This window comes from Lewinella sp. 4G2 (assembly GCF_001625015.1).
In the GTDB taxonomy this organism is placed as follows: Bacteria; Bacteroidota; Bacteroidia; order Chitinophagales; family Saprospiraceae; genus Neolewinella.
On sequence record NZ_LVWJ02000019.1, the window covers coordinates 346029 to 403699 of the forward strand.

At 56.3% G+C, this 57671-nt stretch carries 45 protein-coding genes (2 of these 45 cut by a window edge); 20 read left to right on the plus strand and 25 right to left on the minus strand.

Going from position 1 to position 57671, the window contains the following annotated elements; all coding sequences use genetic code 11:
• From A3850_RS18455 to A3850_RS18480, 5 genes are all read right to left on the minus strand, one after another.
• Positions 1-138, minus strand: the beginning of a protein-coding gene (locus A3850_RS18455; protein ID WP_068220711.1) for a DUF1080 domain-containing protein. 657 nt of this gene lie to the left of the window's left edge; 138 of the gene's 795 nt are visible here — the first part of the coding sequence; the start codon lies at positions 136-138; the stop codon falls past the left edge of the window.
• A gap of 46 nt (positions 139-184) precedes the next feature.
• Positions 185-2212 (minus strand): right-handed parallel beta-helix repeat-containing protein, encoded by a 2028-nt coding sequence (locus A3850_RS18460; protein WP_068220713.1) that lies wholly within the window; start codon positions 2210-2212, stop codon positions 185-187.
• A 137-nt stretch (positions 2213-2349) separates the two neighbouring features.
• The gene (locus tag A3850_RS18465; protein WP_068220716.1) at positions 2350-3687 is read right to left on the minus strand and encodes a gluconate:H+ symporter; all 1338 of its coding nucleotides are present in this window, start codon (positions 3685-3687) and stop codon (positions 2350-2352) included.
• Between the two features lie 740 nt (positions 3688-4427).
• On the minus strand, positions 4428-6077 hold the full coding sequence (gene ade, locus A3850_RS18475) for an adenine deaminase (RefSeq protein WP_068221162.1): 1650 nt from the start codon (positions 6075-6077) through the stop codon (positions 4428-4430).
• A gap of 116 nt (positions 6078-6193) precedes the next feature.
• Entirely contained in the window at positions 6194-8947 is a 2754-nt protein-coding gene (locus A3850_RS18480) for an ATP-binding protein (RefSeq protein ID WP_197494111.1), read from the minus strand.
• Between A3850_RS18480 and A3850_RS20355 the strand changes: the two genes are divergently transcribed.
• Positions 8931-9248, plus strand: a complete 318-nt coding sequence (locus A3850_RS20355; RefSeq protein WP_197494112.1) for a hypothetical protein — start codon at positions 8931-8933, stop codon at positions 9246-9248. The two genes, A3850_RS18480 and A3850_RS20355, sit on opposite strands and share 17 nt — an antisense overlap.
• Positions 9249-9700: 452 nt before the next feature.
• Positions 9701-11146 (plus strand): hypothetical protein, encoded by a 1446-nt coding sequence (locus A3850_RS18490; RefSeq protein WP_068220729.1) that lies wholly within the window; start codon positions 9701-9703, stop codon positions 11144-11146.
• A 43-nt stretch (positions 11147-11189) separates the two neighbouring features.
• Here the strand turns inward: A3850_RS18490 and feoB are convergent, their stop codons facing one another.
• The gene (feoB, locus tag A3850_RS18495; RefSeq protein ID WP_068220733.1) at positions 11190-13355 is read right to left on the minus strand and encodes a ferrous iron transport protein B; all 2166 of its coding nucleotides are present in this window, start codon (positions 13353-13355) and stop codon (positions 11190-11192) included.
• Entirely contained in the window at positions 13352-13585 is a 234-nt protein-coding gene (locus A3850_RS18500; RefSeq protein WP_068220736.1) for a FeoA family protein, read from the minus strand. The genes feoB and A3850_RS18500 overlap by 4 nt, the downstream gene beginning before the upstream one ends.
• Positions 13586-13761: 176 nt before the next feature.
• On the opposite strand from A3850_RS18500, the gene A3850_RS18505 reads away from it, so the two are divergent.
• Positions 13762-15420 (plus strand): glucose/sorbosone family PQQ-dependent dehydrogenase, encoded by a 1659-nt coding sequence (locus A3850_RS18505; protein ID WP_068220738.1) that lies wholly within the window; start codon positions 13762-13764, stop codon positions 15418-15420.
• A gap of 62 nt (positions 15421-15482) precedes the next feature.
• On the opposite strand, the gene A3850_RS18510 is transcribed toward A3850_RS18505, so the two are convergent.
• The 3 genes from A3850_RS18510 to A3850_RS18520 form a co-directional block, all read right to left on the minus strand.
• Complete coding sequence (locus A3850_RS18510) at positions 15483-16034, minus strand: metallophosphoesterase (RefSeq protein ID WP_068220741.1); 552 nt, start codon at positions 16032-16034, stop codon at positions 15483-15485.
• Between the two features lie 253 nt (positions 16035-16287).
• Positions 16288-17055 carry a hypothetical protein gene (locus tag A3850_RS18515; protein WP_068220744.1) on the minus strand — a complete coding sequence of 256 codons (768 nt, stop codon included), beginning with the start codon at positions 17053-17055 and terminating at the stop codon, positions 16288-16290.
• Positions 17056-17210: 155 nt separating this feature from the next.
• On the minus strand, positions 17211-17798 hold the full coding sequence (locus A3850_RS18520) for a thymidine kinase (RefSeq protein WP_068220746.1): 588 nt from the start codon (positions 17796-17798) through the stop codon (positions 17211-17213).
• 111 nt (positions 17799-17909) lie between these two features.
• Here A3850_RS18520 and A3850_RS18525 point away from each other — a divergent pair, with 111 nt between their 5' ends.
• The 3 genes from A3850_RS18525 to A3850_RS18535 are packed head-to-tail and all read left to right on the plus strand — an operon-like array spanning position 17910 to position 19667.
• Positions 17910-18809 (plus strand): hypothetical protein, encoded by a 900-nt coding sequence (locus tag A3850_RS18525; RefSeq protein WP_157501436.1) that lies wholly within the window; start codon positions 17910-17912, stop codon positions 18807-18809.
• Positions 18802-19290 carry a DUF1499 domain-containing protein gene (locus A3850_RS18530; protein WP_197494113.1) on the plus strand — a complete coding sequence of 163 codons (489 nt, stop codon included), beginning with the start codon at positions 18802-18804 and terminating at the stop codon, positions 19288-19290. The genes A3850_RS18525 and A3850_RS18530 overlap by 8 nt, the downstream gene beginning before the upstream one ends.
• Complete coding sequence (locus A3850_RS18535; protein ID WP_068220750.1) at positions 19287-19667, plus strand: ribonuclease P protein component; 381 nt, start codon at positions 19287-19289, stop codon at positions 19665-19667. Before A3850_RS18530 ends, A3850_RS18535 begins: the two co-directional genes overlap by 4 nt.
• Positions 19668-19732: 65 nt before the next feature.
• Here A3850_RS18535 and A3850_RS18540 read toward each other — a convergent pair whose 3' ends face one another.
• From A3850_RS18540 to A3850_RS18550, 3 genes are read right to left on the minus strand one after another with little or no spacing between them, the layout of a single operon-like run.
• Positions 19733-20266, minus strand: a complete 534-nt coding sequence (locus A3850_RS18540) for a hypothetical protein (protein ID WP_068220753.1) — start codon at positions 20264-20266, stop codon at positions 19733-19735.
• Between the two features lie 21 nt (positions 20267-20287).
• Positions 20288-22846 carry a ligase-associated DNA damage response DEXH box helicase gene (locus A3850_RS18545; RefSeq protein ID WP_068220756.1) on the minus strand — a complete coding sequence of 853 codons (2559 nt, stop codon included), beginning with the start codon at positions 22844-22846 and terminating at the stop codon, positions 20288-20290.
• A gap of 50 nt (positions 22847-22896) precedes the next feature.
• Positions 22897-24249 (minus strand): cytochrome-c peroxidase, encoded by a 1353-nt coding sequence (locus tag A3850_RS18550; RefSeq protein ID WP_068220758.1) that lies wholly within the window; start codon positions 24247-24249, stop codon positions 22897-22899.
• A gap of 271 nt (positions 24250-24520) precedes the next feature.
• Between A3850_RS18550 and dprA the strand changes: the two genes are divergently transcribed.
• The 5 genes from dprA (at position 24521) to A3850_RS18575 (ending at position 30236) form a co-directional block, all read left to right on the plus strand.
• Positions 24521-25621 (plus strand): DNA-processing protein DprA, encoded by a 1101-nt coding sequence (dprA, locus tag A3850_RS18555; protein ID WP_068220760.1) that lies wholly within the window; start codon positions 24521-24523, stop codon positions 25619-25621.
• An 80-nt stretch (positions 25622-25701) separates the two neighbouring features.
• A complete protein-coding gene (locus A3850_RS18560) occupies positions 25702-26856 on the plus strand; it encodes an alkaline phosphatase (RefSeq protein ID WP_231915366.1) in 1155 nt (384 codons plus the stop codon).
• Positions 26857-27015: 159 nt separating this feature from the next.
• A complete protein-coding gene (locus A3850_RS18565; protein ID WP_157501439.1) occupies positions 27016-27339 on the plus strand; it encodes a hypothetical protein in 324 nt (107 codons plus the stop codon).
• Positions 27340-27549: 210 nt separating this feature from the next.
• Complete coding sequence (locus A3850_RS18570) at positions 27550-28605, plus strand: fatty acid desaturase (RefSeq protein WP_068220767.1); 1056 nt, start codon at positions 27550-27552, stop codon at positions 28603-28605.
• Positions 28606-28763: 158 nt separating this feature from the next.
• Positions 28764-30236 (plus strand): DASH family cryptochrome, encoded by a 1473-nt coding sequence (locus A3850_RS18575; protein ID WP_157501442.1) that lies wholly within the window; start codon positions 28764-28766, stop codon positions 30234-30236.
• A 6-nt stretch (positions 30237-30242) separates the two neighbouring features.
• On the opposite strand, the gene A3850_RS18580 is transcribed toward A3850_RS18575, so the two are convergent.
• Positions 30243-31484, minus strand: coding sequence for an ABC transporter permease (locus A3850_RS18580; RefSeq protein ID WP_068220774.1), 1242 nt, complete (start codon positions 31482-31484; stop codon positions 30243-30245).
• 132 nt (positions 31485-31616) lie between these two features.
• Positions 31617-32225: a MarR family winged helix-turn-helix transcriptional regulator gene (locus A3850_RS18585; RefSeq protein ID WP_068220777.1), complete on the minus strand. Its 609-nt coding sequence runs from the start codon at positions 32223-32225 to the stop codon at positions 31617-31619.
• Positions 32226-32424: 199 nt separating this feature from the next.
• On the opposite strand from A3850_RS18585, the gene A3850_RS18590 reads away from it, so the two are divergent.
• Both A3850_RS18590 and A3850_RS18595 read left to right on the plus strand, forming a co-directional pair.
• A complete protein-coding gene (locus A3850_RS18590; protein WP_068220780.1) occupies positions 32425-33111 on the plus strand; it encodes an outer membrane lipoprotein carrier protein LolA in 687 nt (228 codons plus the stop codon).
• A 79-nt stretch (positions 33112-33190) separates the two neighbouring features.
• Complete coding sequence (locus A3850_RS18595) at positions 33191-34564, plus strand: NAD(P)H-binding protein (RefSeq protein ID WP_068220783.1); 1374 nt, start codon at positions 33191-33193, stop codon at positions 34562-34564.
• A 47-nt stretch (positions 34565-34611) separates the two neighbouring features.
• Here the strand turns inward: A3850_RS18595 and A3850_RS18600 are convergent, their stop codons facing one another.
• From A3850_RS18600 to A3850_RS18615, 4 genes are all read right to left on the minus strand, one after another.
• On the minus strand, positions 34612-35094 hold the full coding sequence (locus A3850_RS18600; RefSeq protein WP_068220786.1) for a GNAT family N-acetyltransferase: 483 nt from the start codon (positions 35092-35094) through the stop codon (positions 34612-34614).
• Between the two features lie 75 nt (positions 35095-35169).
• A complete protein-coding gene (locus A3850_RS18605; protein WP_157501445.1) occupies positions 35170-35982 on the minus strand; it encodes an aldo/keto reductase in 813 nt (270 codons plus the stop codon).
• An 85-nt stretch (positions 35983-36067) separates the two neighbouring features.
• Positions 36068-37339, minus strand: a complete 1272-nt coding sequence (locus tag A3850_RS18610; protein WP_068220790.1) for a glutamate-5-semialdehyde dehydrogenase — start codon at positions 37337-37339, stop codon at positions 36068-36070.
• Positions 37340-37502: 163 nt separating this feature from the next.
• Positions 37503-38279 carry a T9SS type A sorting domain-containing protein gene (locus A3850_RS18615; protein WP_068220793.1) on the minus strand — a complete coding sequence of 259 codons (777 nt, stop codon included), beginning with the start codon at positions 38277-38279 and terminating at the stop codon, positions 37503-37505.
• Positions 38280-38622: 343 nt separating this feature from the next.
• On the opposite strand from A3850_RS18615, the gene pheT reads away from it, so the two are divergent.
• Positions 38623-41076, plus strand: coding sequence for a phenylalanine--tRNA ligase subunit beta (gene pheT / locus A3850_RS18620; RefSeq protein ID WP_068220795.1), 2454 nt, complete (start codon positions 38623-38625; stop codon positions 41074-41076).
• Between the two features lie 93 nt (positions 41077-41169).
• Here pheT and A3850_RS18625 read toward each other — a convergent pair whose 3' ends face one another.
• Positions 41170-42060 (minus strand): M57 family metalloprotease, encoded by an 891-nt coding sequence (locus tag A3850_RS18625; RefSeq protein WP_068220800.1) that lies wholly within the window; start codon positions 42058-42060, stop codon positions 41170-41172.
• Positions 42061-42393: 333 nt separating this feature from the next.
• Here A3850_RS18625 and A3850_RS18630 point away from each other — a divergent pair, with 333 nt between their 5' ends.
• The 5 genes from A3850_RS18630 to A3850_RS18650 all read left to right on the plus strand — a co-directional run bounded on the left by A3850_RS18630 (position 42394) and on the right by A3850_RS18650 (position 48080).
• Positions 42394-43896 (plus strand): hypothetical protein, encoded by a 1503-nt coding sequence (locus A3850_RS18630; protein ID WP_068220803.1) that lies wholly within the window; start codon positions 42394-42396, stop codon positions 43894-43896.
• A 298-nt stretch (positions 43897-44194) separates the two neighbouring features.
• Entirely contained in the window at positions 44195-44512 is a 318-nt protein-coding gene (locus A3850_RS20265) for a hypothetical protein (protein ID WP_068220806.1), read from the plus strand.
• Positions 44513-44516: 4 nt separating this feature from the next.
• Positions 44517-44819, plus strand: a complete 303-nt coding sequence (locus A3850_RS18640) for a cell division protein ZapA (RefSeq protein WP_068220809.1) — start codon at positions 44517-44519, stop codon at positions 44817-44819.
• Positions 44820-44894: 75 nt separating this feature from the next.
• On the plus strand, positions 44895-46583 hold the full coding sequence (rny, locus tag A3850_RS18645; RefSeq protein ID WP_068220812.1) for a ribonuclease Y: 1689 nt from the start codon (positions 44895-44897) through the stop codon (positions 46581-46583).
• Positions 46584-47099: 516 nt separating this feature from the next.
• Complete coding sequence (locus A3850_RS18650; RefSeq protein WP_068220816.1) at positions 47100-48080, plus strand: hypothetical protein; 981 nt, start codon at positions 47100-47102, stop codon at positions 48078-48080.
• 101 nt (positions 48081-48181) lie between these two features.
• Here A3850_RS18650 and A3850_RS18655 read toward each other — a convergent pair whose 3' ends face one another.
• From A3850_RS18655 to A3850_RS18665, 3 genes are all read right to left on the minus strand, one after another.
• Entirely contained in the window at positions 48182-50941 is a 2760-nt protein-coding gene (locus A3850_RS18655) for an ATP-binding protein (RefSeq protein WP_197494114.1), read from the minus strand.
• A 266-nt stretch (positions 50942-51207) separates the two neighbouring features.
• Positions 51208-52377 carry a hypothetical protein gene (locus tag A3850_RS18660; protein WP_157501448.1) on the minus strand — a complete coding sequence of 390 codons (1170 nt, stop codon included), beginning with the start codon at positions 52375-52377 and terminating at the stop codon, positions 51208-51210.
• 189 nt (positions 52378-52566) lie between these two features.
• Positions 52567-53280: a DUF2461 domain-containing protein gene (locus A3850_RS18665; RefSeq protein ID WP_068220825.1), complete on the minus strand. Its 714-nt coding sequence runs from the start codon at positions 53278-53280 to the stop codon at positions 52567-52569.
• Positions 53281-53394: 114 nt separating this feature from the next.
• Here A3850_RS18665 and A3850_RS18670 point away from each other — a divergent pair, with 114 nt between their 5' ends.
• Positions 53395-55215 (plus strand): ABC transporter ATP-binding protein, encoded by a 1821-nt coding sequence (locus tag A3850_RS18670; protein WP_068220828.1) that lies wholly within the window; start codon positions 53395-53397, stop codon positions 55213-55215.
• Between the two features lie 75 nt (positions 55216-55290).
• Here A3850_RS18670 and A3850_RS18675 read toward each other — a convergent pair whose 3' ends face one another.
• Complete coding sequence (locus A3850_RS18675) at positions 55291-57153, minus strand: peptide MFS transporter (protein ID WP_068220831.1); 1863 nt, start codon at positions 57151-57153, stop codon at positions 55291-55293.
• Between the two features lie 203 nt (positions 57154-57356).
• Positions 57357-57671 carry the 3' portion of a hypothetical protein gene (locus A3850_RS18680; protein WP_068220834.1) on the minus strand. It continues 51 nt past the right edge of the window, so the window shows 315 of its 366 coding nt (coding positions 52-366); its start codon lies off the right edge, out of view; it ends in the stop codon at positions 57357-57359.

The window sequence follows — 57671 nt, forward strand, 5'->3', positions numbered from 1 at the left end:
GAATAAGACCGTCCAATCGTCTTCTGTTGCAGCGGATTCGGGCGCTGCCGCAGGTGCCGTGGAAGAGGAATCCCCACCCCCAGGCGAAGAACACGCGACTAACATCATCAGGAACAGTAAACCGGGGGACCACCTCATCGTCGATTGTTTTAACGGACCGATAAGATAGGAATTCCCCCTCAACCTACCGGACGAAGGCCACCGTCCGGATATCCCCCCGCCGGCCAATAACGACCAGGCGGTAGGTTCCCGAAGCCAGGTGGCTGACCGGTACGGACGTCAACGGCGCCACCGCCATCCCCCGGCCAAACAGTTGCCCGTCGGCGGCGTACAATCGGTAGGCACCCCGCTCCGCCATCCGGAAGTTGAGGAGTTCGGTCGTCGGGTTGGGGAAGACGACCACATCTTCAGTATCCGCCACTCGCCGGAGGGTCAGCGCATCGCTCATCGCTTCGCTTCCATCGAGGTCTACCATCTTGAGTTGGAAGGTACGTTCCGTGGGCCCGGTGGTCCAGTCCACCAATAATTCGTACCGGTCCCGGTCCCCATTGTATGGCACCTGCGCCAGCGCCAACGTGCCTTCGGTCGTGAGTTCCAGCACCTCGAAGTGGGAGAAATTGCTGGCGTTGGCCACCGACCACTGCAAACGCGCGGCCTCCTTTTCGGTCTGACCGGAAAAGGCTAGCAACTCAATGGGTAACGCGGCCGCCACGTATTCGTAGGCGCCGATGTCGGGCGCAGCGCCCTCAAAGGGAAAGCCAACGTCGACGCCCCGATCCACCACGAAACTGGTCGCGGAAGCGGGGGCAAAAAACGTATCCGGCATGGCTCCGGATTCGTTGAGGCCGGGGTCTTCGTCGAGGTAATTGCCCGCGGGCAAGCTAGCGTCGAGTGCGTTAACGGCCAGGTTTGCCTCAAATTCGGTGGACGGTCCATTCATCACCGCCCCCACGAGGCGCGGCTGATCAGCGGGGCTCACAAGGAGGTTATTCTTGATGTTCCAGCCAGTAACCGTGGACCGAACGGCGATCATCGCCCCCGCTCTGTTGTCGGCGTTCTCGTAATAGAGGGTATTGTTGTAAAAATCCACGGTGTCCAATCCGCCGTTGACCCAGAAGAACGACCGATCGACGCCTACCGCCACGTTGTGGTGGATGGAGTTGCGGCCGATAATATTCGTACTGCCGAACTGGGCGTAACAGCGGCCATTGTCGTTCTGCACGTCGAAGAAATTGTGGCAAACCTCCATGTATTCCCGTGGCCCCTCGATGTCGTAACCGTTGGTAAAATAGTTGTCGCGGATACGCATGGAGTAGGTAAAACCACGGCTGGCCGGGTCGCCGTTCGCCCCACCTTTGGGCACGCTGACGGTGCGGTTGAAGGTATTGTTATAGATATCCACCCCAAATTCTTGCTCAAAGGGAATCTCAATGTCGAACCCGGATCCAGTACTGAAATCGCTGTCGTAGATCTGCACGTTCGTGTGGCCGCCGCCCTTGTACCCAACGCCCCACTGGCGGTCGCCGGGCACGGTATTGCGGTAAATGATATCGTGAAATTTGGCGTCGCGCAGCCAGGCGGTGTGGATATTACCACTGAAAAAATCGTCTTCCGTCCGGTTGGCGTTCTCGATGTAGCACCCGCGCACCTCGATCTGCTCACCGAACTGTATCGCGATGCCCGCCCAGCCAAAATCGACGATCTCGAGGTTCTCGATCAGGATGGAATCAACGTCGCGGAAATAAATCCCACCGTGGGTAAGGTTATCCAGCGTGGACTCCAAACGCAAGTTGCGCACGGTCATATTCGTTGTCTGAATCCCGTTGTAGCCGAGCGGAAATTTCTCGAAGGAGATGATGTAATCCTGCCAGGCTTCGTCTTTCGGCCGGTTCGTCATCACCCAATCGGGGCCACTGCGCAGAATGGTCTGATCCGCTCCTTCTCCCTGTATGGCCACCCCCGGTTCGGGCGTGGCGGCCTCGGTCACGATGAAGGTACCGGCCCCAATTTGAATGGTATCGGGAGCATTGATATCGCCCGGCACGCGCTCGCAGGCGTAGGCCAGGGAAGCCCAGGCAGTGGCGGTAGAAAGCCCGTCGCGGGTGTCGTCATCTACTCCGTCGGTAGCAACAAAATAGGTCGTTTGGGCGCTGACGCAGGTGCCGGGTAAAGCAGCAAGCAACAGTACCAGGAGGTACGGCAATCGGAACATCGGAACGTTGGTTTAAAGCAGGTCTGAAAGGAAATGGGTAAAAGGGCAGCCACCGATGGGGCCGTGCAAGGCCGGTGATCGGTAGGTAATAGTTCAACCCAAAGTTACGACGAGGGAAAGGAAAAGGGAACCGGACTCTACACGACGTAGCTCAGGGCTAGTGTGCCCAGCAATCCCGTCACCGAAACGATCATCTCCATCACGCTCCAGGTCTTCAGTGTATCGCGTACGGAGAGGTTGAAATACTCTTTGAAGAGCCAGAATCCGGTATCGTTGATGTGGGAAAACATCAGGCTGCCCGCCCCGGTAGCGAGGACCATCAGGCTCGGGTCTGCCCCCGTCTGCACGATGAGTGGCGCAACGATGCCCGCACTCGTCAACCCCGCCACCGTAGCCGAACCAACGCAGAAACGAATCAGCGAAGCAATCCCCCAAGCGAGGATGAGCGGGGATACGTTCAGCCCGTTGAGCAGGGAACCGATATACAGGCTCACCTCACTCACGATAAGCACCTCCTTAAGCGCCCCCGCCCCGGCAATGATGAGCAGGATCATGGCAATGTCCTTCACCGCCGTAACCAGGGAAACGGACACTTCGGCCATCTTCTTCCCCCGGCCAACGCCCAGCGTCAGTATGGCGATGCAAATACTGAGGACCATCGCAATGATGGGGTCCCCCATAAAATCCAGGACCGGCGCCAGCGGACTATCCCCACCAATCAAAAGCCGCAGCGCCGCGGCTCCCCCCAGCAGAATGACGGGTAGCAGGGCCGTAAAAATGGATACGCCAATCCCCGGCATCTCCGCATCGGTGAATTGCTTTCCACTGAATAAGGACTTCAACGGTACCGGATTGTACTGCTTGAGCGTGGACCCAAAAACCGGCCCACCCAGAATGATGGCGGGGATGGCCACGATCAGCCCAAGCATCAACGTCCGCCCAAGATCCGCTCCGAAGTCGCCTACCAGAGCCGTCGGTGCCGGGTGTGGCGGCAGGTAGCCGTGGGTAACGCTCAGCGCCGCCAGCATCGGTAGCCCGACGTAGACGAGGGGTAGCTTCGTCCGGGCCGCCACCGTAAAGACGAGGGGCAGCAACACCACGAACCCTACTGAATAGAACATAGGTATCCCCACAATAAATCCCGTCAGCACCACCGCCCAGTGAACGTATTTATTCGGGAAGATGCGAATCAACGTATCCGCGATCCGTTGCGCCGCCCCGCTATCGGCAACCAACTTCCCCAGCATCGCCCCGCAGCCGAGAATGATGACGAGAAAACCGAGCGTCCCCCCAATCCCGTTCTTAATGGCTGCGGTGAGCGTAGTCACCGTCGGGTCCTCCGAAAAAACGGGAATGCCCAACGCAATCCCCAACCCCAACGAGACCAGGATGAAGGACAAAAACGTATCCAATTTCACGTAGGCGATCAAACCGATGAGCACGGCAATCCCGATCAGGACGATAACAATTTGCATGGGGGTGACTTGTGGAGGGCCAAGATAGAAGGTTTGGTGGGAGAGCGCCTAGAGTACTTTGGTTTCGCAGGAGAGGTAGAGTAGAAGAGATAGAGAGGCCTGAGGCGCTTCTATTTCGCAGGAGCAGGAGAGGTTGGGGAGGCCTGCGGCGCTGTGTGACTACCCGTCCCGAAGGGCCGGCCTGCGTAGCGGTGGCACACCGTCAGGTGGCCCACCCTACTCCGAGATGCCTGCGGCGCACCGTTTGTCGCACTACGTCATGGCGTGTCTGTTTCGCAGGAGTAGGTGAGGTTGGGGAGACGGAGAGGCCTGCGGCGCTGCGTGACTACCCGTCCCGAAGGGCCGGCCTACGTAGCGGTGGCACACAGTTAGGTGACACACTCTACTTTGCGTCAGGTGGCCCACTTTACACAGCCGGGATTGGCCTGTTACGTATTGCCCCGAAGGGGTAAACCTCGTAGCCCGGTGTTCGTCGAAGACGCGCTCCGGGTTTTCGTTATCCACACCACGCCCGCCCTCAAGAATCAGTGTCCCGGAGGGACACGCAAGTTAGCCCGGGGTCAAGGAGGCCAAAGGCCGAACGACCCCGGGTTTTTGTTCCCACCCCGGGTTTTCGTTCCGACCACGGGATTCCGTTCCCACCCAATTTTCCATTCCCACCCAATTTTCCGTTCCCACCCAATTTTCCGTTTCACCCCAAAATTTCGTCAGACGCAAATTTTCGTCAAACCCAGCCTCCCCTACCCCACCTCCCACAAATCCACCAACCCAAACGCCTCCGCCCCAAACAAACCCTTATCCGATAATTTCAATTCCGGAATCACCAGCAACGCCAAAAAGCTCAAAGTCATGAACGGAGCCTCGAGGCTACAACGCAGTTTCCGCCGGGCAAAACCGGTGAGTTCGGCGTAGCGGGCGGCCACCTTTGGGCCAGATTCCGCCGTCATGATACCGGCGATGGGGAGGGGGAGGATTTCTAGGTATTCCCCCCGGGTAGCAGCGATGCCCCCCTTTTCGTTGATGATGGCGTTGGCTACGCGGGCCATCGATTCATCGTCCACGCCCACCACAACGATGTTGTGGCTATCGTGGGCGACCGAGCTGGCGATGGCGCCCAGTTGCATCTTCATGCCCGTGACGAACCCCAACGCCACTGGAGCATCTTCGTAGCGGTTGATGACGGCGATCTTCAACAGATCGCGTTCGGGGGCGGCTACCGGTTCGCCCCGCTCATTGAGGATAGGGTCCATCAGTTTTTTGCCGGTCACGAGTTCGCCGTCGAAGACTTCGATGACGCGCAGGCGGCCACCATCCGGGCCGGGCGCAATGCGGAAGTCTTCCACTGTTTTGGGGGAGCAATTAAAGCGGTTGATCGGTTCCGGGCGGTGATCCGGCAGGTTGTGGTGGCCGGCTTCGGCGACCATCTGTCCCTTGATGTAGGTTGCGTACACGGCCATGAATCGGAAGTCGTCGATGAGGATGAAGTCCGCCCGGTCCCCTACGCGAAGTTGGCCAATATCGAGCCCGTAGTGCTCCACCGGGTTACGGCAGGCGATTTGGAGGACGTCGTATTTATCGTGCCCCTGCCGGATGGCCCGCATCACCAGTTGGTTGATGTGGCCAGCCATCAGGTCGTCCGGGTGGCAATCATCGGTACAGAACATGAGGCGGTCCGGGAACTCATCAATCAGCCCGTGGAGGGCGGCGTAATTTTTTGCGGCGGAGCCTTCGCGGATGAGGATTTTCATGCCCGAATCCAATTTGCCACGAGCCTCTTCTTCGGTGGTGCACTCGTGGTCGGTAGAGGGGCCAGCCTGGGCGTAGCGGAAGGCTTCTTCTCCCAGTAGCCCCGGCGCGTGGCCGTCGACGGGTTTACCGCGTTCGATGGCGGCGGAGATCTTGGCCAGCATCTCCAAATCACCGTTCAGGACGCCGGGGTAGTTCATCACTTCGGAGAGGTACTTGATGTCGTCGCGTTCCAGCAGGGCGGCGACGTCCTTTACCCCGAGGGTAGCGCCGGCGGTCTCCATCGTGGTCGCCGGCACGCAGCTCGGGGCGCCAAAATTGATGCTCAGGGGAGTGTGCCGGGCATTATCGATCATGAATTCCACGCCCTCCATCCCCATCACGTTGGCGATTTCGTGAGGGTCGGATACGGTGGCTACCGTTCCGTGGGTCACGGCGAGTTTGGCGAATTCCACCGGCAGCAGCATGGATGATTCGATGTGGACGTGCGCATCCACGAAGCCGGGCAGGATGAAGTGGCCCCGCTTATCTCGGCTCGGGTCCCTGTCGATGGCCGCGATGTAGCCTTCGTCATTTACGGTGATGATGGCGCCGTAGGTTTCGCGGGCGTCCAGGTCTACGAGGCGGCCTTTTACTTCAATCATGGGGTGCGGGGTTTTGGGCAATCGCCCGTCCTCCTCCCAAAGGCGTTCACCCGGCTGCATGTTTCAATCGGGAGTTGAAGATGCTTCGAGGGTAAGCGGATCGGTCCCCCTTCCCATTACCTTGCACCCGCGTCAGCGCCCCCGTTCTTGCGGTACTGACCGGGCGTCATGCTAAACTTGTCGCGGAAGGATTTGATGAAGTAACTCGCGCTGCGGAAGCCCACGGCATCGGCGATCATCGCGACCGTATCCTGGGTTTTGAGCAGCATATCCGCGGCGCGTTCCAGCCGAATGGACTGGAGGAATTGGTTGCTCGACTGGTCGAGCAGCGCCCGGAATTTCTTGTTCATACTCGGCCGGCTTACGCCAAGTTGTAGCGCCAGTTCGTCGATGCCAAAATTCTCGTTTTCCATGTTATCCTCGACGGCCTGGACGGCGGCGAGCAGAAATTCCTGGTCCACCGAAGAAGCCGTCACCTCTTCCGGTTTCAGGGTCAGGGACTCCGCAAAACGCTCACGCAACAACCGGCGGCCACTGATGAGATTGCGGGCCCGGGCGCGTAATTCCGGCACCTCGAAAGGCTTGGTCAGGTAGTCATCGGCACCCGTATCGAGGCCCTGGATGCGGTCCTGAGCCGCCGCGCGGGCCGTGAGTAAGATGATCGGAATATGGCTCGTTTCCAGGCTGGTTTTGAGGTCGGCGCACAGTTCGAAGCCGTCCATTTCTGGCATCATCACGTCGCTGATGATGAGGTCGGGCAACAGCTTTTTCGCCATTTGCGTGCCCTCGCGCCCGTCCCTGGCCTCCTCAACCCGGTAGCTGCCGGACAAGCCGATGCGCAGGTAAGTCCGCATGTCCGCGTTGTCTTCCACGATGAGGACGACCGGTCCGGTCGGGAGCGATTCTTCTTCGTAATTCTCGGTAAGTGCTGATGCTCCAAGCGCTAGTTCAGCGTCATTTTTGGGCGCTCGCGCAGGTGCGGAGGAATGGGTAGTGGACACCGCCTTGTAGGGAAGGCGCACCGTGAATACCGTTTCCAGTTCCTCCTCACTTTCGACGCTGATCTGCCCGCCGTGTAAGAGGACGAGTTCTTTGGTGAGGGCCAAACCGATCCCATTGCCGAAGGTGCCTTCCCTACTCTTACGCTGGTCGGAATAGTAGCGTTCAAAAACGTGGGCCAGTGCCTTTTTGGGTATCCCGACGCCCGTATCGCGGACCTTGATCACGAGGTCGTTTTCTTCCCGCTGCAGGGTGACCCCGATCTCCCCACCGTTGAGGGTAAACTTGAAGGCGTTGGTGAGGAGGTTGTAGACGATGGTCTCCAACTTCTCCCGATCCACCAGCGTGACGAGGCTATCCTCGCTGGCTTTGAACTGAAGGTCAATCTCGTGCTGCTCGGCCAGGGAAGCGTAACTGTAGGTGAGCCGCCGGAGCATTTGGACGGTATCGACGGCTTCCAATTGCAGGCGTAGCCCCTCCCTTTTGGTATCCGAGAGATCCAGGATCTGATTGACGAGCTGCAGCTGGCGCTCCGCGTTCCGGTGGGCAATCTGGAGCAATTCCCGGTCGGCGGCGGGCGGCTCCCGGTCGAGCAGTTGGCGGAGGGGGCCGAGGATGAGCGTCAGCGGCGTCCTGAATTCGTGGGTGATGTTGGCGAAGAAGCGGGAGCGAAAGGTAAACTGGTCCTTCAGCTGCCGGGCTTCAGTGTTGACGGTGCTGACCTTATCGTACACCCCGTAGAACAACAGGCTCGTGAAGATGAGGAAGGCGTACTCGAAGAGCCTGCCAATCAACGGGGAGCGGTATTCCGTAATGATGTTGATGATGAAGACGACCGTAGCGAGCGCGAGCAATCCGGTTGAAGCCAGTAGGACGCGTTCCGGCCGGCCACCATTCCAGGCGGCGGCAATGGTCAACCCAATGGACGCCACTACCCAACCCATGGTTGTGATGTTGGACAGCACGAAGAGCACCTCGATCTCGAGTGAGATAATCGAGAACCAGGCGCTGAAAAAGAGGGTAAAGACGGTCCAGCCAACATAAAATCGCCAGGCCCGGGGAAAGCGTGTGGGTAGATCCAGGTAATAATAGAGGAAGCCCGTCATGCCTGCCACTATCAGGCCACCCGACAGGTTGACGGCGTTGATGCCAAGCATGCGAATCTGATCATAACTAGGTAGCAGACCCGATATCTGCGACTGAAAGTAGAAGTAGTTAAAGAAGCCGAATAGCAAAAGCAATAAGTACATAAAGGTGCGCTCCCGGAAAAGGAGGTAGACGATCAGCGTCACCACCATCAAACAGATCAGGAAGCCCGAAATGAAGTAGCCATCCCCGTAGCGCTGGGAGGTAATGTTTAGGTGAGTGGTGGCCTCCGTCACGTAGAGCGTCCCGGTGATGATCCCAACCCGGCTTTCCGTGACGCGGGCCCGGTGCAACACGGTTACTACTTCCCCGGGCTGAGTATTTAGGGTGATCGCTACTGGTTCTGTGGGGAGAATGGCGAGTTCCTTTCCCTTGAAGGTGGTCCTTTCTCCAGACTGCCGGATGATGTGGGCGGATACTTCGCTAGCGCAGCAGTGAAAGACTACGTAGTCAGAGCGCGGCTCGTCGGTACTATTCCGGAAAATGGTCTTCGTCCACAGGTAATCACCCACGGAGAGTGCAGGCCGGTCGGACCAGGCACTGACTGAGTCCGGGCCGGATAGGCCAAGCACATCGTTGACGGAAAGAATACCATCAGCATCCTTGAGAAACTTCTGGGAAGGTTGTACCCGCGCCGCGGTGGCGTACTGGGCACCGGACAACTCAAAATAAGCCTGCTCCTCCTGAGCGGCAACTGCGGCAGTAACCGTGCACCAAAATACCACCAGGAGCAACCTGGCGCAGGAGGAAGCAAAAAATGTCGACTTAACGGAACGCGTCATGAGTCTATCATTGGCCGGCGTGGTGGAACCCAATCCGGTGACCATAAAGAGCGGCGGGTGGTGGCCCGCGAAGATATCAGAAAGCTACGCACCGGCGCTGGGCACGCTGAATGGCGGAAATGAAATCTTTGAAAAGGAGGGCGCCCTCCATCCGGAAGGCGCCCAGCCCAAATTGGGATTTGCCATCAAATCCTCTTCGGAGAAAAAATTAAATCAAGCTATCACGTCACTAATTCTGGACTGATCATCATACGTAGGAGTGTGTTTTTCGCGAGTCAGATGTCAAGTTGCCGGCGAAGCCAGCCTTCGTACTGCCGCCCCAAATTCGTCAAGGGGGAAGGAGGATGCTGATGGCTCCGTCGAACGGTGGCAAAGGTGGGCTGGCGTGGGGTTGGAGGGATAGTAAAATCGGATCCTAAAGTGTTACAATTGGCTACAGCACGTTGCATTTGCTAGGTTTATGGGGATTAAAGGCGGAATACCAGTACTTGCACAACTAATCCTTTCCATTGGGGTATCTAGAGTACCCGTTACTTGATGTGACACTGTCATGGTGAGTAAGGAGCGCATCTTTTATCAGAGGTAAGTGCACTTCTTTCACCCCGTTCTCCCAAATTTCCACGCTTGATTCGTCCCCAGTTTCTCCTTTGCATCTTAGTTAGCTCACTCCTGTTCTTAGTTGGATGCGAAGAGCCGATGGTGTCCGCAGAAGTAGGCCCCGTAACCATCCCCGCCGAAATAACTACCCACCGGTTTGGGGCGGACTTTGCCTTTGATTCCAATTCGGACACTTACGATCCCTCACGGTTTCACGGCATCGAGGCGGCGCATTTTAGCGCTGGATTGGGCTTCACCCTATTTTCCGGAAAGGTGAACGAGCCGGACGTCTCCCAAATCGAAATGGGTGGCCGCGGTGAAGTGCAGGCTTACCTACTGACAGACCGTTGGAACCAGGCCACCACTATTCCGGATTACTACAAGACTGTCTGGACGGCCTCCGGCGCCGAGCACTTCACCAACGCGCGGGTGGGGGCAACAAAACCGGAGCGCTACCCCAACCACGGGGAAGAGATGTATGACGTATCCGGCGGACTCTACGGTCATAAAAACGGGATGGCAGGGACCAATCGGGGGGAAGAATGTTATGAATTAATCCGCAACCAGGAGGGAAGAACGACGGGCACCGAAATCGTTGCCGCCTACCGAAATGGTAAGCGGGGTGTAACGGAAATGCTGCGGGACGGAAAGTCCTACCTCGGTTCCAGAAATAGCCGGGCATCTATCAGCCTGGACGACCTTGAGAACGATTATGACGGGCAGTCCAGATACGACCGCCCTTCCACCACCCGCCTCTTCAATGATGCCAATCCGGAAAAGATCTGGGGCACCCGTAACGTCAATACCAACCCCGCGCTGGAGGCCAGGTTTCAGGACGCGGTGCTGCTTACCGCCGAGGCGGGAGGCTTCTTCAGCAACTTCTCCCACTTCCACCTGATCTATAATGGCATCGACCAAACGGTTGCCTACCAGCAAATTCTGCAGCAGGTACGGGAGGCAATCGACCGGGACGGCTATTTCGTTCACGCCAACGGCTACGGAGCCATTCTGCAATACCTCGCCCTGCGGGAAACGACTACCGTGAAAGCTTACCGGGAGGAGGATCTTATCCGCATTGAAACGACCTTCAGCGGTGCAGACCTACCACGTTTTGAGGATTTTGACCAGCCGTACGTCACCGTAAAGATTTCCGTACCCGAATGGCCGGGTGTCCGGTGCGACGTTTGCGCCGGCATCAGAAAAGAGGGTACGGAGTACTACGTGGACGTTACACCCGGCCGCATTACGCTATTGCAACCGGACGTTGATGCCAATTACTACAATTTCACCCCACCAGCCGTGCTTCGGCAAACACGCAGGAATGGAGGGATCGCAGTTACTACTGACCGACCAACGCGGGTGACCGTATTCAGGGCCCCATCGGATACACCGGTCTTCAGCACTCGTCTACCGCCAGTACGGTCTGCGGAGGTTGGTACGGAACACTTTTTTAGCGCGTCGCAACTGACGGAGGCAGGGCACGACCTGTACTTCGGCCTGATGGGAGAAGCTGGGAGCAGTAGTCTCGTTAAGGCGGAGCTTTAATCCTGCAAATGCTGGAATCAATACGGTCAAGCCAATACCGTTCTTACACCAAACTCTGGTACACCACCATCGCGCTCACGTAAGCCAGCACCGTCATGAAAACGAATTGGATGATGGGCCACTTCCAACCCCCGGTTTCCCGTTTAGTGACGGCGGTGGTGGACATACACATCATTGCAAAAACGTAGAAGACGAGGAGGCTCCACGACGTTGCCTGGTTGTACACCGGTTGGCCGGTTTGGGGGTTGACCTCTTCGGCCATCCGGTCACGGATCCGTAACTCGTCGTCCGAACTGCCGATGGAGTAGATGGTGGCCATCGTTCCCACGAAGACCTCCCGGGCGGCGAAGCTGGTGAAGAGGGCGATCCCGATCTTCCAGTCGTACCCCAAAGGCCGGATGACGGGTTCGATCGCCTTCCCAATGTGCCCGGCAAAGCTGGCCTCCAGTTTTTCGCCGGCCAGTAGATCGGCGGCTTGTTCTTCGTCCAGGCCCTGTTGTTCTACCTGACTTTGCACCCGCGACAGCGCCGCATCCATCTCGCCCGGAGGGCCAAACGTGGAGAGGCCCCACAGGATGATGCTGATGAGCAGAATGATCTTGCCAGCCTCGACGATGAAGGCCTTGACCTTTTGCCAAACCGTGACCCCAACGTTGCGCCACACGGGGCTGCGGTACTCGGGCAACTCCAACATGAGGAAGCTGCGCTCGGGCGTTTCCAGCACCAGTTTGAAGACAAGTGCCGACAGCATGGCCGCCAGGATGCCCAGGAAGTACAAGCCGGCGAAGGCCAGGCCCTGCAAGCCAAAGCCAGCGACGGTCTTCTCCGGTACCGCGAAGGAAATGAGGATTACGTAAACGGGGATCCGCGCCGAACAACTCGTGAGTGGTGTGACGAGAATGGTAAGCAAACGCTCCTTCCAGTTGGCGATCGTCCGCGTACTCATGATGGCCGGGATGGCGCAGGCGTGGCCACTAATGAGGGCCACCACCGAGCGCCCGTTGAGGCCGAAACGCTGCATGATGCCATCAAACATGTAGGCCGCGCGGGCGAGGTAACCGACCTCCTCCAGCAGGGCGACGAAAAAGAACAGGATCGCAATCTGGGGCACGAAAACGAGGACGCCACCAAGGCCGGCGAGGACGCCATCCACGAGCAGGTCCGTCAGCCAACCGGCACCGAAGCTTTCGCGGACGGTTGTCCCGAGCGTTTCGAAGAACCACTCGATACCGTCCATCGGCCAGCCGGACCAGGCAAACAGGGCCTGGAACAACAGCGTCATGATGACGACGAAAATCACGGGGCCGAAGAAGCGGTGGGTCAGCACGTCATCGATCCGGTCCGAAAAACTGGAGTTGGCACCGCCGCGGCGGACGCTGTCCTTGACAATCGGCTCGAAGGTGTCGTAGCGCTCCATTGTCTCCTCTACCTGGGCGCGGAGGGAATGGAACTCGTGCTTGACGCGGCTCTGCTGCACCAAATGGCGCGTCTTTTCCGGGATGTGCTTGAGCCAACTTGCGTGATGGGCGAGCAACAGCGCGTGGTAATCATTGCGCGCGGGCAGTTCCTGGCGGAGGTCCGCCAACACGTCGCGGGCGCTGGCACCGGGCTCGTAAAATGATTCCTGGGGGCGGTAAGCCTGGGGGTTCCGCAGCAGGTCGGCAATGGCTTGTTTGAGGTCTTCCACCCCGGTATTCTCCCGGGCGGAAAGGGCCACGACGGGAACGCCGAGGCGGGAAGACAGCCGCTCCTTATCCACCTTCAATCCATTCTCTTCGATGAGGTCGGCCATATTGAGGACGAGCACCATCGGCAGGTCCAAGTCGCGCAGCTGAGTAAAGAGGAGGAGGTGTTTATCGAGTTTCGTGACGTCGGCCACGTAGATGATGGCATCGGGGTAGAGGTCTCCTTCCGGGTTAGTGAGTTCCTGCACGACGAGACGTTCGTCCAAACTCGTGGGGTAACAGGAGTAGGCGCCGGGGAAGTCGACCAGTTCGATGTCGGGGATGCGGTCGCCGTCCACGTCGATCTCTTCGGTGCGGGCCACGTCGCTGAGGCGGAGGGTACCGGACTTCTTTTCCACCGTTACTCCGGGGAAATTGCCGATCCGCTGGCGCAGGCCCGTTAGTAGGTTGAAGAGGGAGGATTTACCGCTATTGGGGTTCCCGACGAGGCCGACGATGGCCGTTCTTTGTTCCGTTCCGATCATTTAATCAGGATGCTGGCCAGTTCTTGTTTGCGCAGGGCGATGCAGTGGCGGTCGATCTTCACGTACCAGCAACCACCGAAGGGGGATTTGCGAATGATGCTGAGGCGCGAACCCGGGCGGACGCCAATGTCGAGCAGTTTCCCGGCCAGGTTCTCGTTGGTAAAGCGTTCGATCTCGCCCGTCATACCAATCTGGTAGTTCGAAGCGGGGGAGTTGCGGGGGAAGGGCATGGGCGGATGGCTACTGAAGAAGCACGAAGGTACGGCGCGGGCGGATTATTTAGACCCAGTCTAAGCCAAATGACGGAAAGATGGAATTGGTTGGCGCTCTATGCCCTTCTTAAATCAATACATCATTTAAGCAGCCAACTTATTCTGTGTGTATCTTACACGGAATAAACATTAGTATGGCCTCCACGAATATTCTTTCCACCCTGGTTCACGGCTTCACGCTGATCCTGCTACTATTTCTCCCCCAAACGGCAAATGCACAGGATGGAACCTTTAGCATGGAACTGCTGGTGCCCGAGAATTCATTAACCCGAGCGTGGGACATCCACTACGCCCCCGACGACCAATTGTGGATCACCGAGCGTTCAATTGGTCGCCTGCTACGGCTGGACCCCGAGACCGGAGCGGAGGATGAGTTACTCGTCATTCCGGGTGCCTTTTCCGCTTCCGGGCAGGATGGGCTACTGGGTTTTGCCCTCCACAAAGACTTCGATGATGGGTCGCCATTTGTTTACCTTTCTTACACTTACCTGGAATTTTTGGAACGTCGCCAGGCCATTTTGCGCTACACCTTTACGGAAGTGGACGGAGACGGAAGTTTAGTGGATGCCGTGCTGCTGATGGACGGGCTCCCCGCCAGCAACGACCATAATTCCGGCCGGCTGGTCTTCGGCCCCGACCAGAAGCTGTACTACACCATCGGTGATCAAGGGAACAACCAGAACCGGAATTATTGCTCCGAAGTCGTATCCCAATTTTTGCCGACCCAGGAGCAGATCGACCAGAGTAACTGGATCAACTACCCCGGCAAAACGCTACGGTTGAATCTGGATGGGTCCATTCCGGAAGACAACCCGGTCCTCGGGGGCGTACGGAGCCACATCTTCACGCTGGGCCACCGGAACGCGCAGGGCCTGGCCTTCTCGGCCAGCGGCTTGCTCTATTCTTCCGAACACGGCCCCAACACGGATGACGAGGTGAACTTGCTGACGGCCGGTAGCAATTACGGCTGGCCACGGGTGGTTGGGATGCTCGACGACCAGGCTTACGACTACTGCAATTGGTCGTCCCTGGATAACTGCAGTGACCTCACCTTCAGTAAGACCGAATGCCCACCGGGAGCGGAATTCTTTGAGGAGAGTAGTTTTACCGACCCTACTTACCGGGACCCTCTGATGGCTCTCTTCGCGGTGACGGACGATTACGATTTTGAAAACCCCATCTGTGAAGATTCCTATACCTGCCGGCCCAACATTGCCCCGTCCAGTTTGGCGATCTACGAGAGTGATGCCATTCCTGGCTGGAAGAATTCCTTACTCATCCCCAGCCTCAAGCGGGGCCGGCTTTACCGCCTGAAATTAGACGATTCCGGACAGGCCATTGTGGGAGATACGACCCACCACTTTTACTCCGGCAACCGGTACCGCGATATCGCCCTGGCGCCCGATGGCAAGACCTTTTACCTACTGACGGATCAGGCCGGCCCGGTCACGGATGAATCCGGCCTTAACCGGCTGACTGACGTACGCAACCCCGGCACCATCATGAAGGTCACCTACGAGGCGAGCGTTAGCGTTCCTTCCGTCCTGGATGCCCGCGAAGTCAGCATCTACCCTAATCCCGCTACGGACCTTATTCGTTTAAATCCACAACGTCCGGACATTACCATTGCTTCGGTCACCTTACTGGATGCGCGGGGAGCCGTTGTTAAGCAAGTCGACCAATTGGGTGGCGGGCCGGTGACTTTGGCCGTCGATGAGGTGGCGGCTGGGGTGTACTTCGTCAAGGTGGTGACCGATCGGGGTTCGCTTACGCGGAGGGTGGTGGTGAGGTGAGTTACTTAGGTAAGTGGCGGCCTTTGCCGATACTTATGAACCCGAATAGCTTTTCCTGCTGATCAGGAGGCAAAGGGGCTCACCCACGGTTTGGCCAATAGGATTTCCCGGACCTTCTCCAGGCTGACGGGGTGGCCCGAAAAACAGTCCACTCCTACATCGATACTGCGTTCAGTGGGTAAGTCCGGAAGCGTCCCGTGAGAATGGCCGTAGAGGTGAAACGTGCCGTGGTGGGAACCATTCCATACGCGCATGGCGTAGTGAAAGAGCACGTAATGGCGCTGGCCGCGGTGGGCGTCGGGGTCGGGCACGGATAGCTCGTAGTAGTCCTTCACCCAGGCGAACTGATCCGCGCAGGCGTGTGCGGAGCTCTCGTGGTTACCCGAGATAAGGTGAATGGTGCCGTTCAGGCGGGCGATGATCTTCCGGGTTTTGGCTGGGCTCGTCAGACTGAAGTCCCCCAGGTGATACACGGTATCGTCAGGCCCAACGGTATCATTCCAGTTTTGGATGAGGGCTTCGTCCATTTCCTGGGCGTTGGCGTAGGGGCGGTCGGTGTATTTAAGGATATTGGCGTGGCCGAAGTGGGTATCGGCGGTGAAGTAGATGGCCATTAGTTTGATCTTGTTTTAGTGGCTGGGAAATGAGTGTTCGTCAATTCCCAGGCACGTTGAGAAAAGTTGATCGGCGGGAAACGGCTGTACTTCATGGAAAGTTGCGGCCGTCTATTATAATGGGTCATTAGTTCAGGTAAACCATCATTTTAAGAAGACCACGTCCCCACCCCCTCCCCCAAAACTTAGCACCCGCGGCAGCGCCAAACAGTCAAACCCGTTCCCAACCAGCCCCCCCGATATAAAGCTCTGCTCAATTCAATAACCAAACCAAAATTGCCGCCAGGCCACCAAACACCGCAAAAAACAGCAGCACCGGCGCCTGCACCACGCGCATGGCCACCTTGAGGATCTGACCGGTAGTGCGCTCTAAGGCAGTGACGGATTCGAGGTACATGGGCAGGATCTTGCCCTCACTGCCGGCCGCATACTTGGCGTCCATGCGGTTCATTTCCGGCCACTTGAAGATATTGGCGATGCGGCGGAGGATGCGCGTCAGCAACCCGGAAACGTAACCACCGATAAAAGGGATCTTTTTGGCCACGATCGATGCCGCCGCCGGGATAGTAACGATGTGGAGCACGCCGGCGAAAAGCAGCGTCAGGTTTTCCTGAAGGTTCGCCTTATTAGTGCCTTTATTCACCTTATCAACGTCCGCGACGATATTGCGGAGGATCTCCATGGAGTAATTGAGCATCGAATTGATGTCGTTCCGGAACCGAATGGACAAGTAGAGAATACCGGCAAAAAAGCCCGCCACGGCGAACAGGACGAAACCGGGGATGACGTAGAGCAGGTACTCGAGGTGCACGAGATCCCACAACCAGAAGCCCGCAATCCAGAACAACAGGAACAAACCGATCGGCCGCAGGACCGACTCGAGCGCGTACATCGGAAACACGATGAGCTCCGCCAGTTTATCGATGACTTCCTGATCGCGGTAGGCACTAATGTCGACACCCATCTCGCTCAGAATCTTGGCGTTGAGCGCATCAGCTTCAGCCTGGGTTTTGATTTTCATCTTTCACGTCTTTGAAGGAATAGTAAGGACTTACAATTAAAAGTAATATGGGAAGCGTAGCTACCAAAAAGGCAGGCAACGCCTGTAACGCCTGTAACGCCTGTAACGCCTGTAACGCAAGCACTACCCGACTACGCTACTACCCGGCTACCCAACTAATTCCGTAAATCTAAAATATTTCCCATCCCATAACACTTGCGGCAGCGCGCCTCGTAAAGATCCTTCTCACCGAGAACGACCGTACTTTGATCCTGCACCAAACGGTAAGAATGGGTAGCCAAATTCCCACAGTGCGAGCAGATGGCGTGGACTTTCGTGATGTATTCCGCCACCGAAAGCAAGTGGCACATGGGGCCGAAGGGCTCACCCCGGAAGTCCATATCCAATCCAGCGATGATGACCCGTTTGCCCTGGTTAGCCAGTTCCTGGGCGTGTTTGACGACGATCATGTCGAAGAACTGGGCTTCGTCTAAACCCACGACGGTGGTTTCTTTCGGCAGATCGAGCAATACCTTTGTGTCGGAAATGGGAGTCGCTTCGAGGGAGTTGCTATCGTGGCTTACCACCTCGTTTTCGCCGTAACGGGTGTCGATGAGGGGCTTGAAGATCTCCACTTCCTGGCCGGCGATCCGGGCCCTCTTTAGCCGGCGGATGAGTTCTTCCGTTTTGCCGGAAAACATGCTCCCGCAGATTACTTCGATCCATCCGCTGCGTTGGCCGCTAAAGTGGGGTTCTAAAAACATTAAGCGCCGTATTTTGCGTTAACAACTCGAATTTCGCCGCGCCAGCCAGCGGTGCGGGACGCGAAGATGCCCCAAAACAAACCGGACCACCAAAAGAAACTACCAACACGCATGCCTCAGACGAACGCCGACCGCCTCCTGAACCGAATTTCCGCCCTCCACAAATCTTTGCAACTCGACGAAGGAGGCCACATCAGTAAAATGGAGCGAGATCTGATGCTGAATTACCTGCGTGAATTTTACGAAATCTACGCCTCCGGAACCGTCGCGCCACCCGCGCCCCGGTCCAGCCGGGAGGCCATTATGGAAACGCCCGTTAAGCCGGCTCCGGTAGTCACGCCACCCGCTCCTCCCGTGGCGCCTAGTCCCCCACCGGCATCGTCCGCGCCACCGGCATCCGTCGTCGCCCCCCCTTCCGTTGGCGTCCCGCCGACGCCACCGCCACCGGCGCCCGACTCCATGGTTTCCCGGTCCGCTGAGCCGGAGGTAAAATACCAACCGGCGCCTGCTACTCCGAGCCAGCCAGTTCACCGTGCCCCCGACCCCGTGGTGCAAAGACCAGTTGCTCCGGAACCCGTGGCCCGGGTCACGCCACCACCCGCGCCTAAGCCGGCCCCCAAACCCGCGCCCGCCGCGGTCCAGAAAGCGCCGGATTACAAGATTTTGCTGGAAGAAGAGCCCTCCGTCCCTCAGACGCCTACACATGCTGAGGACCCCGAGGTGGCGGCCCTCTTCGAAGACAATGGCGTCACCAGCCGCTTCGGCCGCCAGCCCATCAGTGACCTCACGCGCGCATTAAGCATCAATAACCGCATCCTTTTTACCCGAGACCTGTTTGGCGGTGACAACACGTTACTCAATACTACCATGGAGCAGCTCAATGCTTCCGGCTCTATGCGCGAAGCCCGCCCACTCGTAAATAGTCTCATCCGCCGTTTTGGTTGGACGGAGGAAAACAAACAAGAGAGCGCCCGCGAATTCATCGAGCTCATCCGCCGCCGCTATGTTTAAAAAAATTCTCGCTGGGTTCCTCCTTCTTTCCCTGCTGTTTTCCGGTTACCTGGTCCTGCAGGCTCAACAATCCGCTGACCCCGCCATGGCCGAATTTGGTCTTCAGGAAACCGCTGCATTTAGTATGACGAAGACGCTCAAAGCCTGCCCCAACAAACCCAACTGCGTTAGCACCCAGGCTACGGAGAAACAACACCAGGCGGATCCTATTCCCTATACTGGCAGCAAAGAAGAGGCTAAAACACGGCTCCTTTCCATCCTTGACGATACGAAGCGCACCACCCGCCGGACGGTGGAGACGGATTACATCCACTATACCTTCAAAACCTGGCCAATCCCCTTTACGGACGACGTTGAGTTCCTTTTCGACGATGCCAACAAGGTCATCCACTTCCGCAGTGCCAGCCGCGTGGGCCACTCCGACCTGGGCGCCAACCGCAAGCGCATGAACAAGATCGTCAGCGCTTTCTCGGCCAAATGAGTTTCAAGTTGCACAACGGGGAGCGCTTGAAATCGCGCAAGGAGATCGGCCGATTATTCAGCCGTAAGTCAAAGTCCGCCACCAGCTATCCCATCCGCGCCGTCTACGGTTGGGCCGGTGAGCCCCGTAGCGAATTTCCGGTGCAGGTCACCTTCGTCGTCCCCAAGCGCCGCTTCAAGCGCGCCGTCGATCGCAACCGGATCAAGCGCCTGATGCGGGAAGCCTACCGCCTCCATAAAGACGAGTTGGCGCTGCCGCAGGTGCCAGGAGATGGGGAGCAATTAGCCGTCCTCTTCATGTACACGGGCAAGGAAGAAATGGATTTCAGCTACCTGGAACGGAAGATGGTAAAGGTGCTGAAGGGCATAAAGGGCTAAACGGGCTCACGTACTACGGGGCAACTATCCTGGCGGGAATTAAAGGACGGTCTCCATCATTCCAATTACTCAAATAAGCGAAACATCCCCGTCTCCTCGTCCGTCGACCGAGCAATCTCGTAGCTATCTCGGACGCTACGCCCCCGCACGAGGTACTGATAACAAAAGCTTATCGCAAAGTACAGTGCGGAACTCCCCTCCGGATAATCACCGGGCCCAAGGTATTGCTCAACTCCCCGACTCAGGAAGGCATCCGCCATTGCGTCCGTCCCACTCATACAGGCCGTTGATAATACCAGGGAATTGTTGAACTTCAGGTGAGCCTCGACTTCCGCCGAGCCTAAATACTTATTGAAAGCCTGGCCGGCCCGTAGCGACTCACCTAGTTCCTCCAAGTGGATACCTCGTTCATCGCCGTGCCCACACAGGATGATGAAGCCGGACCTTTTCTCCTGACCGTCCAGCAAGGCTACCAGGTGATTGGGTTGGCCGATACCGTACAGATTCACTTTGACGGACCAATTCTCCAGGCAGGCACGGAGGGCGGTACATTCCATGAAGTCGCCCAGATCAATGATATCTACTTCGGCCAGGTGCATAGGTTTCCGGTTGGTAATTCACTAATCCCGGACCAAAGCCACCCGCATCCGCTTAATGCGGTCCTCCAGTTTTTCGCTGGACATCTTTTCGCGGAGGCGATCCACAATGAGGGCAAAACTGAAGGGCGTAGCCTTCGCCGGCTTCTCGAAAAGAATGGTTTGGTTATTGATACGGTCCAAAGCGGCACGCAACCGCTCCTCCTGTAGCTGAAAGGTCACGATCTCATCGTAGGCCTGGGTGAGGAGCAGGTTATTCGGCTCATAATCAGTGAAGACGTCGAAAAAAAGTTTGCTACTGCTCTGGAGGTGTTTCTCCTTCTTCTGTTTTCCGGGGTACCCCTTAAAGATGAGCCCGGAAATGGCGGCAATGTCCCGAAAGCGTCGGCTGGCCATTTCCGTAGCGTTGATGCCGGCTTCCAGGTCTTCGGTAAGTGTTCCAGCGTCAAAAAGACCAGAACCAAGGGCTTCCTCGATGGGTATGGGCTGGTCGCTCAGCAACTCGAACCCATAATCGTTATTGGCAATCGTAAAGGTGAGCGGCGCAAACTGCCCGATCCGGTATGCAAAGAGACTGGCCAGCCCTTCGTGGATGCCCCGCCCCTCGCAAGGGTACATCAGCAAGTGGTATCCTTCCCGGTCGACGAAGTACTCGATCAGCAATTCGTCAGAGCCAGGGATGGCAGAGCGTTGGGCTTGGATATCCCGCAGCGGTTTCAATTTGGCCAACTCGGCGTCGTGGTAGTTCTCCGTCTTGAGGTGGGTCATGGCTTCCCGGAGCCGCGTCGATAGCTGGCTGGAAAGTTGCATCCGTCCTCCTTTCCAACTGGGGATTTTGCCCTTCTTGGCGTTGCTCTTGCGGACGAGGGCCTCCGTCCCCTTCACTTTGACGAGCTTGAGTGAGCGGCCGGCAAACCAAAAGGTATCCCCCGTCTTCAGGCTGGAGATGAAGTATTCCTCGATCGTCCCTATATAGCCGCCCCGGAGGTACTTGACCATCATCACCTGCTCGCTGACGATGGCACCGATACCCATCCGGTGCATCATCGCCACCCGTTTGCTGGTGACCTTATATACACCGTCTTCCACGACGACCTTGTGGTACTCATCGTATGCGCCGAGGCTGTTGCCACCGGTGGTGATGAATTCCAGGCACCAGTTGAACTCCTCCCGCGTGATGGAAGAGAAACAATAGGTCTTCTTCACTTCGGCAAAAATCTCATCCGGCCGGAAGCCTTCACTCACCGCTAGGGTAACGAGGTACTGAATCAGCACGTCGAAACTGCGGATGTACGGGATCCGTTGTTCGATCTGCCCCTCCGCAATGCACTGGCGCAGGGCCGAGGCTTCCAGCAATTCCAGACTGTGGGTGGGGACGAAATGAATAATGGATTTCGCCCCGGGCCGGTGGCCGGACCGTCCCGCTCGCTGCATGAACCGGGCCACCCCCTTCGGGCTCCCGATCTGGACGATGGTTTCAACCGGGCGGAAGTCCACCCCCAAGTCAAGACTGGCCGTACAGATGACGGCCTTGAGGGAGCCTTCGTGGAGGGCGTTCTCCACCCAGTCCCGCAACTCCCGGCCGATACTACCGTGGTGCATCGCAATGGCGCCGGAGAGATCCGGGTCCGCATCCAGAATGCGTTGGTACCAAATCTCGCACTGGCTCCGCGTATTCGTAAAGACCAGCGTGGAGCCGGAGGAATGAATGATCGGGATGACTTTCTGCAGCAGCTTGATCCCCAGATGGCCGGCCCAGGGGAAGGTCTCGATCTCGTCCGGCATCACCGTCGTGATTTCAATCTCCTTGGCGATCCCCGCCCGCACGATGACGCCGCGGGAACGGCCGTCCAGCAGGGTTTTGCCGTTTTCCAGACTCAGTTCGTGGGGGATTCCCTGGAGGACGTCCAGCGCTTCGGGTAGGTTACCGATGGTGGCCGATATGCCCCAGGTCCGGAATTCCCGTCCGCGAAAGCCTCTGAGGCGGGAAAGAGCGGTCTCCAGCAAAACGCCCCGTTTTGTTCCTACGAGTTCGTGCCACTCATCCGCCACGAGGACGCGGAGGTTGCCGAAGTAATCTTCGTAACCCTTACTCGCCAGCAGCAGGTGCAGCGACTCTGGGGTAGTGATGAGAATTTGCGGGGGCGACTTCTTTTGCTTAGCTCGTTCCGAAGTCGAGGTATCACCCGAGCGGATGCCGATCTTCCAATCCAGCCCCAGGTCTTCGGCGGCGCGTTGGGCGGCACCCTGAATTTCGCGGGTCAGGGCACGGATGGGAGTAATCCAAATGGCGCGGAGTCCGGACTTCTTTTTGGTGGTAGCCTTTGCTTGCTTGCCCTCTTCCCCGGCACCTGCGGCAGCGCCCATCTCCTTCTCCCGCAAACCTTCGAGCAGGATGGGCATGATGAGGGAGTAGGTCTTGCCGCTACCGGTGGGAGCATTGACGAGGCCGTTCTCCCCGTCGAGGTAAGCGTTCCAGGCTTCAAGCTGAAAGGGAAAGGGCTTCCACCCCTGCTGGGTGAACCACTTTTTACCGCGGCCGATGAGTTCTCGGCGGGCCTGTTTTGTTGATGTCTTTACCACTGCCCGTTGGAACGGAAGCGGCGCGGGATGGTTCTGGGAACTAGAAGTAGCTATTCACAACCCATGTCGATCTTGCTCTGCGCGTCGCTGTTGGGGAAGCACTCGCCGCTGAGCACGGCATCGGGCACGAAACGCTTGAGATTGGGGTCGTACAGACCTTCGGCGAGGAACTCCGTAAGGTCGGTCACTTCCTCATCGGTGAGGTAAAGTGGGTGGAAGAATTCGGACACGTTGGCCGCCGGAACGCGGTCGTTTTCAACGACTCCGGCGTTAAAGTATTCCACCACGTCGCGGAGGTTATCCTTACTGCTGCCGTGGAAGTAGAACGGCATATCCTTGGTGTTGTACACCTGCGGAACCTTGAACTTATAAAGGTCTTCCTCTCGGCGGGTAAAGTCACCCCGGCCAAGGTTACGTGTATCGTCCAAACCAGTGCGAAGAGCGCCGCCGGGGATGTCGCAGAGATCGTTTACACCAACGGCGTGAAAGGTGTTTCCGTTTAGCGCGGGGCCATTGTGGCAGCGGTAACAGCCGGCTTTTCCGAAGAAAAGTTGCGCGCCTTTTTTCTGCTGGTCCGTGAGTGCATCTTGGTCACCCTTCAGCCACTTTTGCCACGGTGCATCGCTGGGCAACAGCGTGCGGATGTAGGCTGAGAGGGCAAAACTCATCGCCACGCGGCCGTAGCGAGCGTCGCCCTCAAAATCGGGAAAAGCGCGGTCGAAGAGTGGACGGTAATTGAGGGTGTCGAGCAGGTACTCGTCGGTGCTCATCCGGTGGGTGATGGTGCCTTCGATGTTCTGCGCTTCGAGTCCGTCAAGGCCCAGGAAATTAACTTCCGTGGCGGGGTCGAAAACACCCCAGACGTCTTCAACTTCGGCGTTGGCGCCATTAGCCCCGAAACGGCCGGCCCACATACTATTGGTCACGTACGCAACGCCGAGCATGGAAAGCGGGCGGGCGCCCTGGGCGTCGATGTCGTCTTCGTCGTAATTCTGGTCCATGACACGGCCGCTGCCGAACGTACCGAAACCTAATCCACCATCGGCGATACCCTGGGCGGCACCGGCGGTAAAGCCAGCCTCTGGCACGTGGCAAGTGGCACAGGAGAAAGTCCGTAACTGACTGGTTTGCAGCGCGTCGCGGCCGAGGGCAGTTTCGAAGAAGAGCATTTTGCCCAGTTCGATCTTTTCTTCCGTGAGGGGGTTGCCCACACCGGCGGGGATGCCGGCCAGGTTGCTGCCGTCGGGTAACTTGTAGGAATTCAAGGAGTTGTCTTCGCTCAAACGAATCAACGTGCGCTCCAGCTCGGCGTCGAGCGGAGACATTGCCTCATCCTGAATGCACCCGGAAAGGAGCACCGCGAACAGGGCTAGGGCCGTCAAATGGGGTAAAAACAATTTCATATAGGAGACTATGGAAAACTAAAACTCAAGTATTAACGCGCACTCTAAAGCACAAATATACGTCATTGCGGGTTAGTCGATACTTCAAATAATTCTCACAAATTGGCGACAAATTGAACACAATTTGTTTAAATACATTATCTTTGTCAACATCCACGCATACGGTGGCTAACGGCAATTTATCGTGCCTGGTTTAGACCACCCCTCCCCCTTTTTTCCTTCGCCTCCTCCCGTTTTTTTCGTGGCTCCCATCACTTGCTAATTTATTGTTATGCATTCGGACACGCACGCCCGGGTAGCACTCAGCCGCGTACCGGGTATTGGCGCGAAACTTTTCCGTTCCTTAATCCATCACTTCACCTCGGCCGACGATGTTTTGCGGGCGCGGCCGCAGGAGCTATGCGAAGTGGAGGGGGTAGCCGAAAGGACGGCCCACGCCTTTACCTCGGAGCGGCACCTGAAAGAGGCGGACGCCATCCTTCACCACGCAGAAAAGAGCGAGGTGCACATCCTGTGTTGTGTGGATGATGATTATCCAGGACGGCTAGCCAAGCTCGCGGGGTCTCCCCCGATCCTTTATCACCTCGGGCAAACGGATCTACAAAACAAACGCACGGCGGCCGTAGTCGGCACCCGGGAAATGAGTAGCCGTGGGAGCCGGCAGATCGACCTGCTACTGGATCCACTGGCGGAATACGACCCTCTGATCGTCAGCGGCCTGGCTTACGGAGTAGACATTTACGCCCACCGCCGTTGCTTGCAAATCGGTCTACCGACGCTTGGCGTGATGGGTTCCGGCTTTGGCCACGTCTACCCCGCCGCCCACGCCCGCACGGCCTTAAAGATGGTGGAAGCGGGCGGCGGCATCCTGACGGAATATCCGTACTGGATGAAACCCAACCGGGAGCACTTCCCGGCCCGCAACCGAATCGTAGCCGCCCAGAGCGATGTTACTGTTGTGGTGGAATCAGCCACCCGGGGCGGCTCCATGATCACGGCTCGAATGGCCCACGACATGGGCCGCAAAGTAGGGGCCTGTCCCGGCCGGGGTGGCGACCCACTGACGGCCGGTTGCAACGCCCTCATTAAAAAAGGAAAGGCCCACCTGATTGAAGAGGGGCAGGACCTGATTGACCTCATGAAGTGGAAAGGAGCGGTGAAGGGTACCCAACGCCGGCTATTCGATGATCTTTCCGCGGCCGAACAGCAGTTGGTTTCCTGCTTGCGGGACCAGGAAGCCGTTGATATCGATACGCTGCATCACCTGATGTCGGAGCCACCGGCCCGGCTGGCGGGCACCCTGCTCATGCTGGAAATGAAGGGGCACATCGTTTCGCTACCCGGCCACCGTTACCGGCTGGCTGGTGGGTGAGAATGGAGTGCGCAATATTGAACTGCCAACATTTAACCTGGGCTTCACTTGCGGCCCAACGGAGACCTTATCTTCGCCGTATGAAACCAGCCTACCTGATCTGCACCCTGCTGAGCCTAGTTTTCCTGACCTCCTGCCCTCCGGCACCGACCACGACCACCGGGACGAAACCCACCGTTCGCTTACCAACGATCAAACGAGCCGCCGTTAACTATACCGGGAAAAAGCCAAAAAACATCATCCTGATGATTGGGGACGGGATGGGCATCAGCCAGATCACCGCTGGTATGTACATGAATAATAACCGGTTGAACCTGGAGCAATTCAGGAGCCTGGGTTTGCACAAATCCTACAGTGGGGATAACCTCATAACTGATTCCGCTGCGGGAGCCACGGCCTTTAGCGCGGGGGTGAAGACCTACAACGGAGCGATCGGCGTGGGCATGGACAAGAAACCCGTCAGGACCATTCTCGAAATGGCCGAAGACGCAGGGATGCCAACCGGGCTGGTCGCCAGTAGCTCAATTGTCCACGCTACGCCCGCCAGCTTCGTGGCTCACAATGAGTACCGTAAGAACTATGAAGCCATCGCGGCCGACTTCCTAAAAACTGACGTAGACCTCATCATCGGCGGTGGCGTCAAGTTCTTCGAACGCCGTGAGGTCGACAAGCGCAACCTCTCGGAAGAACTTCGTGCGAAGGGCTACGACGTGGACAACTTCGTCAAGAAAGACATGAAGGACGTCAAGCCCAATGTATCCAAAAACTACGCCTACCTCACGGCGGATGGTGAGCCCCTCCCCTTCTCTCAGGGCCGGGACTACCTGGTGGGTGCCGCCCGGTTGGCTCCCGACTTCCTTAACCAGCGGGATAAAGAGAATAAGGGATTCTTCCTCATGATTGAAGGCTCCCAAATTGATTGGGGTGGCCACGCCAACAATAGCGATTACATCATCTCTGAAATGTTGGAGTTCGACCAGGCGATTGGGGAGGTTCTCAAGTTTGCGCAGCAGGACGGAGAAACACTCGTCATCGTTACGGCGGACCACGAAACCGGTGGCTACGCGATTCAGAACGGTTCCGAGATGGGCCGAATTGATGGAGCCTTTACGTCGGATTACCACACGGCGGCGATGATTCCCGTATTTGCCTACGGGCCCGGGGAGGAGTTGTTCCGGGGCATCTACGAAAACACGGCCATCTTTGACAACATGAAAGCGCTCTACGGTTTTTGACCAAGCCATTTAATCGATGTTAGTCGGCGAGGGGCGTAACTAACGGGATGCTACCGGGTTAGAATGACGCTGGAGTTGAACCTCTGCCTAATAATTCTTGACCGGGCGCGTTTAAAGCTTCCTAGCTATTCACTCAACTCGTTTACAATCACAACTACCATGAGGCGAATCTTTCTCTTTGCGTTGCTCTTTTGTTTTGCAGTAGCACTACCCGCTCAATCCACTACTGCTACGACGGTAAAAACCACGGCCGTGGAAAAACTGGACCTTCGTCCGAAGCAGGAAAAAGCACTACTAGCAATCGCCAAAGTGGTGAAGAAAGAGATTGCTTTACTACGTGAGCAGGGGGAGTTCTACGTGGGGTCACCTGCGTTGCGAGACCTTCGCCATAAGGAAGAGCGGATGATCAGTGAAGTGCTCACCGAGAAGCAGTACGCGAAGTATAAAGAGTTGGAGGCATCCTCGGCACTAGAGAAAAAGTAACTGAGGCAGTTCCACTACGCAAGTTCATTTGTCGGCAAACCGTAAACATTGTGGGGTGCTCATTTCATCTACCGATGCTTACGTATCTTGCGTGGCTTTTAGTCGGTTGGTGGAAGCCTTGTTAGTAACGGCCTTGCCATTCCGGTTTTATGACACAACAATAAGTGAGGTACGGCCTTTCATCATCCTACCAGTTTAAACAATAAGATTTTGGATACTACCCCGAACACCAGCGTTGAAGAAATCAATTCCAGTCTCCGCCACTGGAAGTCCATCGTAGCTAAGTACCAGGAGTCCAACACGCCACGGGCGATTGGCCAGCTGTTCAGCAGTTTTGGGCCGTTTGTGGCCCTTTGGATTGCGATGTATTTCAGCGTGGACTACAGCATCTGGCTGACCCTAGCGTTGGGCGCCGTCAATGCGTTCTTCCTCGTGCGCATCTTCATCATTCAGCACGATTGCGGCCACTATTCCTTCCTGCAGAAGCGGAAGGTCAATGATGCCATTGGCTTCATCTGCTCTTTCTTCAGCTCCATTCCCTACACTTACTGGGCCCGCGTCCACAGCTATCACCACGGCCACACCGGCCAGTTGGAGCACCGCGACATTGGTGACATCGACTTCCTGACGGTGGATGAGTACCGTGACCTCGGTAAGTGGGGCCGCTTTAAGTACCGGATCTTCCGTAGCCCGATCGTGTTGTTTGTGGTTGTACCCGTGATCTACCTCGGCGTAGTGCTGCGCATCCCACGAATCACTTTTGATGGTTGGGGCAAAGTCCACCTGAAACAACACATCAATAACATCTCCATTGCGGCGGTCTACATTGGTCTGGGTTTCCTACTGGGTTGGAAGTCCTTCCTGATCGTACAGGGTTCCATCATCTTCTTCTTTGGCATCATTGCTTTCTGGTTCTTTTACGTCCAGCACCAGCACGAGCACACGTTCATGCAGTGGACGAAGAATTGGGATTACCTCACGGCCGCCATTAAGGGAGCGACTTTTTATAAGCTTCCCCGCTGGCTGCACTTCCTGACGGGTAACATTGGTTACCATCACATCCACCACCTGAGCAGCCGGATCCCGAACTATAACCTCCGCCGTTGCGCTAAGGAGAACCCCGTACTGCAGAAGTACGTTACAAAGATCAGTTTCTTCCAGAGCCTGCCCATGATGTTCAACAAGCTCTGGGACGAAGAGAAGCAGCGAATGATCAGCTTTAAAGAATTCTACCAAAGCGAAGGCAAGGCAAGCGTGGCGGGATAGATAAACAACCATACCTGAAACGAGGTGGTTTGGGAAAATTAGCGCGACGTTATTTCCGTGTCTACCTAGGCAGAAAATTTAAGCATAGCCATAGCTACGGTTCAATTTTCTAACGACGGTAGACGCGGAAAGAACAAGCGATAAATTCTCAAACCACTTTGATTCAGGTATACATGGCCGATACGGCAATTTGCTGGCTGCGTAACGACTTGCGCTTCCACGATAACGAAACCCTGGTGAGTGCCCTCGAGGCCCACGCCAGGGTTTTGTTGGTTTATACGCTCGACCTACGGTTGTTTGAACGTCTACCGAACTTATCCTTCCGTAAAACCGGCGTCCACCGGGCCGCTTTCCTATTGGAATGCCTGGAGGATCTTCGGCAACGGGCCCGGTCCAAAGGTGGTGAGGTGGCCGTGGTCCCCACATCCGCACCCGCGGCAGCGCTGAAAAAACTAGCGGAAGAAATTGGTGCGAAAACCATCTACGCCCAAGCGGAGATTGCCAGTGAAGAAACGACCGACGAAGCCGCCGTGGCGGCCGCTATGGCTGAATCAGGTGGCGAGTTAAAACTGACCTATGGCAAATCCCTCTACCACCGGGAGGATGTTCCTTTCGAAGCTTTAGAGACTCCCGAGCCATTCCGCAATTTTCGCAAGCAGGTAGAAAAACTTCCCGTACGTTCAATGGTGGAAGAACCCACCAGGCTAACTGGGCCGGAAAATTTCACCTACCCGCCAACTCCTAGTTTGGCAGATCTGGGCTTTAAGGAAGAAGGCAGCCCCGCCTACCCCGGAGGGGAAACAGCCGGGCTGAAACGCCTCGCCTACTACCTGGAGGAAACCCACCTCGTGATGAAGTACCGCTCGACGCGGAATAGGAGCCTGGGGCCGGATTACTCTACCAAGTTCTCCCCCTACCTGGCCATCGGGGCCCTTTCCCCGCGGATGGTTTATCACCGCATTAAAGACTACCAACAACAAACGGGGAAGAGATACGTGGGAAACAACATCCTATTTGAGATGCGCTGGCGAGACTATTTCCTATTCCTTGGCGTCAAGCATGGCGATGGGATCTTCCGCCCTGGCGGTCTGAAGAATCGGCCCCACGATTGGTCCACGAATGAGTCACTGTTCGAACGGTGGTGCCTCGGGCAAACCGGCTTACCCTTTGTAGACGCCCACATGCGGGAACTTGCCGCGACAGGATTCATGAGTAACCGCGGCCGGGTGAATTGCTCCAGTTTCCTGACGAGGGATTACGAAATCGACTGGCGTTGGGGTGCCGCCTGGTTTGAAAATAAATTGATCGACTACGAAGTGTGCGCCAACTGGTTCAACTGGCACACGCAGGCGCTAGAGATCTACTACACCAGCCCGCCCTGGCAAGGATTGAAGTACGACAAAAAGGGGGAATACGTAAAGACGTGGCTACCCGAATTAGCGGACCTCCCCGCCCCGCTCGTACACGCCCCCTGGAAAATGGAGGAAGAAGGAATGTTGGACGGCCTGGAATTCGATCTCGACCAGGATTACTACCGTCCGGGCATTAGCAACTCCAAATGGGACTGGGCGTGGACGCGCCTCAAAACGGGTGACGCATCCAGCCCTAAGCGGAGGAAGAAAAAAAGCTAGGCTGTATCACTCTTCAGTGATAATGGCGGAAACCCGAGCGGCACGACGGGCTGGCAACAAGGAAGCCAATAAACCGATAGTAAGTACGGTTACCCCCACAACAAGGAAATCCACCAAACGAAATGAGATGGGATAAGGCTCCATCATCAGCCCGGGCAGATTGACCAAGCTGAATGTTTTTTGAAGTACGTATAGCACGATCGCCAGCAAAAAGCCTACCGCTAAGCCGAGGCTACTGAGCAGTAAACCGACCCGCAAAAAGATGTTTCTGACGTTCTCCCCCGTCATTCCCAAACTGCGGAGAATGGATATATCGCTTCGTTTCTCCAGGACGATCATCCACAGCGCACCAATGAGGTTGAAACTGATGACCACCATCATAAGCATGACGATGGCGAAGGCGATCCACTTTTCCACCTGCATGATCTTGAGAATGCTATTTTCCTGCTGATAACGGTTTTCTACAACGTAATTGTCACCAAGGGTGGCTTGCACTATTTCAGAATAGTCCTGGTCCACCCCTGCTGCCGTCAGTTTGATCTCCAGTGAACTGACCGTACTGTCGCTCACGCTCAGTAAGTCCCTAGCCTTGCGAAGTGGAATGAGTACGGCCTCATTTTCAAAGGCCTCCTGGCTACGGATGATACCCGTAGGCTGAAAGTCGCGCGTCAGGTAGGAGCTACGGCCGGTGGTGAGGAACCCTCCCCCACCCCTGGGTTTTGGCCGGGCCATGTACACCCGGACCTGCTCGAACTGGTTGAGTGGGTCTACCCCTAGCGCCATCGCGAGCTGATTACCAATCACGGCATTGGAGGCTCGCTCGGGATCGGCGTACAGCGCGTAGGAGCCGTCGCGCACCATGGTATCAATTCCGTTGATGGCCGCATACTGGAGGTCAACCCCTTTGATCCGCCCCGGGCTGCGCTTGTCCTGGTAGCTGAACATGGCCGTCTCTTCCAGTGTCGCGGAGATAACCGCGATTTCGGGGAGCTCAGCTAGGCTGGCCTGAAGTTCCGGAGTGATTTCGAACGTCTTCCCCTTAGCTGCAGTGATCCGGACATCCGGATTAAGGTTGTTGAAAAGATCCAGGAACAAATCCTCAAAACCATTGAATACGCTCAGTACCATAACCAGCGCCGCCGTGCCGATGGCTACACCAAAAGCGGCAATCAGGGTAATGATGTTGATCGCGTTGGTAGACTTGCGGGCAAACAAGTACCGCCAGGACATTTTTGCCGGCAAATTCATGGCGTAAAGGTAACCGAATAGATCAGCTTAGGAATGCGGTGCAGTTCTTAACGAATGGAGCAGTCGCACAGGTCTATTGGCGGTACAGATGGACACCGTAAATTTCCTAATATCATGTCAGTTTCCGATGCGCTACTTCAATCGGTTCAGGAGTTTATTGAGGCTATCGATCTCACTATCAGAAAGGCGATCAGCAATGGCGCCCTCGAAGTCAGGCCGGTTGCGCAATACTTCATCAAGCAACTCCTTACCCTTTTCGGTGATGCGCGCGCGGTTGCTTCTCCGATCAAAGTCCGATGGGAACTTCTCGAGGAGTCCTTTTTTCTCCAGGCGGTCAATGAGACGGCTAGCGTCGGACATCTTATCCGCGAGGCTTTTTCTCACTTCCTGAATGGAAAGAGATTCGGGGTATTTAGCGGCCAGAATAGAAAGTATCGTTGATTGCTTAGGGGTGATTCCCAGCGGTAACAAATGCTTTCTTGATAGATTACTCAGCCAACTAGAAGACTGTGAAATGTTATAATGCAAGTCTTCATATCGATTACTACCACCGGCCAAAAAGCCGGAAGAGTCAACTTGGTTTACCATAATATAGTTTGTTGCCGAAAGGCTAAATGCACGTTGAAAATTTGTCGGTTGCTGGGTTTTCAACGAAGCGCCCGGTCGTTCATCCACCTGAAAACAGGCAAAACGCACGTACGGGATTTTCAATAAATTGGTAAACCAAAGGTACAAAATCATACTGAAAATATTGAAAACACTACACTTTTTTGGAGGCTACACTAATGTTTATTAGTGTTTAGACAGATGTTCGACAAGTCGGTCAATATTTAGGCAAAAATATCATGCCGGTTTTCACACCCTCATTAACGATAGTTTAACCCCTTGGCTTACACCTGAGGATGGCCCGGGGCGTTTACCTACCAAACACATCCAACACATGAGAAAGCTGTTCTTCTGTCTCGTTCTTTGCTTTGGTTTCACCCTCACACTCTCCGCTCAGGACCGGCAGTACCTAAATGCATCGGATAGTGATCCAGAGGCGGTCGCGCTGCTCTCTTCGCTTCGAACCAAGTACGATGCTTTTGAAGCAATCAGAGCGGACTTCAGGTTGGACATAGCTTTTCCGGGCCAGCAAGTAGAAACCCAAACCGGGCAAGTCAGCCGAAAGGGAGACGCCGTTCGCTTTAAGCTCGGGCAGCAGGAGGGGATCGTCAACGATCAGGCCGCCTACATCATTCAGCACGGCAACAAGGAGGTGATGATCAATAACTTACCGGAGCCTGGCGAATTGAATGGAGTGCTCACCCCCCAAACGCTGTTCAGTTTCTACGAGGGAGATAACTACGTTGTTGCCATCACTGGCACTGAAACCATTAAGGGCCGCGCCGCAAAGATCATTGAACTGAAGCCCGTCAACCGCGACGAAAGTGAGTTCACCAAGATGCGCCTACAAGTCGACGCTAAGGCTAAGGAACTCATCAGTATCCAAGCCTTTTCACGGGACGGCACCAATTTCACCTTTCACCTGGACAAGACGGAGGGGAACCCTACCCTCGCCGCAAATACCTTCACGTTCAGCAAGACCGATTTTCCCGGTTACCACGTAGAGGACCTCCGCTACTAATCCGTAGCGGACAACATAGTATAAGCCGATAAGGGATAAGCTTGGGGAACAAGTTTATCCCTTTTCTTCTTTTAGTGGCATGAGTAAAGCAACCATCGTCATCGCCGGCGCCACGGGATTTATCGGACGGTGGTTCATCGAAAGGTTTCACGAGGATTTCAACATCATCGCACTGAGCCGAAGTGAAATGAAACCCGATGCTGACTACCAAAAGGCAGCGTGGCGAAAGGTAGAATTGTATTCCCTCAGTTCTACGGAGGAGGCGCTGCAGGGAGCCGATTACGCACTTTATCTCGTGCACTCGATGCACCCCACTACTCGATTGCACCAGGGCACCTTTGAAGACACGGATCTTTTACTAGCGGATAACTTCGGCCGCGCAGCCAAACGAAATGGCCTCCGGCAGATCATCTTTATGGGTGGCCTATTACCGGAAGGTGAATCAGTCGATGACCTGAGCCGCCATTTACGCAGCCGTTACGAAGTAGAACAAACGTTGGGAAATGCCGGCACACCCGTAACCGCCCTCCGCGCGGGGATCATTGTTGGTCAGGGAGGATCATCCTTCGCCATGATCCGTAAGTTGGTAGAACGGCTTCCCGTCCTGATCTGCCCTTCCTGGTGCCAGTCGGCTACTCACCCGGTAGGGCTGCACGATGCACTGCAAATGATTCGCTACTGTGTTGGCCGGGAGGAGATGTACGACCAGCACTTCGACATCGGCGGATCGGACGTAACGAACTACATGGAGATGATCCGAATTACAGCTGACCTTATGGGGAAAAAGCGTCAGATCCGGCCGGTCAAGTTCTTCAGCCCGGGCTTCTCCAAAATGTGGGTGGCACTCTTCACAGATAACAGCCGGGAACTCGTCTCCCCCCTCATCGAAAGCCTCCGGCACGATCTGGTGGCCCAGCCCAATTCGCTACTGGAGCAATTTCCGGAACGGGCCGATTTCCGGCAGGCTGCCCGGCGGGCTTTGTTCGGTAAGGAGAAGTTACCCCCACTCCCGGAGCGGGTGCCTACGGAAGAGGAGGAAAAGAATACGGTCCGCAGTGTGCAGCGGCTGCCTAATCCCGAAGGGCACACGGCCACTTACGTAGCTCGTATTTACCAGCGCTGGCTACCCATTTTCTTTAAAACACTCATCCGGGTGGAAACGGAGGGTGATATCTCAAAATTTACTTTTGCGGGTACGCCATTACTACAACTCACCTTTATTCCGGACCGGAGTGATGATGAACGGCAACTTTTCTATATCACCGGTGGACGGCTCGTCAAGCGCAAGGACTACGGTTGGTTAGAGTTTCGGCGCGTCCTGGGAGGGCGGTACGTCATTTCTGCAATCCATGAGTTTGTCCCTGCGCTGCCGTGGTTCGTATACGTAGGGAGCCAGGCCAAAGCCCACGCTTTCGTGATGGACCGTTTTGGTAAATACCTTGCTGGGGACTAGTGGCCTAATGCTGAGCGGAAGGACAAGCAAAAGCGGTAGTGATTATCCTAAAGATCAAGCACCATCTTCAGCGTCTTTCCGTTAAACGAGACGATGCGAAAACCCATTCGCTGGTACCACTGGGCGGCGTGGTTGTCCCCATTAACGGAAAGGGAAACTTGCTTATCTCCCCTTTTCCGCAGGGCATCGAGGAAGTGATTCATCAAGTGGTTGCCAATCCCGTTGCCGCGGTGGCCCTTCTTGATGGCGATGCCCAGTTCCGCAACGTCGGGGCTGATGAAGCCATAGCCCGGTTCTTCTTCGGTGAAGCGGCGGCTCCAGATTCCTCCGATTTCCTCCCCATCCTGCAAAATGATGAAACCGAGGTCTCCGTCTTTCCCCCAGTATTCGTAGTACCGGCGTAATTCCGGCTTTCGGATCTCCTCAAAGGGAATGGCCGGCTCCCCGGGCGGCTTGTAGAGTGAAGAATGAAACAGTTCGTGAAAGAAGGCCGTCGAGGTACTCTCCAGTGGTTTAAAAGTGTAGATCATCGGGCGGTGGTTAGCTGGTTAAGGGCGGGTAAGGTACACCAGTTTCTGGTTAGGGGTAAACAGGTCACCAGGCTACTAAAAGTCAAAGTCGTGCGGGTCTGGCCCAAAGTGGTGGCCCCGCTCCAATTCGTCGATCGCTACCATATCTTCTTCACTCAGCTCAAAGTCGAACAGGTCACCATTTTCTTCGATGCGGCCTTTATTGGTGCTCTTCGGGATGACGATAATATCGTTCTGCAGGCACCACCGAAGGACGACTTGTGCCGCCGTCTTGTTATACTTCTCCGCGATGGTAGCGAAGAGCGGCTCCTCCAAAAACTTCCCTTGCATCAGTGGGCTCCAGGCGGTGATGGCAATGTTGTGCTCATCGCAAGCTGAGATGGCTTCTGCCTGCACCAAGTAGGGGTGGTATTCGATCTGGTTGACGGCCGGCTTTACGGTGGCCACTTCCAGGATATCCTGTAGGTGCTCATCCATGAAATTGCTCAGACCAATGGCTTTCACTTTACCCGCTTTTAACGCAGCTTCTAATTCCTTCCAAGCCTGCTGATATCCGTCGACTGGCCAGTGGAGTAAAATCAGATCGACGTACGTCACTCCCAACCGTTGAAGGGATTCATCCAGTGCTGCCGTGGTGCGGCCGGCTCGGATGTCGTCGTTCCAGATCTTGGTAGTCAGCCAAATCTCTTCGCGGGGGACGTTGGCGGTAGCGAGCGCCTTACCGACGGCTTCTTCGTTTTTGTAAATCTTGGCCGTATCGACGTGGCGGTAACCGGCGTCCAGCGCCCAGTGGATGGCGTTAATTACTTCTTCGCCATTGCCGCTCTGCCATACTCCCAGGCCAAGTTGGGGCATCTCGAGACCATTGTTCAATTTAATTTTCATCATAGCTCAGCAACGCCCCACTCCGGTGGAGGTTCAGGCACTACACTAAACCCGTCTGTTTAAAGGACCCTACGTGACGCTTGAGAGCTCATCTCACCTGCCCCTCGCCGGTAACAATCCACTTGTAGCTCGTCAGCGCCGCTAAGCCCATGGGGCCACGGGCGTGCAACTTCTGGGTACTGATGCCAATTTCTGCCCCCAATTCAAATTGCCCCCCATCCGTAAAAGCCGTGGACGCGTTGGCGTACACTACAGCGGCATCAATCTCCCGCAAGTAACGGTTAATCGTTTCTTCGTCATCACTCACGATGGATTCACTGTGCCGGCTCCCGTACTTGTTGACGTGAGCGATCGCTTCCCCCGGCTCACCTACCGTTTTTACCGAAAGCTTCATGGACAGGAATTCCGTTCCAAAGGAAGTCTCATCCGCACGGTGAAGTAATTCCGCTGGATACTTACCCTCTAGTGCGGCGTAAGCTTCCTCATCAGCAAAAATTTCGCAATTGTGTTCTGTACCCAAGATTTTTACTAATCCTGGCAGCTTATCGAGCAGGCTCTCGTGCAGGACAATGCAGTCCAGCGAATTACAGACACTGACGCGGCGGCTCTTGGCATTCGTGATGATATCTCTCGCCCAATCCACATTGGCGGAGGCGTCTACGTAAGTATGGCAGATACCCGCGCCCGTTTCGATGACCGGTACGGTAGCATTCGCCCGGACGTGATCGATGAGTCCCTGACTTCCCCGGGGAATGATGACGTCGACGAGTCCGTCAGCGGTAAGGATTGGGCTCAGGGCCTCCCGTTCCGCCGGGGCCAGGTAACAGGCGGCCGGTAAGCCATTGGTGGCAAGTGCCTCGTCGATCAATTTTTTGATGGCCAGGTTACTGTCCTTCGCGTCCCGACTTCCTTTGAGGGCGGAGGCGTTACCACTTTTCAGGTTGAGAGCGAAAACATCAAAAGTTACATTGGGCCGGGATTCAAAGACGATCCCCACCACGCCAATGGGAACGCTAATGCGCTTCAGCCGAAGCCCATTTTCTAATGTCCGCTCTTCCAGAATGGCTTCCAGTGGGCTGGGTAATTCCGCAACTCTACGTAAGTCCACGGCGATAGCGTACAGTCGCTCTTCATTCAGCAGGAGGCGATCAAACTTAGGGTTGGCGGGGTCCATTCGGGCAAGGTCCAGCGTATTGGCGGCGAGGAGTTGGGGGATACACTTCTCCGTCAAATCAGCCAACGTGAGGAGGCAGGCATTTAGCCGCTCTTCCGGCATGCGGTTCAATTCCAAAGCCGCGGTTCGGAGACGAGCCAGGTCAAGGGTGATACTTTCTTGGAGGGAAGTGATCGTCGAAGTCATACTTAAAGGTAGTGCGTAGCCCATTCGGTCAGAACCTGCGGTGCTCAAATGGCTCGACCAGTTATGGCGGATATTCCGACTACCAAATGGCATCGGGTCAATGATCGAAGTGGGGGAGAATATAGATTAGGAGGGCGAGGAAACTTTGCTGCGCCCAATAGCGCTAAGCGCCAAAGCGGCGGTGGATCAACCGAAGCGTCTTCAGCCGCTTACCGCGGTCGTCGAAGATGGAAATGAGGTACATGCCATCCGGCAGGTCCTTGATGTCGTAGCCCGTGGTGCCGGCCGGGCGGTCGTAGCGGAGGACGCGTTTGCCGACGGTGTTGGAAATATCAACGCGGCCAACTTTTACACCACCGGGTACTTCGACGAAAAAGCGTTCGCGGGCGGGGTTCGGGTACAGATTCACCCGGCTGGGGGCGGGGCGGCGTAGTTTTGGTACTGAAGTGCTTGAGCTAGCGCCCGTTGTAGAAGCCGTTTCGGCCTTGCGGGAAACGCGGGTCGTAAAATTCGCCGTACCCAGGTTTACGCCCGGTACGTTAGCGTCCTTGAAGATGACGCCCACTGTGCCGAGACCGGTCTGGCCACCGCAGTTGAGCACTACCGCGAACTGAGCGCTTTCACCCGGCCCGATGCGTACTGGCTTCGTAGCCTCCTCGGCGGTGCGGGGGACGATGAAGGGCGTGGCATCGTTGCGGCGGCTGAAGGTGCCGTAGTTCCACCGGCCCGGCTTTTTACCCGCGAACTGTTCCGGCACGAGATCAACTGCCTTATCACCCGTATTCGTTACGGTGATGTTGGTAATATCCTGGTAACCGTCTTCGAAGTTATCCACCACCACTTCCTTGGTTACGTTAGACGGCTCAATACGCAGGGAAGCAGTTTGCGCAAAGCAAACCGTACCTACGAAGAGCAGTAGTAACGTAAAGATGGATTTCATTCAAGGTCTGTTTTGCGGGGCGCTGGTCGGCGGCTTACTGCCAAGTTAACTCAGAAAGCACCCTCGGAGTTAACAAAGATGCGCCAATAATTACGATGTAACGGAAAAAAGTCGGCCGTTACGCAATAATTAACGGTTCAGTCCATTGCGTCGCTCGATCATCGCTTCTTGCTCCCTTAGTTGGCACCTGCGGCAGCGCCCCGTTCTACGTCTATTCAGCTCCACCATACCTTATATATAAGGTCATTTATCACCCGATTTTGCTCAGCGCTCGGTAAAGGCGAGCAATCGCTACGACCGCTAAGGGACTGACTATTACCTTTGCCCGCCCAAGAAAAAAACTATGAAAGTTTCCCTCAACTGGTTGCGCCAGTACCTTGATATCGACCTGGACGCGGAAAGCATCGGCCAGATCCTCACCGGCACCGGGCTGGAGGTAGAGGGCATGGAAAAAGTGGAATCCATCCCCGGCGGTTTGGCTGGCCTTGTCGTCGGCCACGTCCTGGAATGCGGCAAGCACCCCGGGGCCGATCGCCTGTCCCTAACCAGGGTCGATACCGGCGCGGGAGAACCCGTTTCTATCGTCTGCGGTGCTCCCAACGTCGCCGCCGGTCAGTACGTGATCGTGGCCACGGTCGGCGCCAAACTTTACCCCAATGAGGGTGACCCCTTTACTATCAAAAAAGGTAAGATCCGCGGCGAAGTTTCCGAAGGCATGATCTGCGCCGAAGACGAGATCGGCCTCGGCCAGAGCCACGACGGCATCATGGTCCTCGACCAGGAATACGCCCCCGGCACCCCGGCGGCCACCGTTTTTGAGCTCGAAGAAGACTACGTTTACGACATCGGCCTGACGCCCAACCGCTCCGACGCAACGAACCACCTGGGCGTAGCTTTTGACCTCGCCGCGGCGCTGAACGTGTTGCACGACAAGAATGTCAGGGTAGAGCGCCCCGACGTCAGCGCCTTTCAGGCCGGCGATGCGGCTCCGGTCAAGGTGACCGTCCACGATGCCACCCAGGCACCACGTTACGCGGGCCTGACCATCGAAAATTTGACCGTCGCTCCCAGCCCGGACTGGCTTCGGCAGCGCCTGCAGGCCATCGGCGTCAAGTCCATCAACAACGTAGTGGACGTGACCAACTTCGTACTGCACGAACTCGGCCAGCCCCTCCACGCTTTCGATTTAGATAAGATGGCCGGCGGCGAGATCCACGTAGAAAAACTACCTGAAGGCACCAAATTCACCTCCCTCGACGAGGTGGAGCGCACCCTCAGCGCGGACGATCTGATGATCTGCGATGGCCTGCACCAACCCATGTGTATCGCCGGCGTTTTCGGCGGTCTTGATAGCGGCGTGAGCGATACGACCACCCGCATCTTCCTCGAAGCCGCTCATTTCGAGGCCGGCACCACCCGCCGCAGCAGCATGCGCCACACCCTCCGCACGGACGCCGCCCGCGTATTCGAAAAGGGCAGTGACCCGAACGTGACGGTTTTCGCCCTCAAACGCGCCGCCCTCCTCCTCGAAGAACTGGCCGGCGGAAAAGTCACCAGCCAGCTGCTCGATCTCTACCCTAACCCGGTGGAACCGCTGAAAATTAAAGTGCGTGACCAAAAGATCCGTGAAGTCATCGGCGCAGATCTGGCGCGGACGCAGGTGCGGGGGATTTTGGAAAGCATGGATATGGGTGTCTCGGCACTGGATGACGAGACGCTGGAAGTAGCCGTCCCCACCAACAAATCGGACGTAACGCGGGAGATTGACGTGATTGAAGAAATACTGCGGATCTACGGTTTCGACAACGTACCGATCCCCGGCGAGATCACCACCGCCATGATCGTGGCCCCCAACCCGGACCCGAACTACATCCGTGAACTGACGGGTGACCTCCTCGTCGCTAACGGCTTCTACGAAATGATGGCCCTCTCCCTCGACGAAAGCCGCTACTACCAGGAAAAGGGAGAAGAAGGACAGCTGGAAGGCGTCGTTTACATTAACAACACCAGCAACGTCCACTTGGACATCATGCGCCCGGGGATGCTGCAGAGCGCCCTCGAAACGGTGGCCCACAACCACAACCGCCAACAGCAGGACTTGCGCCTTTTCGAATTCGGCCGTACTTACCACCTCGACCGGGAGAAAAACAGCCCCTACCAGGAGGTGAACCACCTGACGCTGACGTTGACCGGCCGCAAAACCGCCGAATCCTGGCACGGCGGACAGGCTAAAAACGACGCCAACTTCTACACCCTGAAGGCAGCCGTGGAAATCGTCCTTAAACGCCTCGGCGTGGATAATTACCGGACCGCCGAGGTAGAAGGCGACGACTACCAATTCGGCCTCCGTTACCACAAGGGGCCGATGGTACTGGCCGACTTCGGGCTCGTCCACACCAAACAACTGAAGCAACGGCAGATCAAATCCGACGTCTACTTCGCGGACCTCAACTGGGATAACATCCTTAAGGTTTTACCGAAGAAGCCAGTCCAGGTACAAACGCCGAGCAAGTATCCCTCCCTGCGGCGGGACCTCGCCCTGATCGTCCGAAAAGACGTCAAGTTTGCCGACATCGAGCGCCTGGCCCGCAAGGCGGAGAAGAAGTTCCTCACCGCCGTCAACCTGTTCGACGTGTACGAGAACGACGAGCAGTTGGGAGCAGGGAAGAAGAGCTACGCCGTCAGCTTCCAGTTGGAATCCGATAGCAAGACCCTTTCCGAAAAGGAAGTGGACAAAGCCATGCGGGGGATAGAGGGCAGCCTGACGAAGCAGTTGTCCGCGGAAGTACGGCGGTAGCAGAGACAGCGCTAACCGGGGCATCCCCAAAAATAAAGCCCCCGCTGGATGATCCGGCGGGGGCTTTTTGCTTGGTAGTCGAGGAGCTGATGCTTAGAACAACCAGCGCAGCGCGACCCGGTCGTAGTAGCTGAACTCACCGTCCGTGTCAGAAGGCCAGCAGGCGTTCATTTGGGAGTCGGTGTCGTAGCCTGCCGGCGTTCCGGGGATGCGCTGGGCGCCGGAAGAGCTCTGCCCTTCGTTGCTAAATCCACGGTTACAGGAGGAACGGTCGAAGAAATCCGTGTGGCGCAGGCCCAGGCAGTGGCCGATCTCGTGGCCGATCACGTGTTCGTTAGCCTGGCTATCCTCGTTGTCCATCCCCGTAAAGATGCGGACCCACTTATAGGGGTTCCCGTTGTTGTACGGGAAACCGGCCCGGCCGCCGGCGGTGGATTCGCTGTCGTCGCGGTAGACGACAATGTCGTAGAAGAGGTTGTTCCACCAGGACTTGTTGCCGAACTCCAGCTCGAGGTCGATCGTCAGGTTGAGGGCGTTGTAATTGGCCACGGCGTAACGAAGGCCGCGCTGTTGCTCCGCGTTCAGCCCGTCGGAGCCACCCGTGGAGCCCAGGATCTTAATGGTACGTTTCGTCACCCGGTTATTGGTGCGGTACTGCTTTTCGTCGTCGCCGGAAAAGGACTGGTAGAGCTTGAGTTGCTCCTTGGTCATCTCAATATCGTCGCTGACGACGTAGACGGTTTCGACGGTGCCGTCCGGGCGGGTGACTTCCTGGCGAATCGGGTTGCTGTAGTCTTCGGTCTGGCTCTGAATGTGGGCGAGGAGCGCGTCGTGGAGTTCCGGCCGGTCGGCGTCCTGGTGGTCGTTGTAGTCGTGGGTGACCTCCTCAACTGGTTGTGGGTTGGCGAGGCCTTCGTTGTCGGATTCGCAGCTGGAGAAAACGCCGACGGCGCAGAGGATGAAAAGGATGAACGTGTGTTTCATGGTGAATATGGATTAAAGAATGAATGAATAGTTCCTTCCACGCACAGCGATGGTGGGGGCGCGGTGGCCCGTTGTTTATACCAATACTGTTGAGGGGAAGTAGTACCGACCGTTGACGAATGACACTCACCGGCCGGTTACGTAAAGTTCATACCGGATGCAGACCAAGCGTTACGGCGGGCAAGAGAAAAATCGCTCACACGGCCGGTTTGGGGGGTGCTCATATAAGGCCGCAAAATTTCCTAAAAAGTTTTTCCCCGTAACGCAGCGCCGGCAACGGGCATAGAAAAGCAGTAACGCTGGAGAGAGCCTTCGGCGAGAAAAATCTTGACCATGACACTTTTCCAGGGAGGTACCTTCCACCGCAACGCCGCCGGCCAAATGATCAAGTCGGCCAACATTGAAATCGTTTTCACTCCGGAACACGGAGGCCGCCGCCGCCGCGTCACTAGTGGCAGCAGTGGGCGGTACAGTATTTCGTTACCTACCGGCCGCTACCGGGCGGAAGGTTTTCAAGGGGGCCGCCGCGTCTTCAGTACGGGAACTGGCTTTGTCGTCGCCCGGCGGGAACGGCAGACCTTCAACCTGATTATTTCCGGGGCACCACCGGCCAATTTTCGGGTGGAGTGGCCCATCCGCCCCCTGTGGCTCCGGCTTAACGGGGCGGACGGGTGGTTGGGCAACCCGACTACGGCGCTACGTACTTGCCCCAAACCCTGGAACCGGGGCCGGTTCACCCACTTTGAAGGCGGGTCCATCTACCATACCCCCAGTACCGGTGCCATTGCAATCCCCAGGGTAATTTTTGACGTATGGGCACGGCACGGCCACGAAAGGGGCGTGCTGGGTTTCCCCTGCCCTAAGCACTGGGGGCGCAACCTTTCCGCTTACCGCTTGAACCACCGGGACAGTAAGGTCCACCTCTTTGAAGGGGGCGTCCTCGTACTCCGGCCGAGCGGGACGGTAAGGGTAATCCTACATTCCGCCGTAACCGCCAGCCAGTTCAATACCCGTACGTGGAGTAAGCACGGGGAGATCAATAAGGACAGCCGGCCCTTCGTCGGGGCGCAGGGGCTCACCTATCATCCGGGGAACAGTGCCGCCGAACGCCGGTGGTTCGTCACCAAACACAGCAGCAGTTTGCCCGATCTGGACCAGATCGCCAAACTGGACAAGCACTTCAAAACGGTTCACGCCACCAACAACCTGGGTAATACGGTGGGTACGGACCACGCCGGTGATTGCGACGCCTGGCAAAACCGGATCTACGTGGCTTGCCAAGTCCCTCACTCCGTCGCGGTGCTGAACCGTAACCTCAAATTGCTGAGTAACGAAACACTGAAGCCCAGGGAGGACGGTGCCTTCCCCCTCGGCCAGGACAAACTTCCCTGGTGCGCCGTCAACCCCTGCGACGGGTTACTGTATACTTCCGTCTTTGACAATACGGACAAGATCCACGGCTTCGACATTCGCCGGGGATACCGGTACACGAAGACGATCACCATCGACCGGAAGATCGACCGGATCCAGGGGGGTGCCTTTACGCCAAACGGGATGCTCGTACTGGCCTCCGATGATCGGCGGGACCAATCCTTTGCCTACCTCAAGGTTTTCAACGGGCACTCCGGTGCTCTACTCGCCAGCCGTTCGGTGGAGCGGAAGTGGACGGACTCTACCTTTTCCGATCAAGAAATTGAAGGGGTGTGCTTTGCTCCGCGCGTCCCTTACGGAAAATGGACAGCCCTGCACACGATCATCATTAAAACGAACGTGCCCAATCGCCAGTGTTGGATCAAGCATTACCACATTCCGTCCGACCAGCTAAAGTGGTTGTAGGCTGGCGTAAGCGTTCCGCATCAACTAAATTCGGTCTTTTGGTCAGGCACCATTACGGTGGCCGGAGGGTTGGTTGAATGAATAGCGTTCCATCCTGCCATCCCCAATTTTTGGCACCTGCGGCAGCGCCACGCAGTTAGTCCCGCACTTAGTCGGGGCGCCCTGTTGGCCGACTGGAGCTGATGGCCTCATTCAACAAAGCAGGTGGTTAACTAAAAACATATTTGTTGTAACTTGGCCCGCGAACCCGTGACTGCGGGGAGATTTCACTTTTCCGACGTCACACCTTACGTAAACCATGGAACCGTTAGACTTACTTGACGGCCTGGAAATTAAACTCCGGCAACTTGCTGCTTCATCGGACCGCCAACGGGCGGACAATGAGCGGTTGGTGAACGAGAACCAACAACTAAAACGGGAACTCGACCGCCAGACTGGCATCGTGACCTCGTTAAAAGATAAATTAGCCCGTAACCAGACGGGCGCCGGCGAGGCCGTCAGTGATGATGCCCCTGCAAACGCTTCCTCCGCCGCCACTCACGCCGTGGACCGGGAGACGATCGAATTCTGTCTGCAGGAAATTGACCGGTGCCTGGAATGGCTACAACGCAACTGACCCCATGGCAAGCCCCAACCAGGATCTTCAATCCATCATCGTGATGATTGCCGGCCGACCTTACCCTCTGCGGGTCAAGGCCCGGGAGGAGAAGAACGTCCGGGAAATGGCCGACGAGATCAATGAACGCTTTAATGACTACCAGGTCAAGTTCAGTGATCGCGACAAGATGGACTGCCTCGTCATGACCCTGCTTACCTACGCCGATGAACTGCGCAACGTGCGCGCTAACGGTGACAATAGCCAGAACGGCGAGCTCTCGAAGCGTTTACAAACGCTGCACGAGCTGGTGGAAGGGATGCTCTAATTTATCGATGTTGGGATTTTCCTGCCGGACTAGGACACGCTAGCCCCACCGGTTCCCTACAATCGATACCAACCCATGGAATTTATTTATGCAATCGTCGGCCTCATCGTCGGTGTAGTTGCGATGTTCTTCGTCGCTTCCGGGCAAAAGAAAGCCCTCCTGGCGGATAAGCAAACCAAGGATACCACCACGAAAGCTCAGGCGGACAAGCTCCTCGCTGACGCCAAGCTGAAAGCCGAGAAAACCGTTTCCGAAGCCCAACTGAAGGCAGAGAAAACCTTCTCCGAATTCAAGGACAAGCAGGAGCAATTCAAGAAACAAAAGATCAAGGAAAGCCGGGATAAATTCCAGCGTTTCAAGGATGAGTTCAAGCAAGAAAAGGCCGACGAGCTCGTCGAACTCAAGGAAAAACGCGCCGCCCTGAAGGAGGAAGCGGACGCGATGAAAGAAGAGCGCGCCGGCTTCCAGAAGGAACGGGACGCCATCAACAAGGAACAGAAAGCCCTCATTCAGGAAGAGCAAAAGCTTACCCAACGCAACAAGAAACTCGACGAAGAACTCGCCCGCGCCAAACAGAAGCAGGAAGAACTGGATACCCAGCACGAGCGCTTCACCAGTGAGCTCGAGCGTATCTCCAACCTCACCGCTGACGAAGCCAAGCAACGACTGCTGGAGGACGTCAAACAACAGACCGCCAACGAAGCCCTTAACCTCAAGCGCCAACTCCTCGAGGAAGCCCAGAGCGAAGCGGCTAAGGACGCGCGCAAGATCATTATTAACACGATCCAACGCATTGGTGCCGCGGAAACAATTGAGAATACCGTCTCCACTTTCTCCCTCGATAGCGACAACGTGAAGGGGCAGATCATTGGCCGCGAAGGCCGGAACATCCGCGCCATCGAGACGGCCACCGGTTGTGAATTGGTAGTGGACGACACGCCGGAGACGATCGTTATCTCCAGCTTTGACCCCATCCGCCGGGAGATCGCCCGCCTTTCCCTGAAGCGCCTAGTCACTGACGGTCGGATCCACCCCGCCCGCGTGGAGGAGGTCGTCAACAAGGTCAAGAAAGAAATGAACACCCAGATCATGGAGATCGGTAAAAAGACCGTCGTCGAGCTCGACATCCACGGCCTGCCGAACGATCTGATCCGCTACGTTGGCCGGATGCGCTTCCGCTCCAGCTACGGGCAGAACCTACTGCGCCACTCCATCGAGACGGCCCACCTTTGTGCTACGATGGCCGCCGAAATGGGCATGAGCAAGAAGATGATCAAGCTGGCCAAACGCGCCGGCCTCCTCCACGACCTCGGTAAAGTTGCCGATGAGGATACGGAACTCAGCCACGCCCTCTACGGCATGCAGGTGGCCGAAAAGCTGAACGAGCACCCCATGGTCGTCAACGCCATCGGTGCCCACCACGACGAGATCGAGATGAACAATATCCTTTCTCACATCATCCAGGCCTGTGACGCCATTTCCGGAGCCCGCCCCGGTGCCCGCCGGGAGGTGCTGGACGGTTACATCAACCGCATCAAGGAGTTGGAAGAGATTGCGGTGAAGAACGACGGCGTCAGTTCTGCCTTTGCTATGCAGGCAGGCCGCGAGCTCCGCGTCATGGTCGAAGCTGACCAGGTTTCTGACCAGCACGCGGAAGAGCTATCGTTCAAGATCAGCCAGGAGATTCAGGAGAATATGCAGTACCCAGGGCAGATCAAGGTGATGGTGATCCGGGAGAAGCGGGCGGTTAATTTTGCTCGGTAGATTACGTGCCTCCGGCGGTTTCCTTGTACGGCTCTATTTCGGAGAGCGGGGGAGGTTGGGGAGGCCTCCGGCGGTTTTGCGTGGAATAGTTTCGCAGGAGTTCAAGAGATTGGGAGAACCAGAGTTTTTTAGATGCTTCGCATCATGTGGATTATTCTAGCCGCACGTAGCGTTTATACTTTCAGAGAAATTGTCCCGGAGGGACAAGCAAGTTAGCCCAGGGTCAAGGAGGCCATAGGCCGAACGACCCTGGGTTTTCGTTAATCAATGCCGCATTGCCACACGACCCTGGGTTTTCATCATTTACTAAGGCAAAGTCGTACGACTCCGGATTGCCGGTAATTCCCGCCACAACGTTTTGTTTTGCCCCGGAGGGGTAAACCTAGTAGCCCGGGGTTGGATCGGAACGATCTCGCCCCGGGTTTTCGTTATTTCCAGGGTTTTCGTTGTTTTCGTGGTTTTCGTTGTTTCCCTTTTCAACCCATCCCCCCATCCTACCCGTTAAAGGCAGACCCCATGCCTACGCTCGCCACCGTCGCCTTAGTTTTTCTCTTCTCCCTTTCCCTCAGTGGGCAAGGGGTATCTTTATTCGATGCCGCCCATGCTTCGGGAGATACCCTGGTCGTGGAGCTCGAGGTGGATTTTAAACGTCTGCTCCGGAAGAAGATCGGCCGATCCTTTCTCGCGGCGCCGGCAACAATTTCCTTTGGGGGTACGATCATACCGTTGTCGGCGAAGGTGCGGCGCCGGGGCAACGCGCGCCTCGAGCAGTGCGCCCTACCCGGTCTGAAACTGCGTTTTAATAAGGATGCCTTACGCCGTGCCGGTTACGCCGGCAAAATGAACGATTGGAAACTCGTCCTGCCCTGCTACGGCCGGCCCAGCGCCCAGACTTTTCTGCGGCGGGAAGCCTTTGCTTACGATCTCTATGCATTGCTCCACGACAAACACGTCCGGACGATCCCAGCCCGTTTAAAGGTGGGCGAGCGGGAGATGCCCATCTTTCTGATCGAGCACTCGGAGCAGATCGCCGCCCGCTTTGGCGGCTACGAATATCCGGACGACCGCCTCAGTTCCCGATCTTTGGAAAGGGAGAGTTACGTGCGCCTCTGCCTGTTCAACTACCTGATTCAGAATACTGACTTCAACGTATTCAATCTGCATAACTTAGCCGTCATTGGGCGGGAGGGCACGGATCTCTTCACGCCGTTCCCCTACGATTTTGATTACTCTGGTTTGGTTGGTGCCCCATACGCCGTCCCTGCTGAAGCCCTCGGCACGGACTCCATCTACGAACGCCTTTGGCGCGGCCGTAACGTCACGGCAGCAGAGATTGCCCAGCAAGTCGCCTATTTTGAGTCTCGCAGGGACGATATCTACGCGCTGGTCAACAGCTATTTCGTCGGCAGCAAAAGCGAACGCCGTAGGATTAATGGCATGGTGGATAGCTACTACCGCGACGTGAAAAAACTATCAACTGTTGGGCGTCCAGATTAATCCGAGACTAACAATTTGGCGCTGACGCGGGTGCGAGGTTGGGGATGGAGTGGCGAGTTGCGAGTATCGAGTTGCAAGTCTCTAGTATCGAGTTGCGAGCGCTACTTTTCACCACTCTCCACGTACTGACTGGGCGCTACCCCGTACCGCTCCCGAAACTGCTTAGCAAAATAGGTCGCCGAACTAAAGCCACAAGCGTACGCTACCTCCTTAACGGAAACACTCCCGGCAGCGAGTAATTGGGCCGCGCGTTGGAGGCGGATGGACTGGATGAATTGATTGGAGGACTGGTCCACCAAAGAGCGCAGTTTGCGGTTGAGGCCGCTACGGCTCGTTTCCATTTCGGCGGCTAATTCGTCAACACTGAGGGTGGAGGAATCCAGGTTGGCCTCGACGTAGGCCACCGCTTTTTCCATAAAGTCACGGTCCAGCGAGGAAACGGCAATTTCACTCGGGGCCACCGTAATGCTGGTTGCAAACCGCTCCCGCAGGACCTGGCGGGAACGGATGAGGTTGCTGGCCTGCATGAGCAGTTCCCGCACGTCGAACGGTTTGGTAAGGTAGGCGTCGGCCCCCTCCTCCAAGCCGGTGATCCGGTCGGTACGGTCGGTGCGGGCCGTCAGCAGGATGATGGGGACGTGGCTCGTGCGGAGGTCGGCCTTGAGGGCGCGGCAGACTTCGTACCCGTCCTTCTTCGGCATCATGAGGTCACTGATAATGAGGTCCGGTGGGTCGGCCAGGGCGAGGCGGATTCCTTCGGCACCATCCCGCGCCAGGGTGACGGCGTAGTGGGGAGTGAGCATTTGTTGGATGAAGTCCCGGATCTCATCGTTGTCCTCAACTAATAATAGGTTGGCCAAATCTCCAGCGGAGGCTTCGCCCCGGAGGGGACCGACATGAGTGGTAGGATATTCCGGTTCCAATAAGGGTTTCCCTACCGTAGAAGTGGCTACGATTTCGTGGCTCTCCAAGTGTGCATTGCCGAGTGGTAATTTCACGGTGAAGGTTGTGCCCTCGCCCAGTTTACTTTGCACACCCACCTCACCGTGGTGGAGGTGAGTCATTTCCCTCACGAGGGCCAATCCGATTCCGGTTCCCTGCTTGCCAGTGCGGTCGGTACCCGCCATAAAAAAGCGATCGAAGATATTGGTCAGGGTTTCCGGTCCGATGCCGGGGCCCGTGTCCCTAATGCGCACGACCAATTGCCCCGCATCCTGCGACAGCGCCAAATTGACTTGCCCGCCGGCCGGCGTGAACTTCAGGGCGTTGGATAGGAGATTGTAAAAGATGCGGTCAGTCTTCCCTTGATCGAAATAAAGCATAACTGGTGAATCCGGCGCATCCAGCGTAAGGGTGATCTGCCGTTGGGCGGCGAGGGATTCGTAAGCACTCACCAGGCGGCGGAAGTAGACCGCAAAATCATCGTAACTGGCCTGAAGATCCATGGCCTGCGCGTCCAGCCGGGAGAGATCGAGTAACTGATCCACCAGTTCTAATTGGCGTTCGGCATTGACTTCGGCGGTGCGCAGCATGGCCAGATCGTTGGCGTCCTCGGTGTTATCGATGACCTGCCGCAGCGGGCCGAGCATGAGCGTTAACGGCGTGCGAAACTCGTGAGTGATGTTGGCGAAAAATTTACTCCGCAGCGCGCCACTTTCGCGGATGACTTCATTCTGCTGCCGCAACTCGTTAAAGCCGCTGAAAAGCTCACGGAAAAGGAACCCGCCGAAGATGACGGTACTGGCCTCGAAGAGGTAATTAGAAAAGCGAAATCTCGGTATGATACCGACGATCAATAGCAAGGAGAGGACGCTCCCGACAAAGAGGAACGTAATGCCCACCAGGAGTACCCGGGCCTGCGACACGCCACGCCAGGCCAGGACCCCGATCATGGTAAACGTATAAATTGTCCAAATCAGGTAAAGCCCATTTTCATAGATCATTACCTTAGAGAGATTGGTCGGCGAAAACCACAGGACACTGGAAAGGGGAATGGCCATCGTGAGGGCCGTAAGGCCCAAGTAAACGTATACCCCGCGGGGAAGCCTGGTGAAAGCCTCCACGTAATCAACGACAAATAATGCCAGGAATAAGAAGACGGCAGCAACCGCCCAGTGCTCAAAAACCGAGTGCCCCCAAACGTTACCTCCGGGGAAACTGAGCGAAAAAATGGACTTATCCATTAAAAAATAAACACCGAAAGCGAGCATGACCCCGGCGAAATAGAGGAACAAACGCGCCCGCAGGAGCCAGTAAGCCAACACGCCAATACCACAAAAGAGGAGGAGGACTCCGAAGAAAAAATAGCCCGCCGCCCCGCGCTCTACCAGGCGCCGCCACTGGCGCTCGGGGTTAACCAGCTGAATGAGGAAAGGGCAACAGCGCTCCACGCTTTCTCCGTAACTCGCCCGTAAGTAAACGGTACGGGTAGCCCCGGGGGGAAGTACTAATTGTACGTAAGGGTCAGTGCGGTATAAATCCTTTTCGGCAACCGGCACCGCCGCGCCCACCGGAACGGTTCGGATTACCTGGTTATTCTCGACTACGTAAGCTTCTCCCCGCTCTACAAATAGGTAGTAGTTGATCAATTTTATGACCTCTCGCTCCGTGGTGTTGGTAAGCCTTATTCGAAACCAGGCAGCGTAGTCCTGATCTACCCGTGCCAGATCGCCGTGAAGGCCAAAGGGTGTGGTGGAATCGCTCAAGATATCTTCCAGCTCCAGTTGCCCGGAGGTATCCGCAAAGGCCCGCAGTAATTCTTCGGGAATGGTGAGCACCTCGTCTGTGTGGTCCGAATATTCGTAGACTGGGAAGGCGGACTGGGCCGGCAGCCAGTTTACCACGAGCAATAACCCCAACAACAGCGCTGCCCGAAAATTAAGTTTAAATGGATTGACAGCTAAACTGGGGGATGAACCGCAAAAGGTCACGCCCAAAAGTAACAATAATGGTGAACAGTGATCGAGGACCACGTTCACCATTATTGCAATAGGTAATAATCATTCGGGCCAACGATCGGGGCCGCTGGAGCTCCAACTATATGGATAAAATACACGTGAGACAGTGTTATTTTCCGAGTGCCCTATTTGTTACTGAGGCTGAATTCTGATCAGACATGCAAGTCACCTTATTCCATCAGCACTTTACCGCTTCCCAGTAATCTTCCTTCGGCGGAGAGGAAGGAGTAGATGTACACGCCTGGCCGCACCAGCGGTGAGGGAATGATGGAGATAATATCCGTAGCAGCCCCAATACTTTGGCGATGGACCGGACGCCCATCCAAACTCCGCAATACAAAGGTGGAGCGGGCCGGAATAGCTTCGCTGAATGCAAAGGAAAGCCGACTTCCAGCCGGCGCTGGATTAGGGTACACGGCGCTCCGGAGCAAGGCCGGGTTGCTCACCGAAGTAATCCCCTGGCGCTGGGGGCGGAAGATGGTGGCGTCGCCCGCAGTACTCGTGTTGTAGCGGAAAAGGGGTGCCCCAATATCCGTGAGGCCATAAAATTCATAAATGGTATCCGCGGCCATTGCGCCCTGCGTCAACTGAAAAGCTGCCAGCAATGGAGCCGGGGCCGGCGCGCCGCCCAGAAAGATGCTGTCCGTACTGGTTTCGATGGATCTCACCAGCAGTACCTCGTACTCAACGTTGGGCGCATTGCCCATGTCGCCGCGGAGGATCAACTGGCCGTAGCCGATGACTTCTCGCTCAGCACGGTTAACACCACGCCGCTCGCCCGGTGTTCCATTGAGGCCGAACCCGGCTACGCTTAATTCGAATTGTTCGGAGCCGGTGAACTCATCCACCCAGCTACTGCCGAAAGTGGTTGGAAATATCAAGCGGCGAGTGCCGGATTCGCCGACGCGGGCCGCCCGGCCGGGGAAGGTTAAGGTATCCGTGGGGCCACCGGTGAGGGGGGTGATGCCGAAGTTTTGGGTTTCAAAAAAGGTGCCGAGCTCTCCCCAACGTTGTTCGTCCTTCACCTCGTATAGCCCGGAAGGGTACGTAAAGGACTGGAAGGTGTTAGGCGTAGAATAGAAACTGGTCGCGGTGGGGTATTCCGCATTGTCCGCCGCTTCGTAGTTCCGCACCCGGTCGTCGGTGTACTGGACGTTGGAGTAATCCCAGACCTGGTTTTCGCCGCCTTCGGGAATGGCGACTTCAGATTCCCTGGCGACGAAAAAGACATCCGCCCAGGTAGCGGGCCGGTTGAAGCTCTCCGCCGTAATGGTCATCTGAGCAGCGAGGTTAGTGGTTAAAAAAAGTAAGATGAGTGTAGGTAGAGCGATACGATTCATATCAATTCTTTTTGGGTGATCAATGCCCCAAAAGTGGGCTTGCTCACCCTCCAGAGGTGGGTAGAATTGAATCAATCATCCGTACAATTGAGGCGGGAGGTCTACTTCTGGCTAGTGTTCACTCACTTGAACCGATAGTTCAAGTTGGTGGCCCGAAACTGCTACCTATTCGGTCCGCTGATTTCCTTCTTACACAATCACCACCCCATTCCCATCCGTAGTCAACACGTCCGTAAAGTAATCGAAGAAGGGCCGCACCGTCAGTAAAGCCTCGTGGTTCAGATCCAGATAATCGGCCGAGAGGACTTCCTTATCCGTGAAGCGGCGCATCGCGACGAAATTCTTGTAACGCAGCAGGTCGATGTTTTCGTGGTCCTTCGGGAAGCCTTTCGGCGCCGTCTTCAACTTATCGCCCATCAGTTCACCGAAGACGCGTACGAAGTCCTTATCCGCAATAATTGCTCGCAATTCCGAACTGTCCGTGGCCAGTTCGTCGCGGAGCCGTTTCAGGTCATCCCGCTCCGGGTTGTAGAAGCCGCCACCGCAGCAGGAAGAAGGCATCCAATCTCCCTCTTCCCAATTAGCTTCCGGTTTGATCTGAAAGAAGTAGCCGCCACGGCGCAGCTTGCCGTCCCGCGTAAAGCTGCCGGACATACTCCGCTTGTACGGCCGCTTATCCTTACTGAAGCGGATGTCGCGATAGATGCGCTGCAAAACCTTCTTGCCGTTTTGCTCGACGAGCACGTCGGTCTTGGACAAGCGATCCAGTAATTCCGCCGCAAATTCGATCATATTTTCGTGGGCGGCCTCGTACCGTGGCTTGTTTTCGGCGAACCAGTCCCGGTTGTTGTTCCTGTGCAGGTCCTTAATAAATTGCAGGGTGGATTTTTTGATCTTGGTCATGTACAAATATAGTAGTGTAGTCGAGTAGTATTTAGTAGCGTAGTCGGGTAGTCGGGTAGTACGCACTACCCGACTACGCTACTACCCGACTACCATACTGCCTACCTTTACCCCATGCAATCCTTCCGTCGCCTCCTCGGCTACCTGAGTAACTACCGCGGCCTCGTGACGCTGGCGATCATCAGTAATATCCTGACGGCCATTTTTACCGTGACGGCCATCCCCCTTTTCCAACCTTTCCTGGAACTGCTCTTTAAGCGCGTAGAGCCCGTCACCGAGCCGGTGGCGTCCATTAACAACCTGGATGACCTTGCCCAACAGGCCAACTACCTCCTGAGCGAATTCATCGCTGAAGCCGGGCAGGAGACAGCGCTGGCCTACGTCTGTGGCTTCATCCTCCTCAGTTTTCTGGGCAAGAATCTGTTCCGTTACCTGGCCCTGTTTTTCATGTCGCCCGTCCGCAACGGCATCATTCGCGACCTGCGGAACAACTTGTACGACCACCTGCTACACCTCCCCATGAGTTACTTCACGGAGGAGAAAAAGGGGAACCTGCTGAGCCGCATCACGTCGGACGTCCAGGAAGTAGAATCCAGCATCCTCAACGTACTGGAGGCGGTTTTTCGGGAGCCCTTCATCATCATCGGGTCCCTCACCTTTATGATCGTGGTGAGCCCCGGTTTGACGGTCTTCGTCTTCGGCCTCATGATCTTCACCGGCGTGGTGATCGGAGGTATTGGCAAGACACTGAAGAAGAGCAGTGGCGTCATCCAGGAAAAATTGGGGGGCATCGTCAGCCGCACCGAGGAGAGCCTGGGGGGATTGCGCATCATCAAATCCTTCGGGGCGGAAGGGTACCAGCGGGAACGCTTCGGCGAGCTTAACGACAGCTACCGCCACTCCCTCATCCGCTTGATGTGGCGGCGGGATCTCTCCAGCCCGCTCACCGAATTTCTCGGTATCGCCACAGTCGCCCTCCTGCTCTGGTACGGTTCGCGGCGGGTCTTCGGCGGCGAGATGGAGCCGGGCACTTTCCTCACCTTCATCTTCGCATTCTACATGGTCATCGACCCGGCCAAGAACTTCAGTAAGGCCTGGTACAACATCCAAAAGGGACTCGGCGCCCTCACCCGCGTCGAGGAAGTACTCGAGATCAGGAACCCTATCGCCGTTTCCCAGGGGGCGCTGCCGCTGGATGCCATGCAAGTGGGTCTGACGGTGGATAACGTAAGCTTCCGCTATTCCCCCGAAACGGAGGACGTACTCCACAACGTCAGTTTCGACCTCCCAAAGGGAAAGGTAGTTGCCCTAGCCGGCGGCAGTGGTGGCGGGAAATCTACCATCGCCGACCTCCTCCCCCGCTTCTACGACCCGACCGCCGGCCACATCCGGATCGACGGAAAGGACCTCAAGGACTACCGGCTAAAGGACGTCCGCGACCGCTTCGGCATCGTCTCCCAGGAGGCCATTCTCTTCAACGATACGATCTATAACAACATCGCTTTCGGCATGGAAGGCGTCACCCCCGAAAAAGTGGAGGAAGCAGCCCGGGTGGCCAATGCCCACGACTTCATTACCCAATTCCCCAATGGCTACGCGACCAACATCGGTGACCGGGGCAACAAGCTAAGTGGTGGCCAACGCCAACGGCTGACGATCGCCCGCGCCGTCCTCCGCAACCCGGATATCCTGATCCTCGACGAAGCAACCTCCGCCCTCGATTCCGAGTCCGAACGCCTCGTACAAGATGCCCTCCAAAAGTTGATGACCGGCCGCACGGCCCTGGTGATCGCCCACCGCCTCAGCACCATCCAAAACGCCGATGAAATCCTCGTCCTCAGCGAAGGCCGCATCGTCGAGCGGGGTACACACGCGGAGTTAATGGCCCTCGGTGGAGCTTACGGGAAGTTGGTGGCCTTTCAGGAGACTAGGTAGTTTCTAGTTGGTTAGTTTCTAGTCGGGTAGTACGCACTGCGCTACTACCTGACTAGAAACTAACCGACTACGCTACTAATCTATCCCGTGCATCATCTCCTTCATCCAACCACTGATGGCGATGAAGATGATTCCCGCAGTGATGGGGACGATGGCAAACATCAGGAAGAAGCCACTCAGGCCGATGGATTCGGCGATGGGCTCGATGTAGCTACCCGTCAATCCACCAAGGAAGTTGGCGGCGAAGTTGGCCACGAAGAAGATACCGAACATCACCCCGATCAGGCGGACCGGAGCCAGCTTCGAAACGTAGCTGAGGCCAACCGGTGAGATACAGAGCTCACCCAGCGTGTGGAACAGGTAGGCGGCGATTAACCAGAACATACTTACGCTGGCCGTCTCCGCACCTTCGGGGATGCCCATCGCACCGAAGGCAAGGATGGCAAAGCCGAGACCGAGCAGGATCAGGCCCATCGCAAACTTGACGGGGCCACGCTCCAGCAGTTTGAAGCGTTGCTCCCACAGTTTAGCAAAGGCAGGCGCGAAACAGATAATGAAGAGGCTATTAAAGATCTGGAACCATCCGGCGGGCACCTCCAGGCTATCGTCCGTAAACTGCTCGTAAAGCATAATGCCAACCAGGATCCAGACGATCACGAAAGCGATCCCCAGGATGATATTGGCCAGGCTGTAATCCTTGAAAGTGATGCTGAAGAGCTTGAACAGTACCCAAGTAAGGACCATCACCGGAATGACCGTAAGCAGCAAGTTGGCGATGCGGAAGGTCCCGGCGCTATCCGCCGTCAAAGTTCGGTCCGTGTAATCCAGGGCGAAGATGGTCATCGAGCCACCGGCCTGTTCGAAGGCCCACCAGAAAAAGACGATGAAGAAACTGAAGACAAAGATGGAGATGATCCGGTCTCGCTCCACCTTGTACAGGGATTTGTCGGATAGGACCCACCCTACAAATCCCGTCACGGAACCAATGATGATCGGCGTCATGAAGTGGCGGCTGATCGTCTGCAGCATATTATCCTGAGGACCGGCGGCACTGCGGACCACAAAATAGAGAAGTACCGTCACGACGAGGCCGATGGTACCCCACTTGATGGCGCGCGGTCCGTCCTGCCCGTCCCCTTCGGAAACCGGGTGGCCTTCGCCATCAACTACATCACTAAGGCTTTTGGTGAGGTGGCCGTCAATAATAGCGCTGTCTTCTTCGACGGTGGTTGGCGCCTGATTCGTGACCAGGGTGGAGGACAGTGGGTTTTCCGCATCGTAAGCGGCCAATTGGCTGGGGGGCAGACCGATACGACCAAAGATTCCCTGCGCAAAATAGAACTGGATGAGACCAATCAACATGAAGATACCGGCCAGTCCAAAGCCGTAGCTGTAACCGTAGTTGGGGTTCTCCCCGTAGTAGCTACAGAGCAAAATCCCGAGGAAAGCCCCAGCGTTGATGCCCATGTAGAAGATCGTGTAGGCACCATCCTTTAGGTCCGGTTCATCCTGGTAAAGTTGGCCTACGATGGAGGAGATATTCGGCTTAAAGAGGCCATTACCAATTATCAGTAACAGCAGACCGATATAAAAGGCGTATTCAATCTCGAAGGCCATCGCCGCGTGGCCCAGTGTCATCACCAGGGCACCGAGGATGACTGCGTTGCGGTACCCCAGGAATTTATCCGCCAGGATACCACCAATCATCGGCGTGAAGTAGACGAAACCCGTGTAAATACCGTAAAGCGCCAGTGCATCGGCGCGCGACCAGGGCGTATCCCCAAAAGCAATGTCGACGAGGAAGACCACCAACAATACCCGCATCCCGTAGTAAGAAAACCGCTCCCACATCTCGGTGAAGAACAATACGAAAAGGGCGGGCTTCTGCCCAAAAATATTCCCCTCCGCTTTGGGGAGGGCGTCAAAAGAATTGGCCATGGTCAGGATTTAGTCGGGCTAAAGAAACGAAATTTCACCCACCCAACGAACCATTCCTCCCGCGATCGCTTTAAGGCCGACTTAAAGTTGGCTATTCGCACGGAAGACACCCGGTCTAATTGCATCGCACCCGCGGCAGCGCCCACTGGATAAAGAATAGTAAAGTGTAGTCGAGGAACTTTGACGCTCCTTAGCGAGCTCCGCTAAGCCTTAGCCCGAAAGGCAATCAGCGTCCGGCGGATGCTCGCGCCTACCCAACCGCCCAGGCCAGCCGTGATGCCGCCAAACAACGCGGTGATAAGGACGAGCGCCCAGCCGCTCCCTACCCCAAAGGTAACGGCCAGTCGATCACTCAACCGGCCCTCCGTATCGAAATGGACCCAACCCGTGTACATCCCCCACACGAGAAAAGCCGCCAGGAAAGAATAGTAAAAACCGCCCCGCCGCCAAACCGGCAAAAGCCCGGCCGCGACGCCGGCAATAATCGCGGGCGAAAACCAGGGCCAGGAAAAGTGTAG

What these genes read in the sequence shown, in the direction of transcription:
- A3850_RS18530 (WP_197494113.1), top strand. Translation starts at nt 18,802, where the DNA reads ATGTTTAAAAAAATTCTCGCTGGGTTCCTCCTTCTTTCCCTGCTGTTT.
- A3850_RS20265 (WP_068220806.1), top strand. Translation starts at nt 44,195, where the DNA reads ATGGAACCGTTAGACTTACTTGACGGCCTGGAAATTAAACTCCGGCAA.
- A3850_RS18550 (WP_068220758.1), bottom strand. Translation starts at nt 24,249, where the DNA reads ATGAAATTGTTTTTACCCCATTTGACGGCCCTAGCCCTGTTCGCGGTG.
- A3850_RS18540 (WP_068220753.1), bottom strand. Translation starts at nt 20,266, where the DNA reads ATGCACCTGGCCGAAGTAGATATCATTGATCTGGGCGACTTCATGGAA.
- A3850_RS18585 (WP_068220777.1), bottom strand. Translation starts at nt 32,225, where the DNA reads ATGATTTTGTACCTTTGGTTTACCAATTTATTGAAAATCCCGTACGTG.
- A3850_RS18505 (WP_068220738.1), top strand. Translation starts at nt 13,762, where the DNA reads ATGGCCTCCACGAATATTCTTTCCACCCTGGTTCACGGCTTCACGCTG.
- A3850_RS18560 (WP_231915366.1), top strand. Translation starts at nt 25,702, where the DNA reads ATGAAACCAGCCTACCTGATCTGCACCCTGCTGAGCCTAGTTTTCCTG.
- A3850_RS18660 (WP_157501448.1), bottom strand. Translation starts at nt 52,377, where the DNA reads ATGAATCGTATCGCTCTACCTACACTCATCTTACTTTTTTTAACCACT.
- A3850_RS18600 (WP_068220786.1), bottom strand. Translation starts at nt 35,094, where the DNA reads ATGATCTACACTTTTAAACCACTGGAGAGTACCTCGACGGCCTTCTTT.
- A3850_RS18460 (WP_068220713.1), bottom strand. Translation starts at nt 2,212, where the DNA reads ATGTTCCGATTGCCGTACCTCCTGGTACTGTTGCTTGCTGCTTTACCC.
- A3850_RS18590 (WP_068220780.1), top strand. Translation starts at nt 32,425, where the DNA reads ATGAGAAAGCTGTTCTTCTGTCTCGTTCTTTGCTTTGGTTTCACCCTC.
- A3850_RS18625 (WP_068220800.1), bottom strand. Translation starts at nt 42,060, where the DNA reads ATGAAACACACGTTCATCCTTTTCATCCTCTGCGCCGTCGGCGTTTTC.
- A3850_RS18610 (WP_068220790.1), bottom strand. Translation starts at nt 37,339, where the DNA reads ATGACTTCGACGATCACTTCCCTCCAAGAAAGTATCACCCTTGACCTG.
- A3850_RS18670 (WP_068220828.1), top strand. Translation starts at nt 53,395, where the DNA reads ATGCAATCCTTCCGTCGCCTCCTCGGCTACCTGAGTAACTACCGCGGC.
- A3850_RS18565 (WP_157501439.1), top strand. Translation starts at nt 27,016, where the DNA reads ATGAGGCGAATCTTTCTCTTTGCGTTGCTCTTTTGTTTTGCAGTAGCA.
- A3850_RS18535 (WP_068220750.1), top strand. Translation starts at nt 19,287, where the DNA reads ATGAGTTTCAAGTTGCACAACGGGGAGCGCTTGAAATCGCGCAAGGAG.
- A3850_RS18465 (WP_068220716.1), bottom strand. Translation starts at nt 3,687, where the DNA reads ATGCAAATTGTTATCGTCCTGATCGGGATTGCCGTGCTCATCGGTTTG.
- A3850_RS18520 (WP_068220746.1), bottom strand. Translation starts at nt 17,798, where the DNA reads ATGTTTTTAGAACCCCACTTTAGCGGCCAACGCAGCGGATGGATCGAA.
- dprA (WP_068220760.1), top strand. Translation starts at nt 24,521, where the DNA reads ATGCATTCGGACACGCACGCCCGGGTAGCACTCAGCCGCGTACCGGGT.
- feoB (WP_068220733.1), bottom strand. Translation starts at nt 13,355, where the DNA reads ATGATCGGAACGGAACAAAGAACGGCCATCGTCGGCCTCGTCGGGAAC.
- A3850_RS18615 (WP_068220793.1), bottom strand. Translation starts at nt 38,279, where the DNA reads ATGAAATCCATCTTTACGTTACTACTGCTCTTCGTAGGTACGGTTTGC.
- A3850_RS18525 (WP_157501436.1), top strand. Translation starts at nt 17,910, where the DNA reads ATGCCTCAGACGAACGCCGACCGCCTCCTGAACCGAATTTCCGCCCTC.
- A3850_RS18595 (WP_068220783.1), top strand. Translation starts at nt 33,191, where the DNA reads ATGAGTAAAGCAACCATCGTCATCGCCGGCGCCACGGGATTTATCGGA.
- A3850_RS18630 (WP_068220803.1), top strand. Translation starts at nt 42,394, where the DNA reads ATGACACTTTTCCAGGGAGGTACCTTCCACCGCAACGCCGCCGGCCAA.
- A3850_RS18650 (WP_068220816.1), top strand. Translation starts at nt 47,100, where the DNA reads ATGCCTACGCTCGCCACCGTCGCCTTAGTTTTTCTCTTCTCCCTTTCC.
- A3850_RS18490 (WP_068220729.1), top strand. Translation starts at nt 9,701, where the DNA reads ATGGTGTCCGCAGAAGTAGGCCCCGTAACCATCCCCGCCGAAATAACT.
- ade (WP_068221162.1), bottom strand. Translation starts at nt 6,077, where the DNA reads ATGATTGAAGTAAAAGGCCGCCTCGTAGACCTGGACGCCCGCGAAACC.
- rny (WP_068220812.1), top strand. Translation starts at nt 44,895, where the DNA reads ATGGAATTTATTTATGCAATCGTCGGCCTCATCGTCGGTGTAGTTGCG.
- A3850_RS18640 (WP_068220809.1), top strand. Translation starts at nt 44,517, where the DNA reads ATGGCAAGCCCCAACCAGGATCTTCAATCCATCATCGTGATGATTGCC.
- A3850_RS18665 (WP_068220825.1), bottom strand. Translation starts at nt 53,280, where the DNA reads ATGACCAAGATCAAAAAATCCACCCTGCAATTTATTAAGGACCTGCAC.
- pheT (WP_068220795.1), top strand. Translation starts at nt 38,623, where the DNA reads ATGAAAGTTTCCCTCAACTGGTTGCGCCAGTACCTTGATATCGACCTG.
- A3850_RS18580 (WP_068220774.1), bottom strand. Translation starts at nt 31,484, where the DNA reads ATGAATTTGCCGGCAAAAATGTCCTGGCGGTACTTGTTTGCCCGCAAG.
- A3850_RS18605 (WP_157501445.1), bottom strand. Translation starts at nt 35,982, where the DNA reads ATGATGAAAATTAAATTGAACAATGGTCTCGAGATGCCCCAACTTGGC.
- A3850_RS18675 (WP_068220831.1), bottom strand. Translation starts at nt 57,153, where the DNA reads ATGGCCAATTCTTTTGACGCCCTCCCCAAAGCGGAGGGGAATATTTTT.
- A3850_RS18510 (WP_068220741.1), bottom strand. Translation starts at nt 16,034, where the DNA reads ATGGCCATCTACTTCACCGCCGATACCCACTTCGGCCACGCCAATATC.
- A3850_RS18515 (WP_068220744.1), bottom strand. Translation starts at nt 17,055, where the DNA reads ATGAAAATCAAAACCCAGGCTGAAGCTGATGCGCTCAACGCCAAGATT.
- A3850_RS18500 (WP_068220736.1), bottom strand. Translation starts at nt 13,585, where the DNA reads ATGCCCTTCCCCCGCAACTCCCCCGCTTCGAACTACCAGATTGGTATG.